The sequence below is a fragment of the Nonomuraea antri genome (assembly GCF_013283785.1).
Lineage (GTDB): Bacteria > Actinomycetota > Actinomycetes > Streptosporangiales > Streptosporangiaceae > Nonomuraea > Nonomuraea antri.
Map to the genome: position 1 here is coordinate 1 of NZ_JABCPZ010000064.1, position 46,447 is coordinate 46,447.

Below are 46,447 nucleotides of genomic sequence, written 5' to 3' on the forward strand. Positions count from 1 at the left end.
ATGATACGGGCGCCACCGAGATTTACACTTATGCGATCGTCGGCAGCGTCAGATGGGTATAAGAGACAGGTCCAAGGTCAAGCAGCGCGGGGCCGCCTCCTACGCGGGCCACCGTCCATCAGCCAGGCCCCGCGTCTGACCTGGCATTGTGGTAGCGCCCCCGCGTTCGGCATGTGCCATCGTGTGTCAGCCGATGCCCGCGTGCGCCGCTGCGTCCGGCCGGGCGATGCTCGACGCCTCACCGGCGTCTCCGATCTGCCCGACCTCGCCGGCCCGCCGTCGCGTGCGCTCATCGCCGCAGCGGTTCCGCGCGGCATGCGCCGGGCCGGCTCGCAGAAGGCGTGGCTGCGCACCCTCAAGGAGGACCCGGAGGTCCTGGAGCTCCGCGCGGGCGGCTACGCCAACCTGCTGCGGGTCGCCAACCTGATCGTCTGGGGCGCGGACTGGAACACCATGTGCTCCCGGCCGACCATCGCGCGGATCGTGGACGCCACCGGCCTGTCCCAGCCGACCGTGAAGCGGTGGGTCCGCTGGCTGCGGCACCGGGGCTGGCTCGGCACGGTCGAGCAGGGGAGCGCCGTCCGCTACCGCAAGGGCACCATGGCGGGCCTGGCCGACGACGGGCTCGGCAACCGGGCCGCCGTCTGGGTGCTGGCCGTGCCGCGCCGCACGCGCGCCGAACGCCTCCACCACCGTAACGATCAAGAACGTCGGCCGGTTGACCTGCCTGGACGCACAAGTGACCCCCCTTCTGTGTCTCTCCCTGAGAGACACAGAAGTGATCCCACGAACGCGCGCGAGACCTCTCGCCGCCTCCGTGATCATTCCAGCATCTCGCCGACGTGGAAGCTGCACCAGACGGCACGGACAAAACGCGACAAGATCGCGCTGTGTGAGCGGCTGCGCGCGGAGGTGCCGGTGCTGCGGCGCGTCACGGCCTGGCACCTCCGCTGGCTGCTGGGCGTCTTCATCGACGACGGATGGACGGCGGCCGACGTGGTGCATGCGCTGGACGTGCGGGCGGACGACTCGCGGTGGACGTACACGTGGTCGAGTTCGGCGGAGATCCGGCATGTGCCGGGCTGGCTGCGGCATCGGCTGTCGGCGTGACTGGACAGCTCGGAGCGGCCAGTGGCGTCGCGGTCGGAGCGGCGTACGGAGCAGGAGGCCCGGCGTACGGAGTGGGCGCGGATGCGTGGGGCGGCCGGGTGGCTGGACTTGCCCCACCAGGCCGGGGCCGCCGAGCCGACCGAGCGGGCGGTGCCCGCGGCGCCGCCGCTCGCGAACGTGGCGCTCACGCCGCCCGCCCCGCCGGCGGCCGGGCCGTCCGGGGAGTACCGGCGGGTACGTGCGGAGATGGAGCGCCGCCGCCGGGAACAGGAAGCGGAGACCGAGACGCTGATCGCCGCATGGGGGAGGAGGGTGTCGTGATGGCGGACGCGAAGGCGTGGGCGGACCTGGCCCGTGCATGGCTGGCGGCGAGCTCGCCGGAGACGGCGCGGGCGATGCGGGAGCAGGAGCTGGAGGCCGCTCGGCGTCGTCGCGACCGGCGGCCGGTGGAGCCCCGGCGAGGCGCGGGCGCCGATCGGGCGGCGGAGGAGGCGCTGGCCCGGGTGCGGTGGGCGACGGAGCCCGAGGCGGCCGGCCCGTCCGAGGAGGAGATCGAGGCGGCGCGTGCGGTGCTGGCTCGGGAGGTGGTGTTGGCGCGGGCAAGGGCTCGTGCGCATGCCGAGCGGGAGGGGCGGTGACCGTGTCGCGCGACAAGATCGATCTACGTTGTAAGGGCCGGGTGCCGCGCGGTGGCCGCGACTACCACAACGACCCAGCCGCCATCGCTGCGTGCAACGCTCTACTGGCAGCCAACACCGCCCACCAGGCGAGCATCGCCATCCCCGCCGACCAGATCAACACCCTCACCCCCGGCGACCTGCCCCACGCCGCCGAACGGCGCGGAGCCAGCGAAGACCACCAGCGCGACGCTGTCATCTGGGGCATCACCGCCGCACAGGTCGCCGCCGGATGCGGCACCTTCGACGACCTCCACTCCGAGATCGCCGCCGAGTTCCGCGCGAACACCCTCGACCCCGACACCTCGAGATCGACATGGCAGTCGTGGTCGCCACCGCAGGCTTCAACCCCACCTTTCCCCTGACCCCCGCACGCATCGGCGAACTGGCCGAGCACGCCGGGGACACTCCCGCTGAACAGATCGTGAAGGTCGCCGACGCCCTCACACTCGAAATGCCGCTCATCCACCACCCGCTCATCCCTACCGACGCCGTCCGCGCCGAAGCCCTGCGCCTGCTGACCGCCGCCACCTGACAGGAGCAGGTGAACCACACCACGTTCGCCATCGAGCAGACGCTGCTGTCCGGTGCCCTCTACGAGCAGGCCACCGCCGAGCCGAACACCGCCCTCCCCGTCAGCGTCCGCCTCGGCAAGCACATCAGCGCGGTCGCCGACAAGAAGGTCCGCACCTACCCCGGCCACGAGGTGACCACGGTGGACCCGGACGGAGTCCCCGTCTCCGAGATCGTCGTCGACGCGTTCGAGGAGGTCATCGACCGGGCCGGGGCCTGGCTCACCGCCAACCCCGGCCTCGAAGGGCTCAACCTGACCACCGCCACCGCTGCCGACGTCTTCGACAACCTGCCCCCGCCGTCGCGGCCGGGCTGATTCAGCACCTGACCGCGATCCCCGCCGACGAGATCGGCTCCATCGCCCCCTCGCAGGTTCTCGCCGACGCGCGGGCCGCCGGCGCCCGCCCTGAGCACGTGCTCGACGCGGCAGCGGTCGCCATCGCCTCCGTCATGGCGGCGGTCACCACCATCGACTTCTTCGACCTGCTGCCCCAGGTTGCCGCCGACGTGACCGAGTTGGCGCGCGGCTGGCTCGACGAGAACCTCAACATTCCCGCCGACCGAGACGGATTCGCCTACGACCAGGTGCAAGCTGCCGACGTCGGGGCAATGCTCGACCACGTCACGCAGCTTGCCCGCCAGTACGGCTGCTACGCCGACTGACGCTTTCGTTGGCGAAATCGCCAACGAAAGCGTCCCGCTCGGAAAAGCGTTAAGCCGGACCCACGCCACATGGGTCCGGCTCAGTGACCAGCTAAAACGTTCTTTCCCCACCACCACGTAGGGATTCCACGGCTACGCCCTGGACCTCCTACGATAACGCACCACGCGGCCAGCACCGCAACCCCCGAACTCGATCACGTGCGATGGGAGACTCCCGTGTACGACGACTACGGCACCGACATGGAAGCGATCGAATCCCAGCGCTGGGACGCCGACCTGGAGCATGCCGCGATGGAACGCGAGGGCGACCGCCTCGCCGCCCTGCGCGCCCGCGGCATCTGCACTCACAGCTCCGGCGTCATGTACCGGGACCGCCCGTCTACCCGGAGCAGGTCGGCCTCCGGCCGGGGCAGTCGCGCTGCACCGAGGGCACCGGCGGCTGCACGTTCGTCGCCAGCTCCTACGCCGAGTGGTACGCCGCGCAGGAGGCGCTGTGAGCGACAACCTCATGACGCTGCCGGACGTGTCCGGCTTCGCGTTCTCCCTCGACCCGTTCGCCTACCTCCGCACCGAGGACGACCAGCCGTTGCGGCTGGCCCACGTGTGGATCTGGCACGTGTGCGAGGACGGCTCCAAGCGGATCGGCCGGAAGGTGTCGGCCAGCGTGCGAGGCGATGACGTGAGCGATCTGGCCTTGGCGCGGGCCGCGTACGCCAAGTTCATCAGCAACGACGAGGAGATTCCCCAATGATGATGTACCTGGCCTGGCCCGCGTCCAATACGACTCCGTCATCGGTGGTCGGAACATGCAGGCCGACTACATCAGCGTCTGCCGCGGCGCCCGCGCCCCGCGGTGCCATCGCGGACGGCGCGGGAGACGACGGCGACGCCGCCGAGTGCGCGCAGGTCGCCGCCCAGGTCGGCGCCGCTATCGCCGGTTCGACCGGCGACCCGGTCGCGGGGCTGGACTCGGCAGACACCCACGTGTTCACCCGCAACCACAACGCGCCGTCGCTCCAGGAGGGGTTCACGACCGCGACGATTCTCACCGTCACCATCGGCGGCATCAATCTGGCGTGGGCCGGTGACTCTCCCGCCTGGGGCGTCAAGGCTGACGGCGAAGTGGTCGGGCTGACCGTGCCGTCCTGCCACCCATGCATGACGCCGTGCAACGTCGCGGAGAAGCACGAGGAGAACCTGTCCGGGCCGTGGCCGCACCGCCGCACCGCCGATTTCGGCTCGTTCACGCGGATCATCGTCGCCAGCGATGGCCTTACCGCCCACCTGCCGTAGCGGCGGCATGTGGGAGTTCGGGCCATGCCCGCATGGCCGAGGCGTCTACACCACCGGCACCTGCCACCAGCCGCTTCACCACGGCGGCGATCACGTCTTCGAGTACCCGCGTCCGCGCCCGGTGTACCGCAGTCGTGCGGAGGCGGCCGAGGTGGAGGGCCGCCTGTTCGGCACGCACCCGTCGTGGTTCGGCCTGTCCTGACCAGTTCATCGACCCCACCACCACGAAGGAGATCAACCATGGCCGACCACAGCGCCATCGAATGGCTCCGCAGCCCTGACGGGCGACGCGGCGCCACCTGGAACTTCGTGGTCGGCGGAGAGTTCAGCCCGAGCGCGGGCCCGATGCATCCCGACTGGCCGCGCTCCCTTCGCGACCAGTGCACCGCGGCGGGCGTGCCGTTCTTCCTGAAGCTTCTCTTCGCTATCCCCGTCTGGTTGGGAGGGTACTCGCGTAGGGCTCGGATATCAGCAACGGAAGCGAGCTTCTTCGCCGTCGACCCGCAGCAGGAAGTCCGTGATGGGAACGCCTCCATCGTTCGGCAGGAGCACAAGACCGATCGCATTAATCGCCTCATCGGCTTCGAGAGCAGCGTCGGTATCCCCACCAAGCCACGCGTCGCGCGATTCCGTGAAGAGAGGGCGAATCTCTTCCCATACCGGGCCTGGTCAAAGCGGCAGTCGGACCAGAACATGTCCTGACTCTTGAAGGTGAGCGCCCCTACCAGGCGGTCTGCCTGCCTCAGCTCCCAGCCCTGACCTGTCACGTCGTCCCCTCCGGTTGCCCCGGGAGGAATGTATCGCGGCCTTTCTGCACGAACAGAGTCGGTGGCATGGTCCACCAACGCCCGCAAGAACGCCGACGACTTCTACTTCGATGTGCCGCCGCACACGCACCCGCGCGGCGGCCGGTCGTGTTCGAGCTGCCCCGTCTACGCCCTGGCGTGGCGGGAGCGGATGCTGGCCGGACTCCCGGCGCCTCCCACGGAGGTGGCCACGGAGCTGCCCGCCCTCTACGCCGGCCGCCGGGTCCTGCCTCGCTTCACCGACACCCCGATCCCGCCGGTTCGACACCGGCCGGGCATCCCCATCTACGACAGGAGATCATCATGACCCAGCTCAACGACACCACCGCGGCGGAGTACACGCCGATCGAGCCCACCGACTTCCTTCACTACCTGGCGCGCAGCGTCGCCCGCGACCTGGACCACCTGGCCGACGCCACGCACGACGGCGTCCCGAGCTTCATCACGGCGGCGGTCGAGATCGCCGCCCACGGCATGGACGCCCTCATCGGCGCACTCATGCAGGCCGAGGGCCTGACGGTGGAGGAGGCGCAGGCCCGCGCCGACGGGCTGATCAGCGAGGAGGAGGTCCGAGACGACCTGATCAACAGGCTGATGTACGTGGACGGGCTCACCGAGGCCGAAGCGCTGGTCCGCGCCGCCCAGGAGGGAGCGGACCGATGACGTCCAGGGCCGACCGGATCGCCGAGTGCAGCGCCATCATGCAATCGGAGGGGATCAGCTCACCGCGGGCGCTTGCCGAGCGGCTGGGCGGCGTGAGCGAGCGGAGCGTTCAGCGGTACCTGCGGGATCTGGAAGGGCGGTGCCGCAGGACCGACCACTACGAGGAGTGGATGCCGCTGATCCTGGAGCATCTGCGCCGGTACCCGCGATCACGGTTCACCAGGTGCGAGCCGGCGCGGGTGGTGATGGGCGACCGCTTCGTGACCCTGGGCTCGACGCTTCGGCGCATGGAGCGGGAGGAGTTGGTGACGTGCACGGTCGAGCCTCGCAGCGACGGCTTCTTCTCGCCGGAGCAGACGGTTTCTGGTGGCAGCTTCATCCGGACATCGCCCTGACGATCGAACAGGCCCAGGAGGTGGGGGTAGCGATGCCGGCCTGGGAGCGAACCAAGGAACGACGGGCACGCATCGCCGAACTCGCCTCGTCCCGCCATCCCACCCGCACGATCGCCGTCACGGTCGGCATGAACGAGCGGAGCGTCTACCGGCATCTTGTCGCGATCGAGGCGCGCCCACGATCGCACACCACGTACGAGGAGCGGATGCCGCTCGTGCTCACCCACCTGCGCACCTACCCGGACAAGCTGTTCACGGAGGGCGAGCTGCGCCGCGTGCCCGACCTCCCGGCGACGGCCAAACTCCGACGCGTCCTGGCCCGGATGGAGCAGGAAGGATGGGTCGAGTCGGTGCCGGGGTTCGTGACGACCGGGACTTCGGCACGCCGCTACCGGTGATCCGATAGCGGCTGCGACCTTCGGTCCCGAAGTTCTCGCCGGTCTGCACCGCGTGCCGCGCCCGTCCGGCCACCGTGCGCTAGTGAGCTGGGTTTGAGATTCGGTCGCAGTAGCGGCAGATGCGATCGAGGATCTGGTCGGCGGTCTTGGTCCACCTGAACGGCTTGGCGTCCTCGTTCCAGGTCTTGATCCACTCTTCCAGCGCGGTCTTGAGCGCGTCCAGGGAGCAGAAGTTGCCGCGCCCCAGACAGCGCCGCTCCAACTCGGCGAACCAGCGTTCCACCCTGATTGATCCAGGAGGAGTAGGTCGGGGTGAAGTGCAGCGTGAAGCGCGGGTGGGCCAGCAGCCAGGCGTGCACCACCGGCGCCTTGTGCGTGGACAGGTTGTCGCAGATGAGATGGACCGCCAGGCCCGGCTCCACCTGGCGGTCGATCTCGTCCAGGAAGTCGCGGAAGTCGATGGCGCGGTGGCGGGCCGACAGCTTGCCGATCACCTTGCCGGTGGCGGTGTTGAGCGCCGCGAACAGATCCACGGTGCAGTGCCGGACGTAGTCGAAGCTGCGCCGCTCGGGCGCCCCGGGCAGCATGGGCAGTACCGGAGCGCTCCGCTGCAACGCCTGGATCTGCGGCTTCTCATCGACGGCGAACACCGCGGCGTGAGCGGGCGGGGCCAGATAGAGCCCGACCACATCACGGATCTTGTCGATCAGCAGCGGGTCGGTGGAGATCTTGAAGTCCTCGGTGCGCCAGGGCTGCAACCCGAATGCCCGCCGGATGTTGCCCACACTGCTCGGCGAGATGCCCACCCGGCGGGCCAGATCCCGCTTGGACCAGTGCGTGCAATCGGCTGGCACTTCCTCCAGCGTGCGCACCACCACCTCCTCCACCTGGGCGTCGGTGATGGTGCGCGGCACGCCCGGCCGCGGCTCATCGCTCAGTCCGTCCAGCCGGCGGGCCAGGAACCGGCTGCGCCAGCGGGCCACCGTCTTGCGATCCAGCCGCAGCCGGGCCGCCACCGCCACGTTGCCGCCACGGCCGTCGCCCTCGGCACAGGCCAGCACGATCCGCGCCCGCAACGCCAGCCCTTGCGCGGTCGAGCGCCGCCGCGCCCACCCCTCCAGCGTCCGCCGCTCCCGCTGCGATAACACCAGCGGTTGAAGTCTGCTGTCCGCCATTTCTCCAGCAGACCTCACCAGCCGGTCAACGTCACCACGACTCAACGAATCAGGGACGAAAGACACCTCATGTGGTGACCCTCATACTCATAACCGGCTCACTAGTGAGCCGGGTTCTGATCCGGTCGCAGTAGCCGCAGATGCGGTCGAGGATCTGGTCGGCGGTTGTGGTTCATCTGAAGGGCTTGGCGTCCTCGTTCCAGATGTTGATCCACTCCTCCAACGCAGGTTTGATCGCGTCCAGTAAGCTGATGTCGCCTCGCTCTGGACGGCGCCGATAACACCACCGGCTCGAGCCTGCCGCCTGCCATTTTTCCAGCAGAGCTCAGCCGCCAGAGACAGTCACTCCTCACAGTCAATCTGAAACCGAGCACACCTCATGTGGTGCTCCGAATACTCAAGGCCTGCTCACCAGGAGCGGCGGCCGCCCTTGTCGAGGTGATCGAACCATGCGTTCAGTGCAGCGGGAATCACCACGCGGCCGGGCTCATGCTGGCGGTGGCACGCCTCGACCAGCCGGGCCCGAGTGTTCGGCGTGATCCGTGCGGTGACGAGTGTTTCCTCTTCCTCGTCAACGGAGGCGCGGCGCGTGAATCGTGGTATGTCGAGGTCGGTCTGGTCGGGCATCGTCTTCGGGATGGGCGGATCAAATTGGTCGCAGTAGTAGTTGATCGCTGTCTCCCAGACTTGTTGGAGGCCCAGGCCGGTGCTGGCGCAGACGTTGTCCAGGCGTTCGTTCGTGTGGGCGTCCAGCCTGGTCCCGGTGTTGATGAGCTGGGTCCACTGGGCCTTTTTGGTCCGGGTTGGTGTGGAGCGTGTTCGCGGTTTTGCCAACGGTTCGGAGTTGTCAGGTGATTGGAAGGTGACCTGGCGTGGGTCGGTGGGTTCTCGGCGGCGGACCACTGGCGCTCCTGGGCGGTCGGGTAGGGCGTGATTACTACCGTAGTCGTGCTCGTGTCGCACGACAAAGCCCGTGACCCTCGCCGGGAGCACCGAATCGTCTGGCCAACCAGACGACGAACACATAAGGTGCCTCATGCCTGCGTGTGATCTGCATAATCCACGCAGCCAAGGCCCGGCGGCAGCCACGCGGCGTCCGCCGGGGCCTTCGCGTAAGTATGCACAAGTGCGCGCTCCGGGTACCGTGGATCACATGATCCGGTCCGACGCCCAGTACCCGCGTGTGGCCGCCGCCATCGCGGCCGACATCGACGCGGGCCGTCTCCGGCCGGGCGATCGGCTGCCGACCGAGGCCGAGCTTGTCGCCGCCCACGGCGTCAGCCGCACCACGGTGCGGCTGGCCATGGCCCTGCTGCGCGAGCAGGGCCGCGTCACCACTGTGCAGGCCAAGGGCACCTACGTCACCGAGCAGGGGAAGGCGAGCGCGCCGGTGCCGCCGTCGCGGCGGCTGGTCGAGGACCTGCGCGCGGACCTGGAGTCGGGCCGGCTGCGGCCCGGCGACCCGCTGCCGTCCGAGCAGGAACTGATGGACCGCTACGGCCTGGCCGCCATCACCATCACGATCGCGCTGCGGAAACTGCGGCAGGACGGGCTCATCCACCACATCCCAGGCCGGGGCCGGTTCGCCGGCCCGGCGCCGAACTAAAAGTTGTTGCAGGAAGTAGTTGAACGGGCATTATCCGTGTATGTGTGCGGTGTTACGGGCTGACCCGTTGTGGGTGGAGACGTTCACTGGGCTGCCGATGAACCGGTTTCAGCGGCTGCTGAAGGTGGTGAGGGAACGAGGCGGTGAAGGGCCCGGCAAGGGCCGTGGCAGAGGGCGTCCGTGGTGTCTTGCACTGGCGGAGCGGGTGCTGCTGGTGGCCGTCTACTACCGCACCAACCTGACAATGCGGCAGCTCGCGCCGCTGTTCGGGGTCTGCCCGGCCACCGTATGCCGGGTCATCCAGCGTCTGGGTCCGCTGCTCGCCCTGGCGCCGGCACCTCGCCCGGCCCAGGCCGCAGAACGGCTGTGGATCGTGGACGGCACCCTGGTCCCGGTGCGGGATCGCACGGTCGGCGCTTCCAGCAAGAACTACCGCTTCTCCGCCAACGTGCAGGTCATCATCGATGCCGACACCAAACTGGTGGTGGCCACGGGGCAACCGGCCCCGGGCAACAAGGCCGACGCCACGCCTGGCGGGACTCCGGCCTGGCGGCGTACTGCGAAGATGTCACGGTCCTGGCCGACGGCGCCTATGTCAACACAGGCCTGCTCGTCCCGCACCGAAGACGTCCGGGACGAGCTCTGCTACGGGGCCAGCAGGAAGACAACGCCGAACATCGGCGCATCCGCGCCCGCGTCGAGCACGCCTTCGCCCGGATGAAGAACTACAAGATCCTTCGTGATTGCCGACAGAAAGGACCCGGTCTCCACCACGCCGTTCAAGCCGTCGCCCACATGCACAACCTTGCCCTCGTGACATGAGCACCGCTGCCACAGAACCACACTGACCTGCTCACACGCGGACTTCTGCAACAACTTTTAGTAGTACTTTGTTAGGTCTTCTTGGGAGAGGGATTTTCAGGCTCAGGGATAGTGTCATGCTGGGGTGACCCCTGACGAGCTTTCGAGGGTGCGGCAGCGTTTCGAGACGTTCGCCGCGGAGATGTTCGCGCCCATGCCGCGCGCGGATCAGCGGGCCAAGGGCATGACGTACCTGCGGGGCCTGCTGCTGGACGGGCGGCGCAAATCGATGCAGCCGATGGCCTGCCGTCTGGGGGTGGATCATCAGGGGCTGCAGCAGTTCGTGACGTCGTCGACCTGGGACCCGCGGGCGGTGCGGGCCACGCTGGCCCGTCGTGCGGTGGAGGTGGTGCAGCCGGTGGCGTGGGTGATCGGACACCGGCTTCCCCAAGGACGGCAAGGGCTCGCCGTGTGTGGCGCGGCAGTACTCCGGCACGCTCGGCAAGGTGGCCAACTGCCAGGTCGGCATCAGCGTGCACGCCGTCACCGATGTCGCCTCCTGCCCGTTGGAGTGGGGCTTGTTCGTGCCGCCGTCATGGGACGGGCCCAGCGTCGAGGCTGACCTGCGCGCGCAGACGGCGGCGCGGCGCGTGCGGTGTGGCATCCCGGGTGAGGAGCGTCATCGCTTCTGCCCGTGCTCCGGCAGAGTTCGAGCGCGATCTGCTCTGGTGTCCGGTCGGCGCAGTGCGGGGACTGGGCCAGTTCGAGAACGTCCGTGGCGGTCACCTCGGTGCCGGTCTCGGCATCGTGCCCGTCCGTGGGGAAGGACTCCCAATCGCTGTTGATCCTGTCCGTCAGGGTCGGTTCCTTTCGCGAGGAGTGTTCGATCAGGCTCCAGAATATCGTTTCGTTGGCGGTTCCGCATACACTCTGATGGATTTGCTGAGCCCCCTACCGCGGCGGAGTTGCCCCGCTGCCGACGGGATGCTCACCTGTGGCGGGGAGGCCGAGCAGGCGTTCCAGGCGACGGTCGCCGAGCACATCTACAGCTGACCTCCGGATCGGCCATGGTGACGGCCCGGACTCCAACGACCCCACCAGCCGCCGCAGCGACCGGTCACGTGCACGGACGTGGTGTATGAATCGATCTTCACGTGATCCTGTTTCTGCAGGTTAAGCGGTAAGTGTCTGCGGGAGAGTGTTTTGGGTGGGTGTGTCGCCGCTGATCACCTGGACACGGGCCTTGGCCAGGACGTCCAGGCCCATGTAGCGGCGGGCCTCGACCCGCTCATCGGTCTGCTCGGCCAGCACGGCGCCGACCAGGCGGATGATCGAGAGCCGGTGGGGAAAGATGCCGACCACGTCGGTGCGGCGGCGGATCTCCTTGTTCAGCCGCTCCTGCGGATTGATGCCCCTACGGATGTCAAGTCTCGGACCTGGGCGCGCTGGAGTTGATGATGAGACGGTGGACTTCGCGCGCGATGTAGCGTTTCAGGCAGCGGATGACCTCGCGACGGGTCTTTCCATCGCCGGTGCGTTTGAGCTTGTTCCGCTTCGACGGACACCGTCATTGTGGTGGTCAGGCCGCTGCGGCGGCCTCGTAATCGGCAGGGCTACGGTAGCCCAGGCTGCTGTGCAGGCGGTGCAGGTTGTACCAGCCCTCGATGAACTCGAAGATCGCGCTGCGGGCAGCGGCGCGAGTAGGCCAGGACCGCTGATCGAGGAGTTCGCCCTTGACGGTGGAGAAGAACGACTCGGCCAGCGCGTTGTCCCAGCACTGGCCGGTGCGCCCGACCGACAACCGCACCCCGAGCCGCACGGCCACCCGAGCGTAGGCGGCACTGGTGTACTGGCAACCCCTGTCCGAGTGGAAGATCACCGGCCCGGCCGGCCGGCGGCGGGTGCAGGCCTGCTGCAAGGCCTCGCCGACCAGGCCGGTACGCAGATGATCAGCCGTGGCCCAGCCGACCACCCGGCGGGAGGCGATGTCGATGACGGTGGCCAGATACAGCCAGCCCTCCTCGGTCGGCACGTAGGTGATGTCACCGCACCAGCGCTTATCGAGACCGGCCGCGTCCGGTGTGAAGTCGCGCTCGATCAGGTCCGGGCACCGACCCGCGTTCGGATCGGGAATCGTGCTCTGGCGCCGGCGTCGCCGATACCGTCCGGCCAGGCCCAGCACGCGCATCAGCCGGGCCACCCGCCGGCGGCCGCACCGCTCGCCCTCCCGACGCAGCTGGGCATGCACCCGCGGCGCGCCGTAGCTGCCCCGCGAGCCAGCGTGCACCAGGGCGATCCGCTCGGACAGCTCGGCATCGCGCATCGCGCGCGGACCGGGCACCGCACTGCGACGCGCGTAGAAGGCGGCACGGGAGACCCCCAGCAGCTCACACGCCCGCTTGACGCTGTGGCCGCCCTGCTTCTCCGCCTCGATGAACGGGTGCACGCTCACCGGGTCTCCTTGGCGAAGAAAGCCGTCGCCCGCTTGAGGATGTCGACGTCCTGACGAAGCCGCTGATTCTCCCGCCGAAGCGCCGCCAGTTCCTCCCTCTCGCTGCTGGTCAGCCCGTCCCGCTGGCCGGCATCGACCTCGGCCTGGCGCACCCACTGCCGCACCGCGGTCTCGGTCAGGTCGAAGTCCTGGGCCACCTCACGGATCGATCGGTCGCCCCGCCGGCACAGCTCGACGATCTCGGCCTTGAACTCCGGCGTGAACGAGCGGCGAGGACGCGGCTTCTTCTTCCCCATGCTCTCCATCATGGACATCCTTCCGGGGACGAACCCCTGATCTCAGATGTCCGTCAAAGCGGACCAAGCCCAGTTTGCGAAGGTAGTCCTGAGCGCGTGGGTCCCAGCGAAGCGGCTGAGGGTGATCCGGTAGAGGGCCGCGTTGGCTTGGCGGTCACCGCCACGATTCAGCCGCCGCCGGCTGGACTTTCCGGATGACGATTCCAGCGGACTCACTCCGCAAAGAGCAGCGAAGGACGCTTCGCTGGCGAGCCTGCCTGGATTGTCACCTGCAGCGATGAGGAGAACAGCAGCACTGTCAGGGCCGACGCCGGGCTGCTGAAGGCGTGCAGGGGCTGCGGCCTCAACGGCTGTCGTGATGTGCTGGGACAGCTCGTTGATCTGTCCGGTCAGGTACCGGATCCGCTCGGCCAGGAGCTTGAGCGTGTAGAGCATGGCGTGCGTGAGATCAATGGCCGCCGCCGGATCCAATGCAGCGCACGCGGTGATCAGCCGTGGGACGGACAGGCCTGCGAGACGATCACGCAAGGCGGGATCAGCAGAGACCAGCAATGCTTTGAGCTGGTTGATCGACTGAGTGCGCGCCTTGATGGCGGAGTCCTTGGTGACTTTGAACATCCTCAACATCTCGACCGGACCGTCAGCGCTCTTGGGAAGAGCACTCGCCTCCCCGGCCAGGACGGCCCGGGCTGCGTTCTCGGCGTCTACCGCATCACTCTTGCCGCGGCGGCGCCGCACTGCCCTGTTCGGCCGGTTGACCTCGAGGACCGTGAGCCTCTCAGCTTGCAGGTGCCGGGTCAGTGCCGCCCCGTAGGAGCCCGTGCCTTCGACCCCCACGCGTCGCACCTCGCCGAACGAGCGGGCCCAGGCGATGAGTTGCTGGTAGCCCGCCGCTGTGGTCGGGAACGCGGCGTGCGCGACCACGCCTCCTGTCAAGGTCACCACCGCGGCGACGTGGACGTCCTTATGCGTATCGACGCCTAAACGATGTCCTCGATCTGGCGGCTGGAGTCGGGCTCGGGCATGCTGACGGTGGTCATCTGGCTCCTTGAATGACCGGTGAGGCGATGGCCGTCGTTGGGCCGGCGTGACGGTCAGAACTGTGACGGTGCCTTGTAGCGGCAAGGCCCCAATCGGGACACGTCTGCCGGTCCGACGCCAGCAAGCACCGCCCGGAGCAATGACCGGCAGATCAACCCAAAGGCAGCACGGCCAGTTAGACCACGGGCCAGGACCTCGTCCGGGCGGCACGAGAAGATCCTCACAGTTGGACCAGGTCTGCGGCCAGATCTCGCGAGGGAAGGCGGCGAAGGCGATCAGATCCTCGCGGGCGAGATCCAGATGCTCGCCGGCGGGCGGGTGCTTGGCCTCCAAGGTTTGCACCACCCAGGCGTGCTGGGCGCGCACCGAAGCGGCGTCGGACTGGTCGAAGATGGTGCGCACCAGTGTGGCCACGAACGGTGGGGCGGACGTGTTCACGCAGGTGAGAAGGTTGCGCAGGAACGCCAGCCGGCCCGCGCCGTCCTCGGCCGAGGTGACGTCCAGACCGAGGATCTCGCGGCGGCCGTCGGCGTTCACCCCGGTGGCCACCAGCACGTGCACGTTGACGATGCAGCCGCCCTCGCGCGCCTTCTGGGTGAGGGCGTCCAGCCAGACGAAGGTGTACGGGCCGGCATCGAGCGCGCGGGTGCGGAACGCTTCGACCTGGACGTCCAGTGTCTTGGTCATCTCCGATACCTGGCTTTTGGAGATGCGCTTGATACCGAGCTGCTCGATCAGCTTGTCCACCCGCCGGGTCGAGACACCGAGCAGGTAGCTGGTGGCTACGACGCTGATCAGCGCCTGCTCGGCCCGCCGCCGGCGCTCCAGCAGCCAGTCGGGGAAGTAGGGGCCGGAGCACAGCTTCGGGATGGCCAGTTCGATCGATCCCGCGCGGGTGTCCCACTCGCGGGTGCGGTAGCCGTTACGGGAGTTGGTCCGCTCCTCGCTACGCTCGCCGTAGCCGGCCCCGCACAGGCCGTCGGCCTCGGCCGACATCAACACTTCGGCCATGGTCCTCACCATGGATCGCAACAACTCGGGGTCACCGGTCTCGATCTGCTTCGCCAGCCACTGTTCGGGCGTCACACTGTTGTCCGCGGCCATCACGTGCCTCCTTCGATCTTGGTTTGCGCTTTCGAAGGATCACGCGATGGCCGTCACCATTTCATGACGCCACGCCTGTTGACCAGGTCAAACTCGTACACCACTCCTGTGGACGCAACCGCAGCGGCGGGCGCGGACCGCCGTCGCTCTCGGTTCCGAGTCGCCTTGCCCGACCTGCCGAAGAACGAACGTTTACCCGCGGTGGACAAGCTCGCCTGGTTGCGGACCCGCCATCACCAACCCGCACTTCGGTTTCGCCGGCCATGTTGTCGCCTGGACGCCGACATGGCCCATGGCCGCCACGGCTAGGTGTCACTACGCTGACCGACAATGGGGGCCACACACCCACGGGGAGCAGCCATGCTGCGCATTCACTTCACCTCTGCCGATCTCATCCGGGTACGATTTCTCTCGGATATCGGGCCGCTCATGGAGTCCTGGTTCAGCCTCACCGTGCTACGAGCCGGAACAGCCAAGGGACTGTTCGCCCCCTGGACACGTAATGTAAAGATCAACAAGTCGGTCCGCCTGCTTGCTGCGTTGACTGCACTCACCTACCCCCTCGACGTTTTCACCGTCGTGGGTGATGCACCGACCCCCGAGGAGGGATTGGAACGGCTCCAGTCTGCGCGCACCGAGCACCTGCGGGAAGAACTCGAAGGGTTCGACGCCGACGTCCCGTTGCCGTCCTGGACCAGGAACTTGGCGAGTGATCCCGACTTACGGCGGAACTTCGCCGCCGCGGTTCACGATGCTCATGCGGCGACCGTTGCCCCCTACCGTACGGCCATGCGTGCTCGCACTGGTGCGGAGTTCGCGGCCCGGGGAGAAGAGATGTTGCTGCACGGCGTGGAGCACCTGCTCGCGTCCCTTCATCCAACCATCGGGTGGGATTCGATGGTGCTCAGCGTCAGCCCCTACCCGCACCCAACGACGGACGTCCACTTGAACGGGCGGGGACTCGTGCTCGCGCCGTCGATCTTCTGCCTCGTGCCTGTCCCCAGTTTCAATGCATTTGATCGCGACGCGTCGCCGGTCCTGTTCTACCCCGCCCTCCGTGATCCCGGTCAGGCTCTCGCAATTTGGCGGCGACCAAGTCTTGAGCCTTCTGAGGGCGGCGCCGGCCGGTCCCTGGCTGCGCTGCTCGGAGACACCAGGGCCGCGGCCCTGGAATTCCTTGCCAGCGGATGCACCACGACGCAACTGGCCGTCCGGCTGGGCGTTTCCGCAGCGACCGCGAGCCATCATGCGAGCATCCTGAGGCACACCGGTCTGATCACCACACGCAGGCAAGGCGGCTCCGTCTGGCACACCGCGACGCCGCTCGGCTTCGCCCTTCTCAGCGGTCACGACCTGGCCAGCTTGGCCTCGTCGAAATGGGTCGGCGGATCGCCGGACGAGCAGACAACGGGACGGTAGAACGCCGCCTTCACCGGCCGTGACCAGGGCCTTTCGACCGAGGTCGAAAGCGTTGCCGGTCCCCGTCCTCCCCATGATGCTGTGTTCGTCATCACTCATCATCACCCGAACGGACGGAGGAGCGCATGGTCAAGAGGATCATTCGTATCCCTCTGGCAGACAGGAAAGGTCACACGCACATGCGCCGATACTCGTCGATCGTCGTGAGCCTGCTCGTCGCCGCCACCTCACTCCTCGCCAGTGCGCCAGCGCAGGCGTCAGCATGGGTAGGGGCTTGCCCTGTCAACTACTCGTGCTACTACGACGGGTACGACGGAACGGGCAGCAGATGGATAGCTCCAACTGGTGGTTGCCATGTGCCTCCGGCCTTCACCGCAAACACCATCAGCTCGGTGTGGAACCGTGGCCATGTCAACGCCTATGTTCACCTGTACGCCAAGGTGGGTGACACCTGGGAGACCATCGCCTCATTCCAGCCCGGTACCCGGGGCAATCTCCCCGGTTCCACGAACAACAACACCGACCGCGTCTGCATCACCCCGTGACCTCGGCCCGTAGCCAGCCGTTCTGAATTCGAACGTGAACGGGTGGAGCCGCGCTGGCGAGAGGTCGCCGAGCACATCCTCGCCTGACCCCGGAAATTAAGAGAGGCCCGCCGCGGTGAGCTCGCGACGGGCCTCTCTCCCCCAGGGGGTTCGGGTCTACTCGACCTCGTCCTCGATCCTGCTCCGAGGTCGTCGGCCGGGTCGGGGGTGTCCGTCTCGTCGCCGGTGTTGGGGGCGAGGGTCTCGTCCTCCGCGTTCACCTCGGTGGCATGGTCGTTACGTGCGGACGTGATGTTCTGCCTTTCGCGAGGAGAGTCGCTTGTCTCCCTCATCAGGAGGGCCAGTTGGCGGTTCCGCCAACACTTGCGCCCTCGCGATCTTCTCTGTCGCACTTCGTGCGGGCGGCACCCCCATGCCCGCGCCACCCCCATGAGCTGGGCCTGAGCGGGACGCGGGACTGGACGCGTTTCTGCCGGTGCGTGTGCCGCCCCCACCCTTCCCCATTCGGTGTGGCGTGTTTGCGCGTCTACGGCCATCTCAGCGCGTCGATCATTCCGGACAGAGCAGGCGAAAGCGGGGTGATCGTGACCCCGCACGCCCCCGTGACCGCTCGGCAGGCCGGCGAACGCCTCGGCCGGGAACCCGCCACGATCCGCAAATGGGCGCAGCGCTACAAGGTCCGCACCTTCGGTCGCGCCGGGCGGGAGGTTGTCTACGACTACGCCGACCTGGCGGTCATCGAGTGGTGCATCTGGGACGGGCACGAGATCCCGGCCACCCCCGAGGAGCGCGACGAGCTCCGCACCGCCCGCCGAACCGCATCAGTATGAGAGGAACCCTATGAACTTCGGCCGCGCTCTCGCACACCTCCGCGAAGGCCAGAGAATCACCCGCGACGGCTGGAACGGCCGCGGCATGTGGCTCGCCCTCCAGGTCCCGGACGAGCACTTCAAGATGAGCCGTCCCTAGATCTACATGTCCACCGTGGACGGTGACCTGGTCCCGTGGGTCGCGTCCCGGTTCGACCTGCTCGCCAACGACTGGCACCTGGCGTAGAAAGGCCCCTCTCGTGCAGATCAAGCCTCGCGTCCGCATCGTCGGCGCCGAACGCCACCAGCTCGCCCAGCAGCTGGCCGACCGCTACCGCATCGGCGAGTCCGTGCGCGGGCTGGCTCTGGCGATCGGCCGCTCGTATGGGTTTGTGCACACATTGCTGGAGGAGGCCGGGTGGAGGTGCGGCACCGCGGCGGCGACCAGCGCCCCCGTCAGACCGTGGCGGCCGGGGCCGAGCAGTGACGGCCGCCGAGCACGCCGCCGCCAAGGCGGCGGAGACGCTGGAGCAGGCCGCCGAGCACGTCGGCGACCCTGTGTACGTGGGGAACTGCGTGGCTCTTGCGGACGCGTGGACGCGGCTGCATCTGGCCCTCACGACCGGCGCGATCATGCGCTTCCCGCCGGACTGATCAGTCCTCCCGAGGGCGGACAGCCAGACATGCCAAGATCATGTATGGTCGGCGCATTCCCCTTTCATTGCCTGGTGGGAAGAACCCCGCCGCCCCTGTGGGCTGCTACCCGCACAAACGGGGGCGGCTGTCGGGTGACATGGCATCTGGCCGCGTGCCAACCGAAGTGGACAAAGAGTTGGCCAGCGTCAGCAGAAGTGGCCGGAGAGTCGTGGTGGTCCGGATTGAGTGTCCACCCGCAGCGGCACCCCAGGGAGTCGCACTCCTGGGTGCCGCGACGTTTCGTGCTCGGGGATTATGAGGGGCGGACCTCATCCACTAGGCGGGAGCTCCACGGGCACCAGTGGCCTCCGGGTAGGAAGGCTCCGCCGGCCTCGTCCAGGTGGTCCTCCAGGTACTGCATGCTGGAGTCGCAGACTTCGATCGCCACCTCGAAGAAGCCGATCGTGTCGGGGTTGAGGTGGTAGCTCCATCCGGGGTTATAGGGGACGGGCCGCTTGATGATCCGGCCGTGGACGTGGATGCGATCCCTTTCCTCACCGCTCAGAATTCTGCGGGCGTGTGCGATCTTGGCCTCGTCGGTTAGCTTGATGATGAATCGGGATCGGCCGTCGGTGTCGGTCATGCGGAAGTAGGCTGCTCCGGCCGCGTGGGCGGGGACTCCCGGGGTGAGGGTGAGCATCATGACTGCGGCGAGTGCGGCGGTGATCTTGGTGAGGATGCGTGTCATGGGCATCTCCGGTGATGTGGGTTGCGATCTGCAACTGTCACTCGCTGAGTGTAGTTGTTTCATCACGCAAGGTTAATATACTGGTGATGGTTCGCCGCTGAACTGTGGCTACCCAAAGCGGCACCCGAAATGGCCACGATGGTGGCCACGACCGGAAAATGGCCACTTGGATGGCATAACCGCCTCGCAATCCGTGACGGGTGAACTGGTCGGCACGAGGTCAGGCCATGATCAATGGCCAGATCGGATGTCACCCGACAGCGGCGGGCCAAACAGCACGGAGCCCGCCGACAACGCAGCGGGCTCCAGAGCTGATCCAGCGGACGTGCGTGGGAGCGGTCACGGGCACCTCGCCAGCTCGACGCTGTGAGCCTGGCCCCACATGAGCTGCGCCACCCCGTCAAGATCGCCGCCCTCGACGTCCGGGGCCGGCCAGTCCTCCACCTGCCGGAACAGACGAGCCATCTCACGAGCGGCACCGCGGGCGCTGCCTACAGGAATGTGCGCCAGGGGCACGCTCGCCGGGTCGGCGAAGGTGATGTCGGAGGAGTGCAGCTCCACCACCCGTGCGGCGATCTGATACCTCGCCTGCTGGTCGCAGTCGTTTACAGTGCGTGGGCTGGTCACCCCAGATGGCGCGGGTAAGCGCCTGCTCGGGGTCGAGACCGTGGTCGCCCAGGATGATATCGGCGGCTCGTTCCAGCGCGTAGGTGACGCACACGAAGCTAGGCATCGAGCAACCTCCTCGCTGTCAACTCAAGGTCCCGGGCGGCCTGCTCGGGCGGGATCGGGATGACGACGACCCGGTCGTCCGGGCACGCCTCGTGCGATTCGTCCGGAAGCGCCTCAGTTCCGATCAGGATCGGCGGCGTGCGGCCGTCGCCTGCCTCTTCGGCGAACAGGATGCGCGGCCACAGCCCCTCGGCCACTCGCGGCGGCTCGGACGGCAGCACGTCGAGCATGGCGACCAGCCGGAATCGGCCCCCGGATGCGAACCGCATGGCCAGCTCGGCCGCGTCCATCACGATTGAGCCGGGTTCGTCGTAGGCGCTGCGGTTGGGGAAGATGTCACTCATCGTGTACCGCCTCCGGGTCGTTCGCGGCGCAGGCGACCATCTGTTCCCAGCTGTGCTGGGCGTACAGCGCGCCGCAGTGGCACAAGGCCAGAATCGGCTCATTCACCGCCGGCGACCTCCTCGACCGCCGCCCGCACTGCGGCGGCGTGGTCGTGCGGGATGGAGAGCGAGGAGACGTCTGGGTAGACCGGGACCGACACCGTCAGGGTCAGCCGGTCCGGATAGGAGGCGGCGACCAGGCGCACGACGCCGGCCGGGTGGCCGAGGGTGAAACAGCGAACGCCTTCGCCGAAGTCCGGGCCGAGCATGCCCAGCAGGACCGCGAGGACGTCAGCGTTCAGCCCGAGCTCCAGGTCGCAGACGCTGACGATGACGCCGCCGGGCGCGTCGGGGAGCGCGCCGAGCACGTCGCAGGAGCCACCGTCCGGTGTGGTGTAGACGGGGGAACGGGCATTACTCACTGCGGCCCGCCTCCTCGATGGCCGCGCGCACGGCGTCGGACTGGTCGTGGGGGAGGGGCACGGTGGAGTTGGCCTCGCAGTCCGGGAACGCCGCCGCCAGGGTGAGCCCGTCTGGGTCGGAGGAGGCGGTCATGTCGAGGTGGCCGCCGCTGTCGTGGCCGAGGATGCGGAGCTGGACGCAGCCGTGCGTGGCGTTCGGGCCGAGCATGCCGAGGAGCAGGTCGAGGTCGCCCGTTTCCAGTCCGAACAGCAGGCCGGACACGTTGACTATCACGCTGCCGGGTGGAGCGTCGGGGAGGGTGCCTAGCACGTCGAAGTACGTGCCGTCCGGGGCCGACGTAGATCGCGGCGTCGATGAATGCGCCGGTGCTGAGGGTCATGATGGCGTTTCCTTTCGCGAGGAATGCGGACGCCACCGTAAAGCCGGGACCTACATCACGTTGAGAGCCTGCCCGAATTCACCCCTACGGCACGAAGATATTGATCGCCACGCCGATCGGGATGGACATCAGTATGCCCAACCCTAAGAAGAGCCATTGAGTGCGACGTTCGGATCGGATGGTGGCTTTCGTCTCGCCTACGCTGATGCGACGCATTCTCTCGGCCGTCTCGGGATCTATGTCTCGGAGGAGCTTCTGTTCTTCGGCTTCCTCCTTGATCTGCTTGAGCGCGGCCTGTTGAGTGGCGAATTCCTGCTGCAGGTCGGTCATTAGCTTGGTGGTCTCGATCAGAGACTCGCTGGCGCGCTTGATCCGGTCCTCAAGAGCTTGCCCGGCATCTTCCGCCGCCTGGGCGAGACGCTTCTTGGAGTCCCTTGCACCCAGCTGGAATAAGATGAGCGCGACGGGCAGGCTGATCAGACCGGCGATCCAGCTGGCCACTTCCAGCCACGGCCATTCGTTCATGAGCTAATGATCGTGCATTGGTGTGAGGGCCATGGGATGAGTGACACAATCGCGACATAGCCTCCTAGTCATTCATCCACGGTGAGGGAGTCGATGGCAGTCTGCCGGTCGGCCTCCGTGGGTAGGGTGTAGCGGCGGGCGGTCTCCAGTGAGTGGCCCAGAATTTCGGCGATCATCACCACATCGTGGCCCTTCCGGGCGAGCGTGGTGCCGAGGGTGTGCCGTAGGACATGGCTGGTGGAGTCCTCGTCGCGGCCGACTTCGATCCCGGCCCGTTCGGCGATGCGGTTCAGCACGTCGGTGGCTGACCGGGCGGACAGCCGGCCACCGCTGGCGTTGAGGAACAGCGCCTTGGATTTGTCGGCGCCGGGCAACTTGGCCCGTGCCTGGATCCAGGTCTCCAGCTCGGCGCGGAGCCGGGTGTGCAGGTTGACCTCGCGGTACTTGCCGCTCTTGCCCATGCAGACGATGAGCACGCCTTGCGGGCGCTGATGCGTAGGTCGTCGGTGTCGAGTGCGACGAGTTCGTGGATGCGGGTTCCCGCGTAGAAGGCGGTATACCCCATCGCGCGGTCGCGGGGACTGGCTAGTTCGGCTTCGCGCAGGAATCGGACCTGGGCGCGCTGATCGAGGGCGCGGGGGGCGAGGTTGGGCAGGCCGATGCGTTTGGCGGCGGCGGGGCCGAGGACCGATGCGGCGGTTGAAGTCGTCGATGGCGGTCAGGTGCGCGTTGACGGTGGTCGGCTTGCGCTTGAGGACTGTCAGCATGTGGGCGCGGTAGTCGCGAGCGGTCCAGTCGCGGGCGGCCGGGTCGTTGAGCGGATCGCCGTCGTGTGCAGTGGCGTCGAACCAGGCGAGGTATTGGCGGACGCGGGAGAGGTAGGCGCGGCGGGTGTCGTCGTCGAGCCGGAGGAGGGGGTCGGTGACGGCGGTCTCGTAGGTGGCGTAGACGTCGGCGTACCGGTCGGGGATGGGGCGTGGATGTCGCTCCTGGGCGTCGCCGGTTGGGGATCTCGGCCACCTCGTGATCTTGGTCCGTAATATCAGAAGTCATTTCGGCGTCCTGTTGACCTCGGGGACTCGGAATATCAGAACCGCCACCAGGTGCGCGGTTCAGATATTCACAAGTATCTGAACTTTGGCGTTTTCGTTGGCGGTTTCGCCATCGAGAGCCATGCTCGCGAGTAAATCAGTCTCCTCGCGAAAAAAGATGATCATGCCTCTCGCCTATGACGTGCAAACCCCTCACCTTCCCGCCCGAGATCTTCACCGCCGACGACGTCGCCCTGCTGCGTGTCTCGGGTGGACGGTTCGGGGGCCAGTGGAGGTTGTCGGTGCTCGTTGACCAACCGGGCGGCCCCAAGGTCGGCGAAATAGTCACCGAGCCTCACGACGACCCCCCGCAAGGCGGTGGACACCGCGTACGTGTGGATCAACGACGCCTGTATCAAGGCGGGTGTCCGCCTGGCGCACTTCGAGAACAGGAACGACCAGTACGGGCCGGACGGGGCGCCGTACTTCGCCTCCGCCGCGTTCGCCATCGATCGGCGAGGCGGTGACGCCTGATGGGCGACGACCTCACCAACGCGGCGGAATGGGTCGCCGCCATCGGCACCGCACGGCGACGCGCCGGGTTAGACGCTGGGCCACTGCTCGATGGCTTCATCATCCTGCGCGTCAATCTCCATGAGACCGAAGACATCCTCCGGACCATCTTCGGCCACACACCCACCACCCTCTCCCTCTCGGAGAACGACGAGGGTGTCGTTGTCGAGCACGCCGACTGGGAGTTCATAGATGAGCTCCGGGTGGCGCTGCGCGCTGAGGGGTGCCAGGTCCGATGAGCAACGCTGATCAGCCTGTCGCGGTCACCCAGTGGCCAGTTCCCGGCATCGTGACCCAGCGGTTCCCCGAGATCGACGTTACCGCTTGGGCATGGGACTCACCCCTGCGTCTCCGCGCCCAAGACGCCTGCGGCGTGGTCCTGGTCGTCCTCGACAAGGACCGCACGCAACTCGCAGGCCAGCGGATTGCCATCGAGGCCGCGATCGACCGTGATCTCGTCGCCACCACGTACGCTGCCCTGCACGCCCACGTGGTATCGCGCACCGCGTGCGCGGACGGCACTCCTCTACGGGCCGAGCACGACCGGCGACTGTGCCGCTGGTGCGGCCTCAAGCGGGACGAGCACTTCGCGCCGTGGACGGTCCAGCGCGGTGAGAGCCGATGACCGCACAAAGGCACGTCTTCCTCAACGAGAACCTGCCGCTCACACCGGACCAGCTCGAAAACCTGGAGCGCGCCGCCCATGACCTGGGGATGGCCCCAGTCGAGGTGCTGGCGATGCTGGCAGGCCGGGTAGAAGTGGACTCCGGCGGCCGGCTCGCTCTGGGCGGCGAGGACGACGAGGACGAGGGGGCCGAGGCCCCATGAGCGGGATGGAACTGACCGAGCGGTCACGTGGTGAACAGCTCGCGTTCGTCCGGGCGGGCACGCACATCCTGGTCTCCAAGTTGATGCTCGCGACCGGGCTCACTGAGGGTGAGATCGCGCGAGCGGTGATGGAAAGCCGCGAACCTCGATGGCGTGGCGGAAGCGACGGGCGGCGAGGCCCGATGACCGCCCTCAACCAAGCATCGTGCGATGCGCTCAAAGTGTTCGCGCACCAGCTCGACAACGTGACGCTTCAGGCCGGCCACATCATCGCCGGGAGCATCGTGGCGAAGCACCAGGACATTGACATCGAGACGCTGGCCCACGTCATGGCCGACGCTTTCACCGTTGTGCAGGAGACCGGCGATGATGGCGGGCGCACGCTGTTCGCCGTGGTGTACGACCTGTTGTTGCGGGGTGGTAGCCGGTGAGCGGCGGCGACAGCGGGGTGAGCGCCTTCAGCCACTCCGCCAAGACCGTAAGTGGGCGCGGATTGCGGATGTCGTTGCTCAATGACTAGGAAACTCCCTATCTGGAGTCTCGCTGATACGCGGGCTCACCTCTCCAGCTTTCGCGAGCGTACCGATGCGCTCTAATTGTTCGCGTGCAGCGTTATCGAGTCGACCTCCGCGTAAAGCCTGCAAGAGAATTTGATCCGCTTCATCTAGTCGACGTACGCCGGAAAGCAGGAGCAGTAAGGCTGCAACCCCAACTGCGACGCAAACCAAAGGTGTTGCAATTCCTCCGATACTTAGCGCCACCGCCGCAAGGGGGGCCGACACCCCGCTACGGAAGTCCGCTTCGGCTCGCATTCGATCGTAGGAATTGTACAGATCGGGCTCTGCTCCTAAAAGACGCGTAGGGGTGAGCGAAACTTCTCGCTCTAACACCTCTTGTGCCTCGCGAATCAGCGGATCTGGTTTTGTGCGCTTTCTACCTGCGCCTGCGGGCGAGATGGTGCTGAGCCACACGTCTAGCCTATGAGTAATTGAACGCGAAATGAGTAATCTCAAGAAGCGAAGAATCCGTCGAGACATCGCCTGTCGATAAGATGGGGTCCTCATGTTTACATCGCGAGTCCTAGGTACCGCAGTGCTCCACCAAATGCCGCGCATACTAGCCCGGTGCCTTGACGCCCCATGCAGTCTATCAATTGCTATAATTTCATAGTCTACCAATATTAATCGAAGTACACTCGAGGATTGAGGACGCAATATGATCGGAGGCCATGTGAGCGCACGCATAACCCATCCCGACACCGCCACAGAAAGTACACCAATCATGTAAGCTGTGAAGGAAGCAGCGACCCCAATAGCAGTGAGTCCAGCAGCCGCTCCAAGACGGTAAACATCAGCGAGAATGTCTGTCGCATGGCTTGCATCGGGGAGGTCGCGCGCCCAAAGCAGCCACAGTACGACCAGCCACAGGTAGCCCGCGGCAAGCGGCGCGCGTATCTCGCGGATACCCGGCAGCAAATTCGCCAGCACGGCCCGATAGTGCTCGCTCGCGCCCATTCATGCAAGGCACCGTTCAGGAGCAGTCCGGGCGACGCCACACCATCAGGCGTGACGCGGGGCGTCTGCGGCGTCTACCCCGTCCGCCTGGCCCACCGGGAACGCGTCGTCGTATGGGTCGGCGGCTTTCTGCCTACGATCCGTCACTCTAGCGAGGACCGCTATGCGCCGAATCGAGTACATGCCCCTCCCCGAGATCGCCCGCGCGGTCCGGAACCCGAAGGACCACGACCTCCCCACCATCCGCAAGTCGATCCAGAAGTGGGGCTGCACCCTCGCCAGCGAGCTCGACGACCGCACTGACCGCCTGGTCACCGGGCACGGGCGGCTGCTCGTGCTGGAGGAGATGGTCGCGGAGGGCAAGTCACCGCCGGAGGGCGTGCACGTCGACGACGACGGCGTGTGGATGGTGCCGATCCTGCGCGGCTGGTCCTCCCGCAGCGACCTGGACGCGGAAGGCTACCTCGTGGCCAACAACTCGACGTCGGAGCGCGGCGGGTGGGACCGCGGCGCCCTCGCCGACATGCTGACCGACATCTACCAGGCCGACGAGGAGCTGCTGGCCGCGACCGGCTACGACCCCACGGACATCGAGGCCCTGGTGCCCGCCGACCTGGGCGAGGCGCCGCCTCCGCCGGTGCCGTCGTCTGGCCCCGTCGAGCGCGTTGAGCCGCCGGACGTATGGGGCGTCATCATCACCTGCGCCACCGAAGAGGAGCAGGTCGAACTTCTGGAGCGGCTGGCCGCCGAAGGCCGCTCCGTCCGAGCCTTCATGTAGAACCGTGACATGCTAAGGCGCAGGTGGCGGCCTACCATCACCCAGATCTCTGGCAACAGAGTCGTCTATGACAGACGATCGAACCATGTCTGAAGCTGTCATAGGTCTCGCAGGCGCCCTGATTGGCGCCTCCGTTGCGCTCTTGAGCCAACTGATAGCGGCCAGAATGCTCTCAAGAGCGGAGTGGCGTCGCACGCTTCACACCCAGTGTGCGTTGATCTGGGCACTCGAACGCGACGCCGCGTTAGCCGCCTTCGACGTATATCGTGGGAGAGACAGGGGCCGCTGGGAGCAATGGGATTTCAAGGCCAAGCGCGAGGCTGAGGCGCAGATTCTATTCGTCACGCATGACAAGAAGCTCATCGCCGCACTGCGTGAGCTTGCCGAGTCCGGTGCCCGAATGGCGGCTGAGATTCACCGCTTCAGAGAGAACCCGGCATTCGGCCCATCGCGGTTGGGCTCCGCTATCAAAGCGCACTCAGATGTATCTGTCGCCTTCGCCGAGGTAACACGAACCGTTCTCGGGTTGAGGGGAGGGCCGGCAGATGGAGGTGGGGCTGTTTCAGATCTTGACTGGGCGCTGCTGCCGGGGCTGAGTCTAAAGCAACGAGAAGACCCGGCGGATGGGATCACGGGGGACGGGACATAAGGCGGGTGAGAACCGGGCCGTCGTGGCCCAGATCGCCCTAAGGCAGCGGCCACCGTCTGCACGGGCGGTCAGGTTCGTGGACAGGGGAGGCCCTAGTGGTGTGATCAAGCTCCCGAGTGATGTGCGGCGATTCCCTTCTACCCACGCCACGACCAGCAGTGCAAATCGCATGGAAGGGAGTCGCCCGTGCGCGCGGACATCACCCTCGCCACCCCGATACGCCGCACCGCCCGCGTGCTCCAGCTCCAAGGCATGTTCGACGTGCCGCTGGAGGAGAAGCTGACCAACACGTGGTCGGCCGTGCTCCCCGTGGAGGAAAGGAAGTGGAACGTCGGCCTGCTCGTCGGCCCGTCAGGTTCCGGCAAGTCCACGATCGCGCGCGAGCTGTGGCCCGGCCGGCTCGTCCGGGACCATCCGTGGGGCGACCGAGCACTCGTGGACGACTTCCGCCCGGGATGGGCATCAAGGACATCGTCGGCCTGCTGACCGCAGTAGGACTCTCGAGCCCGCCCGCGTGGCTCCGGCCGTACAAGACGCTGTCGAACGGGGAGGCGTTCCGCGCGTCGATGGCCGGCGCGCTGGCCGAACACGCCGGGCTCCTGGTCGTGGACGAGTTCACATCCGTCGTGGATCGGCAGGTGGCGAAGGTCGCGAGCCACGCGGTCGCGAAGTCGGTCCGCCGGGCCGGGCGACAGCTCGTCGCGGTCACCTGCCACTACGACGTGGTGGACTGGCTCCAGCCGGACTGGGTGTACGACGTGGCCACCGCGGCGTTCACCTGGAGGTCGGTTCAACCCCGGCCCACGTTCCAGCTCGACATCCACGCGGCCGACCGGTCCCTGTGGCAGCTATTTCGCCACCATCACCATCTGAGCGGCGACATCAGCAACGCCGCCCAATGCTTCACCGGGTGCATCGACGGCAAACCGGTCGCGTTCGCGGCCTACAGGCACTTCCAGCATCCGAGGGTGCGTGACATCAAACTCGGTCACCGCCTGGCGGTGCTGCCGGACTTCCAAGGACTGTCGATCGGCGGACTCCTGAGGACTGGATCGGCCAGCACCTGCACGAGCGGGGCTTCCGGGACCGGAATGTGACGTCGCACCCGGCGTTGATCGCTTTCATGGAGCGCAGCCCGCGGTGGCAGCGGCAGGGCCGCGCCACCAAGCTCCACACCAGCAGCAAGCGGCGGAACCAGCATGCGAACACGCTGGACCCGCGCCGGCTCGGCCTCGTCAGCTTCGAGTACATCCCACCCGCCGTTCGGCGGGTACGGTGAGCTTGCTCCTCAGGCTGGCCAGGGCCTCGTCCGTGTCGCCGATGCCGATCATGCCGCACGAGAGGTGCGGCGAGGAGTGGCACGCCCGGAAGGGAGGGGACCGCCGCGCAAATGCGGCGGTCCTACCCGGTGAGCGGCGGGCTCTTTCGTCGTGGCCGCGCTTGTGGCATCGCTACGTGCGGCAGTCGCGATCTAGCAGACCGGATCGATCACACAGCCGAAGTAGCCGTCCACCCGGTTGGTGTTCGCCGTCCTGCTCTTGCCGCCGAAGTCCGTGTAGTAGACCTTGGCGTAGATCTCGTCTCGGGCCCCGACGTCCTCGTTGAGATAGTCGCCGCTGACGGTGCCGGTGGAACCCCAGATCTTGATGATGAAGTCATCCGGATTGGGCCACTCGTCATCTCCCTTCAGGTCGAATGCGGAAATAGTTGCCGCGTCGGTGCAGCCGACGGTCGCCGTGTAGAAGTCCGAGCCGATCTGCCGCTCGATGGTCAGAATGCATCCTGCCGTCGTTGTCGCGGTCGCCGGGCCAGCGACCCCGAGTGAGGTTATGGCGGCTACGGAGGCGAGCCAGGCGAGTTTCTTCCTCAGAGTCATTCGGTTCTCCTTGTAGAGATCGATGTGAACAGCTCACCCTCATGACGTTCCAACCCGTGCCATCCCGTTCCATCCGGCTCAACCCTGACCAGCGCTCCCCGCAAACGCACGCCTGTTGCAGTGCCCCCTGAACTCGACCGGCTACGACTCCTGGGGATCACTCGTCGAGGGACGACCCGTGGTGGATGCACGGCAGCGTCTCCCGGACCGCGTGAGACCCTGCTTGCCCGGCGCCGGAAGCGTCAACGAACGGAGAAATGATCATGGCTGTGGACATCCGCCAGTACGAGCCCATCGACCTCCAGACGCCAGAGGGGATGCTGCGCGCCCACCTGGGCGACTACATCGTGCACGACGGCGCGGGTGGCTTCTGGAAGGAGTCCCGCAGCGTCTTCCAGCGCAGCTTCACCGCCGTCACCGCCCCGGCTGCGCCCCCCGCCGGCGGCGAGAGCGACGAGGGCGGCTCGGGCGAGGGGGAGTAGGTGCGTATCCAGGTGCTGCGGCTGCCGCTGTACGAGATCGGCGGCGTCGCGGAGGAGCCGTTCGCACTCATCGTGGACCAGGCCCCCGACGAAGGAGACGGCTGGTGGATGCCGTCGCTGGCGGTGTTCTCCGAGCAGGGCGGCGCTCGCGGCGTGTTCGTGACGGGGCACACGGTGGAGATCGTGGAGCCGCAGCTGCCCGACCTGGTGGACCACGTCCCGATCGGCGACCCTGCCGAGCGGGCGGAGCACTGACCAGGCTTCCGTTGGCGGAGCCGACAACAGAGGCGGGGGTGAGTACGGGCGATGGCTGACGGCACGCGCAAGCTCGAACTCGCCCAGCGCCGCAATCAGGCGCTCCAGATGCGGGTCGCCGGAGTCTCCCCGACGCTGATGCGCCGAACGGCTGGGCTACAACAGCCCGCAGGCCGCGTCCGGGGACATCACCGCGGCGTTGAAGCGGGCCGCCAAGGCGGAAGGTCTGGCGGCGGAGCATCTGCTGCATCTGACACTGAGCCGCTTGGATCGGATGATGGCCGCCCTCTGTCCGAAGGTGCTGAAGGGTGAGGTGCAGGCGGCGGAAACCTGCCTGAAGATCATCAGGACGCATGCGCCGCTCACCGGCGTGTCCGAGCTGAACCGTCACGGTGCCCCGGACAACGACATGGCGTCCCTGCTCGGCACGATGCTGGCTCAGCTCCAGCACCGCTACCAGGTGCCGGACCCGGACATGGACGCCATCACGGCGGCCAACGTCCACACCGACGTCGTCGTCACCGGCGAGATCATCTACGACGACGCCGGAGGGGAAGCATGACCGGCGGCGCGCTGGGCCTGGCCGTCCGGCTGTCGCCCAAGCAGGAACGCAGCATCGCCGAGTCGAACGCGCGGCTGAACATCTGGCAGGGCGCCATCCGGTCGGGGAAGACGATCGCTTCGTTGCTGCGCTGGTTGGCGTTCGTCGCGAACGCGCCGCGCGGCGGCTCCCTCATCATCGTGGGCAAGACGGCGGACACGATCTCGCGAAACGTGTTCGACCCGCTGATGGATCCCGCCATCACTGGGCCACTCGCGGCACGCATCTCCTACACCCGCGGCGCCCCAACAGCGACCATCCTCGGGCGCAAGGTTGAGATCATCTCGTGCGCGGACGCCCGCGCCGAAACCCGGCTACGCGGCATGACCTGCGCGGGCGTGTACGTGGACGAGAGCACGCTTCTCGAGCGCCCGTTCTGGGACGTGGCACTTCCGCCTCGACGACAACCACGCCCCGGACCCCGCGTACGTCAAGGCATTGAAGAAGGAGTACACCGGCCTCTTGTATAAACGCTTCGTCTCGGGGCTGTGGGTCATGGCCGAGGGCGCCATCTTCGACATGTTCGACGAAGACCGGCACGTCGTCCACGAGCTGCCGCTGATGGAGAAGTGGCTCGCGACGGGGATCGACTACGGGACCGCGAACCCGTTCGATGCTGTCCTCGTCGGCGTCAGCACCCCGGACGAGACCGGGCAGCGGCGCATCTACGTCACCAACGAATGGCGGTGGAACTCCCGCGTCCAGCGCCGCCAGCTCACCGACGCCGAATACTCGCTGCGGCTGGCCGAGTGGCTGGACGGCATCCCCGACACATATGGCCCCGGCACGCACGGGGCCGGCCGGACTGGCTGATCGTGGACCCCAGCGCGGCCAGCTTCGTCACCCAGTTGCACCGCGACGGGTTCCGGTCCCAGCAGGGTGACAACTCGGTGCTGGAGGGCATCCGGACCGTGTCCAACCTGATCGCCGCTGACCACCTGCGCGTCCACGCCTCCTGCTGTGACCTCCTGGACGAGATCGTCGGCTACGCCTGGGACGACCGCAAGGCGGAGAAGGGCGAAGACGCCCCGCTCAAGGAACACGACCACAGCGTGGACGCGATGAGGTACGCGCTCCACACCACGCAGGCGGTGTGGATGCGGCTGCTTGAACCTGTGCCCGCCTACTAGACTGGTGGGTTTAGAACTCGACGTCCCCGAACAGCTTGTCCGGAGTGGCCCAGGTCGCCTGATTGCCAGTGTGCAGCTCGTCGAACGTGATCCCCTGGATGTCGAAGTGCCCCGTATAGCGGCCCTTGCTGTTGGGGGACCACGGTGCTCTGAACGTGATCTGGGTCTGAGTCACCCGCGCGTCCTCGATGTTCACGGTGTTGTTGCCGTGTCTGATGGTGCCGTCGATGAAGCCTCCCTTGTCCTGGTTGAACACGTTGACATCCAGTACGGTGCCGCCCTGTTGGATGATCCGCCAGGGTCCCCGGACGTCTTTCAGCAGCGTCATGGTGAGCCTCCTGTGTGGAAGAGGGCCGCAGCCTCCGTCTCCAGCCAGGATGCGCCGCACGTGGCATCAATGCCTGAGTACGCCCTACCCATATCCCGTGAGTCGTGGGCATCCCTGAGGCATCAGGGCCAACCCACGTCGTGTGGACGAATGCATGGCCTGATGAACTGCGCTCCGCACAGGCCCCCTAGAACGCGCGCCCCCGGAGATCCCGATTGTGGCGGTCGGACCATCCGGGGCGCGTGCCGGCTCCGTGCGCGTCGTCCCCGTACGCGCGCGTCGAGCCCCCGGTGCGGTCCCGGCCGCGCGCTGTTGAGGGGCAGCCGCGCAGGCCAGGCCGCACCGCAGGACCTCACCCCCCTGTGAATGGAGCATGACCGTGGTCGACTTCGTGTCCAACGTCTCCCTGGGCCGCACGGCCGAGTTTCACCACCGGGTCAAGGTCGGCGACCCGGCTGGGTCCGCGCTCCTCGTCGTCGCGCTGGCCACCGCGGGCCTGGAGTCCGACGCGGCGCTGCGGGACAAGGACAGCCTCGCGGACCTCGTGGCCGGTGCCACGAACGAGGTGCCGATCGAAAACGGATACGCGCGCAAGGCCCTGGTGGCCGGCGACCTGAACGTGGTGGCCCCGGACGACGTCAACGACCGGCTGGACCTCGACATCCCCGACCAGACGTGGACAAGTGTGCTGTCCGCGTCCGGAGGCTGGTCGAAGCTGGTCATCTGCTACCGCCCCGGTGAGACAGGCGCAGGCCCAGCTTCTGGATCAGGTGGCCAGGAGGGGTATCACCGGCTTCACCGACAGTAAGGGCCGCGTCTTGTCAGCCAGCGCGTACGCCGAGATGGCCACTCGGACGGCGATGGCGCAGGCCGCGACGGATGGCCACCTCGCCACCCTGGCCGAGAACGACATCGACCTCGTCATCGTCTCCCGGCCGCCGTACACGTGCGAGCGGTGCGCCCGCTGGGAAGGCAAGATCCTCTCCCAGACGGGGCCGATCGGCTGGCGGCAGGAAGAGACCGCCGTGTCCGACGACATGGTGAGCGTGTTCGTCGAAGGCACAGTGACACAGGCCCGCGCCGCCGGCCTGCTGCATCCCGCCTGCGGGCACACGCTCGGCGGCTACCTGCCGGGCGCCACCCGGCCGCTGCCGCCGATCCGGCATCGCGCCGGACCTGACGGCTACAAGGCGGCGCAGAAGTTGCGCCGCCTCGAATCGGAGCTGAGGAGCGCGAAGCGGCAGGCCGGGGTCGCGCTCGACGCTGAGCAGCGCAGGAAGGCGGCCGCCCGCGCTGACCGGCTCACCGGGCAGATCCGCGAGCACGCCAAGCAGTCCGGCATCCCGGCCCGCTCCGACCGGCAGGCGCAGGAGACGCTTCCGCGTGACCTGGACAAGCGCACGGATGAGGCCTTGGCCGCGCTGCTCGGCCGGTGGGCGAGCGACGAGGCCGCCGTGGCGAGGATCATCAGCGTGCTGGAGCGGCGCGACACCGAACGCGACCAGGCGCGCGAGAAGCGGGTGCGGGAGGCGGTCGCCAAGCTGCCGCCCGAGTTCGTCAACGCCTCCGACGACCAGGTGAGATGGAGCTGGTGCGGCGCTTCTCCAAAGAGGGTGACCCGGTCGCGCTGGAGCGGCTGCTGGCCGACCTGGACGCGCGCGAGCAGGACCCGACGTGGTCGTGGCAGGCCGACGACACCGCCGAAGACCGCGCTGTCACCGACCTTATCGACGACGGCGTGGACCCGATGGACGCCTACGCGCAGGTGTACGGCCTCGACCCCGAGGTGGCACGGGGTGAGGAGTCTCGGCAGACGGCCGAGCAGATGCGGCGCCCCGGGGAGACGCTGGACCAGGTGGCCAAGCGGCTGTACGACGAATGGCTGGAGACCCAGTTCCTGGCGGCTGAGCGGTACACGCGGGGCATCCTCACCAACCAAGCGGGCCGGGCGGCCGGGATCGACGGCCGCACCCTGCTGTCCGGCCGCAGGCGCGAGCCGACAAGTACGCCTCGGACGAGCTCAAGGCGTGGTGGGAGAACCACCCGCGCATGACGCTGATCGAATTCCGGGCGGACCTGCTCGGCCGCGCCTCCGACCGGAAGGCCGCTCAGCGAGCGAGGGAGCAGCGGAGGTGAGCCTGTCCGGCCTCGACCGGCGCGCGGCCATCACGACCGCGCGGTGGGCCGCGCTGCACGCGCGGCCGATCACCGAATGCCCGTACGACTCTGCGGGCGCGACCGCTCGTGAACGGGCGCTCGGCGTGCTGTGGCTGCGCATCTACCGCAGCTACTGTTGTCAAGAAAACTCTCGGCATCCCCGCATGGGCTTCATCCGGTCCGTCCTCCCGCAGCCGGTGCTCGACTTCCTCGGCATCCACTCCCCGTCCCGACTCTTCGCCAAGATCGGCCGCCAGGTCCCGGCCGGGCTCGCTCTCGGCATCACCGCCGCAGGCGGCCTCGTGCGTACCGCCGTCCAGCGCATGGCCGGAATCGTCGCCGGCGCGGCCATTCCCGACGTCCCCACGCCGGGCTTCGCACTCCCGTCCGGCGGCCTAGGGTCGCGGGTCGTGGTGCACCAGACGAACTACTACCCGCAGGCCGAACCCACCTCGGCCACCGTCAACCACGGGCTCCAGCTCGCGGGCGCATTGGGGGTGATCTGACCGTGCCACAGTACTACCTGGACGGCGTGCCGCTCGACCACCCCGGCCGACTGCTGGCGGCTCAATCGCGGAACTCAGCGCCGGCCGCTGCCGGGCGCGCGAGCGGTCCGCGTCGCCGTCCCCCGGCCGCGCCGGGAACTGCCCATCGTTGGCCTCGACCACGAACTCACCAGCTTCTCGCTGGTGCTCACCGTCACTGGAGCCACCCCGGCATGCGTCGACGGCGGCTTCGCCCAGCTCGAAGCCAACCTCGAAGCCCTCAGTGCCCTGCTCGCGTCCGGCACCGGCTCATGCGCCTCCGCTACCAGGCAGGCAGTATCGTCCGCGTCGCCGACGTCACCATCGTCGCCGCCAGCGAGCCCGACCTCCACGTCGATGCAGCCCGCGCCCGCCTCACCGCCGTCGTTGAAGTGCCCGGCGTCTACTGGCGCGACGAGACCACCACCACCTGGGCCGGTAACGCCGACACCGAAAACCAGCCGATCACCACTCTGGTCGGCTCCACCGCGCCCATCGTGGACTCGCTCATCCGGATCACCGGCCCCATCTCGTCGGCGACCGTGACCGACGTCGCCACCGGCGGCGTGCTCGGCCTGCTCACATCCGGCTCGACCACCATCGCGGCGGGGGAACGGTTACTGCTCGACGCTGCGGCGATGCGCGCCGCCCTGGTCACCACGGACACGTGGGACCTGGCCACGGGCACGGACAAGACCGGCGTCATCTCCGTGTTCGGGCCAGGCTCGGCGTCGCGGTGGCTGCACCTCACCCCAGCCGTCGCGGTAGGCGATCCGTTCTCCCGTGCGGTGCTCATCTCCTGCTCTGACTCCGGCGTCACTGTCGCCTCCAAGCTGGAGGTGCGAGCTCCCCGCGCGTTTCTGTAAAGAGGGCCTCTGGCGCAATGGGAGTGGCACGGTCTCCATGAACTGGGGTCTGTGACGGGGTACGTGTGGCGCAGTTCGTGATGAATGCAGAACTCTGGCGCTATCGCAGTGGCGTAATCTCCGTGAGAGAGGGTCTTTGGTGAATGGAATGTGGCGAAGTTCATCATGAATGCAGAATCTTTGGCGCTATCGCGGCGGCGTAATCCCCATGACAGAGGGTCTTTGACGAACGGAATGTGGCATGGTTCCCCATGAACGCAGGAGCTGTGGCGATGTCCGCTACAACAGGTCACCGTCGTTGCTACACTGCAAGCGAACCCTAGACAGCCAGTGACTCTTATCGCGGATGGCTGGGGAGATCACAAGGAAGACCCCGCCCTCGGCCAACAACCACGAGCGGGGCTCCCTACCCAACGGGCGGGCCTTCTAGCGATGTCAGCGCTAGTGAGGCCCGTTCCTATTCAGGAAGTCGAGCAGGACCATAAGGAGCTGGATCAGAACCAGCAGCCGATCGTTGTCCGGCCCGTATGAGCCCAGCACTCTACTTTCACCCCCTTCCACACCCAGGAGGGTGCAGCCGGTCGGCCACACCGCGAGGCACCCACCAGGACCAAGGTCGGCTGGGCGTCCCGCAGCGTGGCCGCGCGGAAGGAGCGAGCACAGTGCGCCGAGCTGCGAGCCGTAAGTCTAGCGCGACTAAAGCCTCCGCATGCAATTTCTACCCGGCTGTGCGGGCCCCGAGTATTGACGGAGCTTTGTTGAACCTCAATTCAGCAGAGTGCCTGTGTCTTGTCGTTGAACGTCACTTCAACTAGGTGCGCAGGCCAGGGAGTTGCAGGGCAAGTTCAGGGCAACCAACTCGCCTCAGAATAACGATCCAACCTTGAATCCTTGGGGGCGAGGGAGAGAACGACATGCCGTTCGACCTCCGCCTCGTCGCTACGCCCCCAACGGTACGCGGCTCGGAATCCTCCCGCACCCTCTGAACATCCAGGTCGCCTGACCCTTGAACGACATCGCCTCGCTCAAGTTCACCTACAGCCGCCACGTGGTCGGCGCACAGCACATCGCCCAGCCGTGCGAGATCGGCGTCCAATGGACAGCGGACGGGATCGTCTGGACCGAGAACGGCGACGGCCGCTTCATCCTGGCCCACCGCGAGGGCGATGCTGCGTCGTGCCGCCTCGTAGAACAGGTGCTTTGCCCGGTCCATCCGAGCGAGAATCGTCCGCCATTCATCCCATGCGTTGGGCTTGGAGCGGGCGTACACTTGGAGATCGATTACAGCATCCAACCACGCCAGGGCTGCATCCGCCGTTGTGTGGTCGCCGAAAACGAGAACCTTTTGCAAGGCTCTATTGCGTCCGAGTTCCGTCTCGGAGATGAGCGCCCAGCCAGTGTCCCAGTCAATGGGGAGGCTTCGTGAGCGAGGACGATCTGAAGCAGTGATACGGCATGTCAGGTCGAACGTCTCTTGGATGAGGCCGGCGAACTCCACGTAGGCATCCAGTCGGTGCTCGTCCCAGCGGATGGCTTGTTCCCTCTTCCATCGACGCTGATCAGCGAAGCTCGTGGTGGCAATGGTGCCGATCACTCCGATCACGACACCGACCAGAGGCAGGAGCTGTCCCATGTCCGGAGGGTGGCAGAACTCAGGGATGCGGGATATGGCCGATTCAGCATGGCCTCGTCCCATGACGACTTGGCCGCGAACCTGCCACCATCCGGAAGTGGATGCGGCGCTACGGCGCTCGCCGGCCGGCAGCCCCGGGCGGGAAGTTGTCCACGACGACGCGGCACTGGTGGTCATCGAGTGGTGCATCTGGGATGAACGGGAAGTCCCCGTCACGCTGGAGGTCCACGACGAACCCCGCGCTGCCTGCCGGGCCGATGCTGCGGGGTGACTACGTCGGGCTGGTTCTTCGGGGACGATCCGGGCGGATGCGCAGAGCGGCAGCGGGGTGCCTCGCGCTCATGTACGCGAACAGCGGGTCCTCCAGCCCGTTGCCTCTGTGAGCCGGGGGCTCGGTCGCGTACGGCGGCGGCGTCCAGGAGAGCGCCATGCACAGGGCGCCCGCCCCGCTGGCCGGTGGTCAGCGGGGCGGGCGCTCGTCGTCAGCGGTAGTACTCGCGGAAGAACGTGAAGTTGCGATATTCGCGGACTCGTCCGCTCCTGTAGATGTAGTCGTAGTTGCCGACGCCTGGGCGTGGTTGGACCTCGAAGGCCTCTTCGTCGGGGTGCTGGGGAACGTAGCAGCAGGCATTGGCAGGGGTCGCCGTGCTGACGGCTGCGGTGACAGTGAGGCCGGCGGTCGCGATGGCCAGGGATGCCAGTAGCCGCACCCAGCGGCGGGTGGGGCGGGGGACATCAGCTTGCATGTCTGCTCCTGTCATGGTCGGGATGCCGGAGATCTCCGGCCCGTTCTATTCGGAAACGGAGCATCCGCCGGATGTGCCGACGGCCATGGAATCGTCGCCGGACTCTTGACCGGGTTGTCGTAACGTGCCATGCAAGCGGGCTGCGACGTAGACCAGGCCCGCCTGATCATCCGGCCCTGGTCTACTCGACTTGTACCGGGTTGGTGGAGGACGTGAGGTTCAAGCCTCCCCGCCAAACCATGCGTCCACCTGGGTGGCGTGACGAGCAGGTGCCGCAGTCCAAGTGGGTCCGGTTGCGCGTTGACGTCTCACCCCGTGTGCGTGAGAGCCAGAGCAGGGCGTCCTGATCGACCTCATGGCCGACCAGCTCACCGTCGTCTGCAGATTCACCGCTCCTTGACCGTTGGCCATCTTCTGTACCAGCGACTCCGGCTCCGCAGCTCCGGCGGGCCAGGTCGGGCCAGCGATGGCGACAAGCTTGCCGACTGGCCACCACCAAGGTGCGTCGCCGGTTGCCGCTGTGCGTCTTTGGGCTCGGTACGAACATGGGGGATCCAGCGGGTCGGTTACGGCACCGCGGCGGTCCAGGGGCTGGACGCCGGTGCCGAGGCCGCGCGCTGCGCCGGACCTGTTGGCTGCTCGTCAGCAGCGACGACCTGTGGGCCGTGATCCGCGCGGCGGGGCCCTGCGCCTTGAGCCCACGGACAACCTGCGGCGCGTGCTCGCCTCGCCCGGCAGACCGACGGCCAGGCCGCCCCTTGACCGGTTTCTGGACGTCTCGCCGACGTCCCCACGCCGTCCGGCGCGGCTCCGCGGCGGATCGGTGTTCCGGCCCAGGCGGCACGGCTTCAGGTCATCGCTGTCGATCGGAAGCCGACGTAATCGAGCTGCGGCAGGGCTCGCGGCCAGGCAGCATGATGACATGACGGATCTTCGATGGGACGAGGTCAGGGACTTCTTCGATCCCGACTTCATGGGAGCGTTGCCGGACCTCTTCGTCCCGGACGCCACCGTCGAGGACTGGCAGACCGTCCTGGACCTGGTCAGAACGCGAGGATGGCAGTGGCAGTACTCGCAAGGGGACACGATCCTGCCGTTGCCCACCGCCGCCGAAGTGCTCGCGCGTTCACCCGATGCTGACACGGTGTCGCTGCGGGTCTGGCCCGCTCCGGGCGTGCTCGCGATCTTCCTGCTCATGTCCGACACCGAGATCGACTTCGATGTCGACCTTCGTGAACTGCAAGGGCAAGAAGGCGTTGACATACTTTGCGACTTCCTGCGGGCGATCGGGAGCGAACTCGGCAAGCCAGTGCTGATGACCCCGGAAGGCGGAAGCCTGGACCCGGTTCTCGGCTTCGATCCCGTCGTCGGCAAGGTCGTCCTGCTCGGGGATCCGGCACCCGATTGGTCGCGCCCGACTGGCCTGGCTTGACGGACGGATTCCAGATCAGCTGCGACTACCTGGCGGAGGAGGAGCTGTGCCGCGAGATGTCCTTCTGGCCTTGGGCCACCCCCTTGCGGTTCACGGCCCGTTTCGGGTGAGTGTGACGGTGACTTGGCCCATACCGTACGGCGGTTGTCACGGTCTCGGCGTCGGAGGCGGTGGTGCGTCCGCTTCGGGTGACGCCGGGCAGGGGTGCGGCCGGCCTCGATGCGGAGCGGCTGCGGCACCGCGACCGGCGCTGCGGTGGTGTGGCGTGCAACCGCATCGCCTGGTGGGCACCGCGCCATGGCGGATCGCGCCCCTGCGAGGACGCACGTCGGGACTCAGGCGGCGGCGCTCGTGACGTCGGCGAGCTTGCCGGCGAGTACGCGAGCACGGTGGTGGGCCCCGGCCATGGACGCCTCGTGCATCGGAAGCAGCGCGGCCAGCGCCGTCTCGTGGGGAGCCATGGTCAGCTCGGGGATCACGGTGGTGACGTCCAGGCCGAACATGTCCTCGTGGCCGAGCAGCGCCTCGAGGACGGGGACGACGTAGTCCAGGCCGTACCTGGGAGCACCGGGGCCGTAGCTGCCGCCCCGAGCCGAGATCACCACGGCGGGACGCCCGGCGACCTGCGACGGGCTTCCGCGCTTGACCGTGCGGCCGAAGACGATGATCTGGTCGAGCCATGCCTTGAACACCGACGGCATCGTCAGGTTGTACATCGGCACCGTGAAGAGATAGGCGCCGGCGCCGAGGAACTCTTCGATCAGGGTGTCCTGTATCGCCGCTGCGGCAGCCTGCTCGTCGGTGTGCTGGGCGGGGTCGGTGGCGCGTGCGGTGATGCCGGCCGCGCTGATGTGCGGCACGGGTGCGGCGGCGAGATCGCGGTGAACGACCTCGCCGTGCCAGCCGTCGAGGAAGGACTGGGCGACCTGGCGGGAGATCGAGGCCTCGCCGAGCGAGGAGGAGTCGATGTGAAGCAGGTAAGACATGGGTGGGTTCCTTTCGGAGTGGTTTGAGAGAGCGCGCTTCCGGTGATCCGAGAGCGAGCCGTGGTCGTGGATCGGTGGTGTGTTGCCGTTGGTGGGCGTTACATACTGGTAGTGCGGTTACACCCGGATGAGAGGTATTTGAGATGGCGTCAGCGCGACAGATCGCCGGTCCGTGCCAGGCATGGCCGGAGGACAGCGCCTTCATCCGTGAGGTGCTCGACCGCATCGGCGACAAGTGGACGGTGCTGGCCGTCAGCACCCTGAACGCCGGCCCGCTGCGCTACTCCGACCTGCACGCGAGCATCCCAGGGATCTCTCAGCGGATGCTGACCCAGACGCTCAAGCATCTCGAGCGCGACGGCCTGATCACCCGGACCGCGTACGCCGAGGTCCCGCCGCGAGTGGAGTACGAGCTGACGGACCTGGGCCGGTCACTGCTGGGCGCGGTGACGGCGATGGCCGGTTGGGCCGCCGCCCACCACGGGGAGATCGCCGGCAACCGGGCCGCCAGCGAGCTGACAGGAGTTGGCCGAGGCAAGGTCGCGGGCAACGCGTCGGCGGGCTGAGGTGCCGGCGGGCTGAGGCGTCGGTGGCGCTCATCGCTCCGTAGTGACGGGCACATCGGGCATACCGCTCGCTGCCTCGTCGGTGGTGCCTGTGTGGCACACCCCGGTATCGGGCTCACACCACCCATCGCTGGGGGCCGTCACGATCTGAAGGCCGTCCCTCGCCTCGCTCATGACGCAAGCTCACTCGGTACCGTCCCGGCCACCTGCTCCAGCAATTGGCCATAGACGTGGACCTTCAGGGCGCCCGGGGCGGCCACCCGGCGGTCGAGGACGACGAATGGGACGCCGGTGGCGCCCAGTTCCAGGCCCTCGGCCCGGTCGGCGCGTACGCGGTCGGCGTACTCGTCACCTGCGAGGATCTCGCGGACTCGCCGTTCGTCCAATCCGACCGACAGTGCGACGCCTGCCAGCGCGTCGGAGTCGTAGGGGTTGAGTGTGCCTGCGAAGTAGCCGTCCTGGACGTCGGAGAAGAACTCGAACCCGCGGCCCTGGTCGCCTGCGTACTGCACCACGCGGTGCAGGTCGAAGGTGTTGGCGCCGAACCGGTCCAGAGAGAACTCGAGCCCCTCGCCGCGTGCGATCGTCTGCATCTGGCGCTCGGCCTGGAGGGCGTGGGCGGCAGTACCGCCGTAGGCCCGGATGAAGGCCTTCTCGATCGTCTCCGGCTGCTGCGGCGCGTTCGGGTTCAGCTGGAAGGAGCGCATCCTGATGCCGAACCTGTCCGCGTCCGGACGTTGCGCGATCGCGGCCCGGAGCCGGTGCTGGCCGACGTAGCACCACGGGCAGCCCAGGTCGGACCACACCTCGATGACGACCTGCGGCCCGTCGGGTTGTGTTGCGCGTTCAGTCATCTTCCTCACCTCACTAGTAGTGCGTAACACCATCATGAGTGAGTAAGACAAGGCCTACAAAAGGCACTTTCAAGTGCGTGGCATTGCCCGGCAGGCACTACCGCGAAGAGGCTGTGCCTGGGCCCGAAGGTGCAGGCCGCCTGAGACTCACTCCTCCTCTGGTGAGGGGGCCATGTTCGCGAACGTCGCTCAAGTCCTGGTAGGCCCACTGTTGCTGGACATGCAAGAGGCCGCCCTCCGAATTTCGGGGGCGGCCGTTTGCATGCCTACTATCGTTCCGAGTTCCCGGCCGTGGCCGTCAGCATGGATCGAGGTAGTAGATCGGGCGCCAATCGACGCCATGTATCGCACCGTCGGCTGGAATTTCTCGTTTGGTGACCCGGGAGATGTCCTTCAGCCGGGCGACTGCCTCGTCGGTCTGGCGATTGCGGACGGCGCCCGCGTCAATGAAGTTTCTGAGGGAACGTTCTCCGCAGTAATAGAGATGGTAGACAGTGTGCAGACCATCTCCCTGGCCGGCGGCGACGCACAGGTATCCGGCCCTACAGAAGGTCAGCCAGTAGTTCCGCGCCGTCCCGGACAGGTTTCGGTACACCCTTTCTCGGGTGCTGTCGAACGGAGTTAATGTCGGGGTCCAGGCCATCGCGCCGACCGCCGGCTCGTCCGTACCTTTCCTGCCTGCCGTGGCCTGTGCCGAGGTGCTGACCGCGAACATCGAGAACAGGATGACGACGACGGCAGCCGCCCTCGCCGGCGATCTGAGGTGCTTCATCGTGCTCCTTCCAATGGTTCCGGGAAATTCATAACTCCTGATCAGCTGCGTTCTCTGGCAGTGCTTCTGTCACGAGGGGCTCGCTTTTCATCTGCGCCAGGCGGTGCATGTGCCGTCGTTGGCGCAGTAGCGGTAGCGAAGGCTCCAGAAGGCGGTGCTGCCCGCCCTCACGATGCTGACCTTCCCGTAGGGAACCGCGGTTCCGCCTAAGGGGCCGCATCGGCTCGGGGTGCAGAACTCCGCGACGATCCAGTACCGTGTCCCCGTTCCGGAGGTGCAATAGCCGGTGACGACGTGGCCATCACTGGATCCGATGGCGATGTCGCAGTTGACGGGGGCTGCCGCAGCAGCGTGCGCAGTGGGGATCGTGCTCCCGACGAGCGCTGCGGCCATGGACAAGCCTGCTATTGTCCTCGAAATCATGATCTACCTTTCTGGGTACTCGAGAATGGCCCTATCTGCTGTTTCCTGGCATGCCTTATTCTCGCCAGAAAATAAGGAAAAGCCCGCGAAATTTTCTTTCAGGATCAGCCTTGAACTTAACGTCGGGGCCTGTGCCGACCCAGGACATAGGCCGGACATCTGCCGGACATTCGACGATCCCGCCACATCGGCCGACGGCCGAGTGGGCGCACCCAAGTTCAGTGATGGCTCATTACGGGATGCCGCGCAGTGTCTCTCCCGATCGCGTCGCGGCCGTGCTCGCCCGGCTTCTGACACGTCCAGAACGGAAGCGTGATCATGCTTTGGACATCCGCATCTGCTGCATTTGGTGATCGGCTGTATCGGGCGGAGGATGCCGCCCTGTGGCCGAAGGTGCTCCCGGGCGAGGTGCAGGCGGCGGCAGCACGTGCCTGAAGATCATCAAAAGCGGCTGCCTACCATGGAGCTGGTCAGGGAGCCATTGCTGACACAATGGAATCGACTGCGCTCGAAGGTCGAGTCCATGAGCCGGGCGGAGGGGCATGCGCATCGGAGAACTGGCCGCTGAAACCGGGATGAGCCGCGACACCATCCGGTTCTACGAGAAGGTCGGCCTGGTCGAAGGGCGGCGGCTGGACAACGGCTACCGCGACTTCCCGGCCGAGACGGTGGCCTGGCTGCACTACGTCAAAACCGCGCAGGCGCTCGGCTTCTCGCTGAACGAGATCGCCAGGCACGGCGAGGAACTGCGCGACGCGCCGGACCAGGCGGTGGCGCTGTCGGCGCTGCTGGCGGACAAGATCCAGATCATCGACGCGCGCATGGCCGAACTGGCCGCCCTGCGGGCCGAGCTCGCCGCGCGGGTCGACACCGGCTGCCCGCTGCGTCCGCAACCGGCGTCCTAGCGCCCCTCTTCGGGAGAGCCAGGAGAGCCGGGGGCGAACCGTACGGTGATGGACAGGCCACCTTCCGGGCGCGCCCGGGCGGTGAGGTCGGCGTCGTGGGCCTGCGCGACCGCCTGGACGATGGCGAGCCCGACACCATGGCCGCCGTCGCCGTAGCCGCCGCCGTGGCGATCGGCCGTCAGTTTCTGGAACGGCTGGAACAGGCGCTGGACCTGGTCACCGGGGATCACCGGACCGCTGTTGGCGACCGTGATGGCCGCCTGCGCGTCGGTGGTGACCGTGACGTGCCCGTCCGGGTGGTTGTGGCGGATGGCGTTGTCGATGAGGTTCGCGACGAGGCTCTCGACCAGTCGCGGGTCCCCGGACGTCGGCGCGGGCGCGAGGTGTTCGGCGAGGTCGAGGCCCTTGCGCACGGCCTGGTCGCGGCGAGACGCGAGCACCTCTCCGGCGATGTCGGCGAGGTCGAGCGCGTCCCAGCGGGTGACGCCGCGCTCGCTGGTGGCGAGCGTGAGCAGCGCCTCGACCAGCCGCTCCTGGTACGCGCCGACGGCCAGGGCCTCCTGGCAGGCCGCGCGCAGCGTGCCGGTGTCGGCGTCGGGGTCGGCGAGTGCCACTTCGAGCAGGGTACGCACGCCGGCCAGCGGAGTGCGCAGTTCGTGTGAGGCGTTGGCGACGAAGTGACGCTGGGCGTCGAAGGCGGTCTGGAGGCGGGCGAACAGGTCGTCCAGGGTGTGGCCGAGTTCGCTCAGCTCGTCCGTGGGCTCGCCCAGGTCGAGGCGCCGGTGCAGGGTGCCGGCCGAGATGATCTCGGCGGTCGAGGTGATCGCACGCAGCGGCCGCAGGAACCGTCCGGCGACCAGCCAGCCGAGCGCCAGCGCGACGGGGATCAGCAGCACCAGGGCCACACCGGAGCCCACGAGAAGCCGGGGCAGGGCGATCCCGGGCCCGTCGCCGGTGGTGGCCGGCGAAGGGGAGGCGCCGATGGGCGTGCTCGCGTCGACGCTGGCCAGCGCGACGGCGACGAAGACGAGCACCAGCACGCCGGCGGTGTAGATGCCGGCCGCGTAGGCGAGCGCGAGCCGCGTCTGCAGGGATCTCCGGGCCGGTCGCCGGAGGGGCGCGGTGCGCTGACGCGGTCGCGGGGAGGCCATGGTGAGTTGAGACGGTCGATGGGAGGTCATGCGGATCCGATGCGGTAGCCGCCCTCGCGGACGGTCTCGATCACCGGCGGGTCGCCGAGCTTGGCCCGCAGCCGGTGCACGGTGTGCTTGACGGCGCTGCTGAACGGGTCGGCGGCCTCGTCCCAGACGCGTTCGAGCAGGTCTTCCGCGGAGAGGACCAGGCCGGGCACCGCGAGCAGGCATTCGAGCAGGGCGAACTCCTTGGGGCTCAGCTCGAGCCGCCGCCCGGCGCGGAACGCGACGCGGCGGGCCGGATCGAGGACGAGGTCACCGTAGGCCAGTGTGGGCGGCAGCGGCGGGGCGGTGCGGCGGGCCAGCGCGCGGACGCGGGCCACCAGTTCGGCGAACGCGAACGGCTTGGGCAGGTAGTCGTCGGCGCCGAGAGCGAGGCCGTCGACGCGGTCCTCGATCGTGCCGGAGGCGGTGAGCATCAGCACCCGGGTCTCGCAGCGGTCGTGGGCCAGACGCCGGCAGATCTCGTCCCCGTGCACGCCGGGCAGGTCGCGGTCGAGTATCACCACGTCGTAGCGGGTGACGGCGAGGCGGTCGAGCGCGGCGGTCCCGTCCAGGACGACGTCGACGGCCATGCCCTCGCGGCGCAGCCCGGCGCCGATGGAGCGGGCCAGGACCTCGAAGTCCTCGACGACGAGGACCCTCACCGCCACCCGCCGGCGGTGATCGTACGGGGGCGGGGTGGGGCGGTCATGCGTCCACGATGCCAGACGCCGGGTTCCAACCAGGTCGCAGCGGCCGCGACCGGACCGCGACCGGACGTCGCGTACAACCGTCGGCATGAGTCGAACCAAGCCGCACCGGCCCGACCAGGACGGCTTCCCCCAGGACCTGCACGCGGAGTGGACCAGGTTCCGCACCGCGCCCGGCCCGCTGCTCGCCATGGCGGCCGCGGTGCTGATCACCGTGTCGCTTGGGCTGCTGATCGCCGCGGGCACCCGCAGCACCTGCATCACCTGGAAGGGTGAGGGCCCCTGTCCCGCGCCCCTGACGGGACCAGACGGGACGGCGGTGAGCGACAAGTACTACTTCGTGCACCAGCCGCTCAAGGGGAACGGCGGCATCACCGCCCGCGTGTCGGACCTGACCGGGCAGATGCGGCAGCCGGACGTCGTCCCCGGGGTGCGCAACGTCGAGCGAGGGGTGGTGCCGTGGGCGAAGGCCGGACTCCTCGTCCGGCCGAGCCTCAAGCCCGGGACGCCGTACGCGGCCGTCATGCTCACCGGCGGCCACGGGGTGCGGATGCAGCACAACTACATCCACGACGTGGCCGGCCGCCCCGGCGGCGGCCCGCGATGGCTGCGGCTGACCCGCTCGGGCGACCGCATCACCGGCTACGAGTCGGGCGACGGCCGGACGTGGACCGAGATCGGCACGGTGGAGCTGGCCGGGCTGCCGGAAACGGTCGAGATGGGGCTGTTCGCCACCTCGCCAGGCGCGCTGTGGACGATGGCGCAAGCCTTCGCCCAGGCCACGGCCACGTTCGACGAGATCACGCGGGAGGGTGTGGGCGGGCCTTGGCGGTATGACGACGTCGGGGTCGGCTTGAAGCCCGACGGAAGGACGCCGCACCATCCGGGCGGGGCGGTGGTGGCCGGTGACAAGATCATCGTTACCGGCAGCGGTGACATCGGGCCCGCCACGATGGACGGCGGGCTGCGGGCCGACCTCCTGCTGATCGGCGGGGCGGTGG

At 67.5% G+C, this 46,447-nt stretch carries 63 protein-coding genes and 9 pseudogenes; 49 read left to right on the forward strand and 23 right to left on the reverse strand.

From position 1 onward, the window contains the following. Positions 1-183 precede the first annotated feature (183 nt). The 15 genes from HII36_RS21765 to HII36_RS21835 all read left to right on the forward strand — a co-directional run bounded on the left by HII36_RS21765 (position 184) and on the right by HII36_RS21835 (position 6,578). Positions 184-1,110 (forward strand): hypothetical protein, encoded by a 927-nt coding sequence (locus tag HII36_RS21765; RefSeq protein WP_173525082.1) that lies wholly within the window; start codon positions 184-186, stop codon positions 1,108-1,110. A 21-nt stretch (positions 1,111-1,131) separates the two neighbouring features. After that, entirely contained in the window at positions 1,132-1,431 is a 300-nt protein-coding gene (locus HII36_RS21770; protein ID WP_173525083.1) for a hypothetical protein, read from the forward strand. Further along, complete coding sequence (locus HII36_RS21775; RefSeq protein ID WP_173525084.1) at positions 1,410-1,748, forward strand: hypothetical protein; 339 nt, start codon at positions 1,410-1,412, stop codon at positions 1,746-1,748. Before HII36_RS21770 ends, HII36_RS21775 begins: the two co-directional genes overlap by 22 nt. Next, positions 1,745-2,152 carry a hypothetical protein gene (locus tag HII36_RS21780; RefSeq protein WP_173525085.1) on the forward strand — a complete coding sequence of 136 codons (408 nt, stop codon included), beginning with the start codon at positions 1,745-1,747 and terminating at the stop codon, positions 2,150-2,152. Before HII36_RS21775 ends, HII36_RS21780 begins: the two co-directional genes overlap by 4 nt. Beyond that, positions 2,104-2,322, forward strand: a complete 219-nt coding sequence (locus tag HII36_RS21785) for a hypothetical protein (RefSeq protein ID WP_217369800.1) — start codon at positions 2,104-2,106, stop codon at positions 2,320-2,322. Before HII36_RS21780 ends, HII36_RS21785 begins: the two co-directional genes overlap by 49 nt. Positions 2,323-2,331: 9 nt before the next feature. Then, complete coding sequence (locus tag HII36_RS21790) at positions 2,332-2,676, forward strand: hypothetical protein (RefSeq protein ID WP_173525087.1); 345 nt, start codon at positions 2,332-2,334, stop codon at positions 2,674-2,676. Between the two features lie 98 nt (positions 2,677-2,774). Continuing rightward, positions 2,775-3,023, forward strand: a complete 249-nt coding sequence (locus tag HII36_RS21795) for a hypothetical protein (protein WP_173525088.1) — start codon at positions 2,775-2,777, stop codon at positions 3,021-3,023. Positions 3,024-3,516: 493 nt separating this feature from the next. Continuing rightward, a complete protein-coding gene (locus tag HII36_RS21800) occupies positions 3,517-3,774 on the forward strand; it encodes a hypothetical protein (protein ID WP_173525089.1) in 258 nt (85 codons plus the stop codon). Beyond that, a complete protein-coding gene (locus HII36_RS21805; protein WP_173525090.1) occupies positions 3,771-4,316 on the forward strand; it encodes a hypothetical protein in 546 nt (181 codons plus the stop codon). The genes HII36_RS21800 and HII36_RS21805 overlap by 4 nt, the downstream gene beginning before the upstream one ends. Next, complete coding sequence (locus tag HII36_RS21810; protein WP_173525091.1) at positions 4,291-4,518, forward strand: hypothetical protein; 228 nt, start codon at positions 4,291-4,293, stop codon at positions 4,516-4,518. Before HII36_RS21805 ends, HII36_RS21810 begins: the two co-directional genes overlap by 26 nt. A 38-nt stretch (positions 4,519-4,556) precedes the next feature. After that, complete coding sequence (locus HII36_RS55760; protein WP_217369801.1) at positions 4,557-5,018, forward strand: DUF5131 family protein; 462 nt, start codon at positions 4,557-4,559, stop codon at positions 5,016-5,018. 93 nt (positions 5,019-5,111) lie between these two features. After that, positions 5,112-5,429 (forward strand): deazapurine DNA modification protein DpdA family protein, encoded by a 318-nt coding sequence (locus tag HII36_RS21820; protein ID WP_456238019.1) that lies wholly within the window; start codon positions 5,112-5,114, stop codon positions 5,427-5,429. Then, positions 5,426-5,785, forward strand: coding sequence for a hypothetical protein (locus HII36_RS21825; RefSeq protein WP_173525093.1), 360 nt, complete (start codon positions 5,426-5,428; stop codon positions 5,783-5,785). The genes HII36_RS21820 and HII36_RS21825 overlap by 4 nt, the downstream gene beginning before the upstream one ends. Further along, positions 5,782-6,180, forward strand: coding sequence for a hypothetical protein (locus HII36_RS21830; protein ID WP_173525094.1), 399 nt, complete (start codon positions 5,782-5,784; stop codon positions 6,178-6,180). Before HII36_RS21825 ends, HII36_RS21830 begins: the two co-directional genes overlap by 4 nt. 32 nt (positions 6,181-6,212) lie before the next feature. Next, entirely contained in the window at positions 6,213-6,578 is a 366-nt protein-coding gene (locus HII36_RS21835) for a hypothetical protein (RefSeq protein ID WP_173525095.1), read from the forward strand. A gap of 79 nt (positions 6,579-6,657) precedes the next feature. On the opposite strand, the pseudogene HII36_RS21840 reads toward HII36_RS21835, so the two are convergent. Both HII36_RS21840 and HII36_RS21845 read right to left on the reverse strand, forming a co-directional pair. Then, positions 6,658-7,753, reverse strand: a pseudogene (locus HII36_RS21840) (IS630 family transposase). Positions 7,754-8,161: 408 nt separating this feature from the next. Continuing rightward, entirely contained in the window at positions 8,162-8,656 is a 495-nt protein-coding gene (locus tag HII36_RS21845; protein ID WP_173525096.1) for a hypothetical protein, read from the reverse strand. A gap of 250 nt (positions 8,657-8,906) precedes the next feature. On the opposite strand from HII36_RS21845, the gene HII36_RS21850 reads away from it, so the two are divergent. From HII36_RS21850 to HII36_RS59480, 3 genes and pseudogenes are all read left to right on the forward strand, one after another. After that, positions 8,907-9,359 (forward strand): GntR family transcriptional regulator, encoded by a 453-nt coding sequence (locus tag HII36_RS21850; protein ID WP_173525097.1) that lies wholly within the window; start codon positions 8,907-8,909, stop codon positions 9,357-9,359. A 40-nt stretch (positions 9,360-9,399) separates the two neighbouring features. Beyond that, positions 9,400-10,181, forward strand: a pseudogene (locus HII36_RS21855) (transposase family protein). 124 nt (positions 10,182-10,305) lie between these two features. Beyond that, a pseudogene (locus HII36_RS59480) lies at positions 10,306-10,846 on the forward strand (IS701 family transposase); the annotation flags it as partial. A gap of 487 nt (positions 10,847-11,333) precedes the next feature. Here HII36_RS59480 and HII36_RS21865 read toward each other — a convergent pair. From HII36_RS21865 to HII36_RS56750, 5 genes and pseudogenes are all read right to left on the reverse strand, one after another. Then, positions 11,334-11,567: pseudogene (locus HII36_RS21865) on the reverse strand (transposase); the annotation flags it as partial. Positions 11,568-11,739: 172 nt separating this feature from the next. Further along, complete coding sequence (locus HII36_RS21870; protein WP_173525098.1) at positions 11,740-12,612, reverse strand: IS3 family transposase; 873 nt, start codon at positions 12,610-12,612, stop codon at positions 11,740-11,742. Continuing rightward, the gene (locus HII36_RS21875; RefSeq protein ID WP_173525099.1) at positions 12,609-12,908 is read right to left on the reverse strand and encodes a transposase; all 300 of its coding nucleotides are present in this window, start codon (positions 12,906-12,908) and stop codon (positions 12,609-12,611) included. Before HII36_RS21875 ends, HII36_RS21870 begins: the two co-directional genes overlap by 4 nt. A gap of 42 nt (positions 12,909-12,950) precedes the next feature. Next, entirely contained in the window at positions 12,951-14,159 is a 1,209-nt protein-coding gene (locus HII36_RS56745) for an IS110 family RNA-guided transposase (protein WP_328807820.1), read from the reverse strand. 15 nt (positions 14,160-14,174) lie between these two features. Then, positions 14,175-15,053, reverse strand: a pseudogene (locus tag HII36_RS56750) (IS256 family transposase); the annotation flags it as partial. A 360-nt stretch (positions 15,054-15,413) separates the two neighbouring features. Between HII36_RS56750 and HII36_RS21885 the strand changes: the two are divergent. From HII36_RS21885 to HII36_RS21905, 6 genes and pseudogenes are all read left to right on the forward strand, one after another. After that, entirely contained in the window at positions 15,414-16,472 is a 1,059-nt protein-coding gene (locus tag HII36_RS21885) for an ArsR/SmtB family transcription factor (RefSeq protein WP_173525101.1), read from the forward strand. Positions 16,473-16,597: 125 nt separating this feature from the next. Continuing rightward, on the forward strand, positions 16,598-17,017 hold the full coding sequence (locus HII36_RS21890; protein ID WP_173525102.1) for a peptidase inhibitor family I36 protein: 420 nt from the start codon (positions 16,598-16,600) through the stop codon (positions 17,015-17,017). Positions 17,018-17,601: 584 nt separating this feature from the next. Beyond that, positions 17,602-17,847, forward strand: a complete 246-nt coding sequence (locus tag HII36_RS21895; RefSeq protein WP_173525103.1) for a MerR family transcriptional regulator — start codon at positions 17,602-17,604, stop codon at positions 17,845-17,847. Positions 17,848-17,857: 10 nt separating this feature from the next. Continuing rightward, positions 17,858-18,073, forward strand: a pseudogene (locus HII36_RS59230) (DUF2829 domain-containing protein). Between the two features lie 13 nt (positions 18,074-18,086). Further along, positions 18,087-18,233 (forward strand): annotated as a pseudogene (locus tag HII36_RS58730) (helix-turn-helix domain-containing protein); the annotation flags it as partial. Between the two features lie 76 nt (positions 18,234-18,309). Next, positions 18,310-18,480, forward strand: coding sequence for a hypothetical protein (locus tag HII36_RS21905; protein WP_173525104.1), 171 nt, complete (start codon positions 18,310-18,312; stop codon positions 18,478-18,480). Between the two features lie 295 nt (positions 18,481-18,775). Here HII36_RS21905 and HII36_RS21910 read toward each other — a convergent pair whose 3' ends face one another. The 7 genes from HII36_RS21910 to HII36_RS57985 form a co-directional block, all read right to left on the reverse strand. Further along, a complete protein-coding gene (locus HII36_RS21910) occupies positions 18,776-19,210 on the reverse strand; it encodes a BP74-related protein (protein WP_173525105.1) in 435 nt (144 codons plus the stop codon). A 339-nt stretch (positions 19,211-19,549) separates the two neighbouring features. Further along, complete coding sequence (locus tag HII36_RS57980) at positions 19,550-19,675, reverse strand: hypothetical protein (protein WP_268959580.1); 126 nt, start codon at positions 19,673-19,675, stop codon at positions 19,550-19,552. 260 nt (positions 19,676-19,935) lie between these two features. Then, positions 19,936-20,286, reverse strand: a complete 351-nt coding sequence (locus HII36_RS21915; protein WP_173525106.1) for a hypothetical protein — start codon at positions 20,284-20,286, stop codon at positions 19,936-19,938. Between the two features lie 98 nt (positions 20,287-20,384). After that, the gene (locus HII36_RS21920; RefSeq protein ID WP_173525107.1) at positions 20,385-20,747 is read right to left on the reverse strand and encodes a hypothetical protein; all 363 of its coding nucleotides are present in this window, start codon (positions 20,745-20,747) and stop codon (positions 20,385-20,387) included. Beyond that, positions 20,740-21,057 carry a hypothetical protein gene (locus HII36_RS21925; RefSeq protein WP_173525108.1) on the reverse strand — a complete coding sequence of 106 codons (318 nt, stop codon included), beginning with the start codon at positions 21,055-21,057 and terminating at the stop codon, positions 20,740-20,742. The genes HII36_RS21920 and HII36_RS21925 overlap by 8 nt, the downstream gene beginning before the upstream one ends. Positions 21,058-21,211: 154 nt before the next feature. Then, positions 21,212-21,652: a hypothetical protein gene (locus tag HII36_RS21930; RefSeq protein ID WP_173525109.1), complete on the reverse strand. Its 441-nt coding sequence runs from the start codon at positions 21,650-21,652 to the stop codon at positions 21,212-21,214. A gap of 68 nt (positions 21,653-21,720) precedes the next feature. Continuing rightward, positions 21,721-22,419 (reverse strand): tyrosine-type recombinase/integrase, encoded by a 699-nt coding sequence (locus HII36_RS57985; protein ID WP_268959581.1) that lies wholly within the window; start codon positions 22,417-22,419, stop codon positions 21,721-21,723. A 642-nt stretch (positions 22,420-23,061) separates the two neighbouring features. On the opposite strand from HII36_RS57985, the gene HII36_RS21940 reads away from it, so the two are divergent. From HII36_RS21940 to HII36_RS21985, 10 genes are all read left to right on the forward strand, one after another. Continuing rightward, positions 23,062-23,217, forward strand: a complete 156-nt coding sequence (locus tag HII36_RS21940) for a hypothetical protein (RefSeq protein ID WP_173525111.1) — start codon at positions 23,062-23,064, stop codon at positions 23,215-23,217. Next, complete coding sequence (locus tag HII36_RS21945) at positions 23,217-23,495, forward strand: hypothetical protein (RefSeq protein WP_173525112.1); 279 nt, start codon at positions 23,217-23,219, stop codon at positions 23,493-23,495. Before HII36_RS21940 ends, HII36_RS21945 begins: the two co-directional genes overlap by 1 nt. Further along, the gene (locus HII36_RS21950; protein WP_173525113.1) at positions 23,492-23,881 is read left to right on the forward strand and encodes a hypothetical protein; all 390 of its coding nucleotides are present in this window, start codon (positions 23,492-23,494) and stop codon (positions 23,879-23,881) included. The genes HII36_RS21945 and HII36_RS21950 overlap by 4 nt, the downstream gene beginning before the upstream one ends. Further along, complete coding sequence (locus HII36_RS21955) at positions 23,878-24,084, forward strand: hypothetical protein (protein WP_173525114.1); 207 nt, start codon at positions 23,878-23,880, stop codon at positions 24,082-24,084. The genes HII36_RS21950 and HII36_RS21955 overlap by 4 nt, the downstream gene beginning before the upstream one ends. A gap of 5 nt (positions 24,085-24,089) precedes the next feature. Beyond that, positions 24,090-24,515 (forward strand): hypothetical protein, encoded by a 426-nt coding sequence (locus HII36_RS21960; protein WP_173525115.1) that lies wholly within the window; start codon positions 24,090-24,092, stop codon positions 24,513-24,515. A gap of 1,246 nt (positions 24,516-25,761) precedes the next feature. After that, complete coding sequence (locus HII36_RS21965) at positions 25,762-26,376, forward strand: ParB N-terminal domain-containing protein (protein ID WP_173525116.1); 615 nt, start codon at positions 25,762-25,764, stop codon at positions 26,374-26,376. Between the two features lie 85 nt (positions 26,377-26,461). Continuing rightward, positions 26,462-27,025 (forward strand): hypothetical protein, encoded by a 564-nt coding sequence (locus HII36_RS21970; protein WP_173525117.1) that lies wholly within the window; start codon positions 26,462-26,464, stop codon positions 27,023-27,025. Positions 27,026-27,211: 186 nt separating this feature from the next. Continuing rightward, positions 27,212-27,511 (forward strand): ATP-binding protein, encoded by a 300-nt coding sequence (locus tag HII36_RS21975; RefSeq protein WP_173525118.1) that lies wholly within the window; start codon positions 27,212-27,214, stop codon positions 27,509-27,511. Further along, a complete protein-coding gene (locus tag HII36_RS21980; RefSeq protein WP_173525119.1) occupies positions 27,481-28,122 on the forward strand; it encodes a hypothetical protein in 642 nt (213 codons plus the stop codon). The genes HII36_RS21975 and HII36_RS21980 overlap by 31 nt, the downstream gene beginning before the upstream one ends. A gap of 26 nt (positions 28,123-28,148) precedes the next feature. Beyond that, positions 28,149-28,304, forward strand: a complete 156-nt coding sequence (locus tag HII36_RS21985; protein ID WP_173525120.1) for a hypothetical protein — start codon at positions 28,149-28,151, stop codon at positions 28,302-28,304. Positions 28,305-28,496: 192 nt separating this feature from the next. Here HII36_RS21985 and HII36_RS21990 read toward each other — a convergent pair whose 3' ends face one another. Next, complete coding sequence (locus HII36_RS21990) at positions 28,497-28,901, reverse strand: hypothetical protein (protein ID WP_173525121.1); 405 nt, start codon at positions 28,899-28,901, stop codon at positions 28,497-28,499. Between the two features lie 263 nt (positions 28,902-29,164). Here HII36_RS21990 and HII36_RS21995 point away from each other — a divergent pair, with 263 nt between their 5' ends. The 6 genes from HII36_RS21995 to HII36_RS55785 all read left to right on the forward strand — a co-directional run bounded on the left by HII36_RS21995 (position 29,165) and on the right by HII36_RS55785 (position 31,369). Continuing rightward, positions 29,165-29,383 (forward strand): hypothetical protein, encoded by a 219-nt coding sequence (locus HII36_RS21995; protein WP_173525122.1) that lies wholly within the window; start codon positions 29,165-29,167, stop codon positions 29,381-29,383. Further along, positions 29,384-29,638, forward strand: a complete 255-nt coding sequence (locus tag HII36_RS22000; protein WP_173525123.1) for a hypothetical protein — start codon at positions 29,384-29,386, stop codon at positions 29,636-29,638. Between the two features lie 199 nt (positions 29,639-29,837). Then, positions 29,838-30,200, forward strand: coding sequence for a hypothetical protein (locus HII36_RS22005; RefSeq protein ID WP_173525124.1), 363 nt, complete (start codon positions 29,838-29,840; stop codon positions 30,198-30,200). Beyond that, positions 30,197-30,709 carry a hypothetical protein gene (locus HII36_RS55775; protein ID WP_217369804.1) on the forward strand — a complete coding sequence of 171 codons (513 nt, stop codon included), beginning with the start codon at positions 30,197-30,199 and terminating at the stop codon, positions 30,707-30,709. The genes HII36_RS22005 and HII36_RS55775 overlap by 4 nt, the downstream gene beginning before the upstream one ends. Beyond that, positions 30,702-31,052 (forward strand): hypothetical protein, encoded by a 351-nt coding sequence (locus HII36_RS55780; protein WP_217369805.1) that lies wholly within the window; start codon positions 30,702-30,704, stop codon positions 31,050-31,052. Before HII36_RS55775 ends, HII36_RS55780 begins: the two co-directional genes overlap by 8 nt. 2 nt (positions 31,053-31,054) lie before the next feature. Continuing rightward, positions 31,055-31,369: a phage terminase large subunit family protein gene (locus HII36_RS55785; protein WP_217369806.1), complete on the forward strand. Its 315-nt coding sequence runs from the start codon at positions 31,055-31,057 to the stop codon at positions 31,367-31,369. A gap of 10 nt (positions 31,370-31,379) precedes the next feature. Here the strand turns inward: HII36_RS55785 and HII36_RS22015 are convergent, their stop codons facing one another. After that, complete coding sequence (locus tag HII36_RS22015) at positions 31,380-31,697, reverse strand: hypothetical protein (protein WP_173525125.1); 318 nt, start codon at positions 31,695-31,697, stop codon at positions 31,380-31,382. Between the two features lie 373 nt (positions 31,698-32,070). Between HII36_RS22015 and HII36_RS22020 the strand changes: the two genes are divergently transcribed. The 5 genes and pseudogenes from HII36_RS22020 to HII36_RS22030 all read left to right on the forward strand — a co-directional run bounded on the left by HII36_RS22020 (position 32,071) and on the right by HII36_RS22030 (position 35,244). Beyond that, positions 32,071-32,505, forward strand: coding sequence for a hypothetical protein (locus tag HII36_RS22020; protein WP_173525126.1), 435 nt, complete (start codon positions 32,071-32,073; stop codon positions 32,503-32,505). After that, positions 32,468-32,962, forward strand: a pseudogene (locus HII36_RS59235) (phage minor capsid protein); the annotation flags it as partial. The gene HII36_RS22020 and the pseudogene HII36_RS59235, both read left to right, overlap by 38 nt. 317 nt (positions 32,963-33,279) lie before the next feature. Then, on the forward strand, positions 33,280-33,750 hold the full coding sequence (locus tag HII36_RS56765) for a hypothetical protein (protein ID WP_236003740.1): 471 nt from the start codon (positions 33,280-33,282) through the stop codon (positions 33,748-33,750). Between the two features lie 79 nt (positions 33,751-33,829). Further along, the gene (locus HII36_RS56770; protein WP_236003741.1) at positions 33,830-34,360 is read left to right on the forward strand and encodes a hypothetical protein; all 531 of its coding nucleotides are present in this window, start codon (positions 33,830-33,832) and stop codon (positions 34,358-34,360) included. Positions 34,361-34,650: 290 nt separating this feature from the next. Next, on the forward strand, positions 34,651-35,244 hold the full coding sequence (locus tag HII36_RS22030) for a hypothetical protein (RefSeq protein ID WP_173525128.1): 594 nt from the start codon (positions 34,651-34,653) through the stop codon (positions 35,242-35,244). Positions 35,245-36,055: 811 nt separating this feature from the next. Here HII36_RS22030 and HII36_RS22035 read toward each other — a convergent pair. Both HII36_RS22035 and HII36_RS22040 read right to left on the reverse strand, forming a co-directional pair. Then, positions 36,056-36,877: a hypothetical protein gene (locus HII36_RS22035; RefSeq protein ID WP_173525129.1), complete on the reverse strand. Its 822-nt coding sequence runs from the start codon at positions 36,875-36,877 to the stop codon at positions 36,056-36,058. Between the two features lie 482 nt (positions 36,878-37,359). Beyond that, complete coding sequence (locus HII36_RS22040) at positions 37,360-37,623, reverse strand: hypothetical protein (RefSeq protein WP_173525130.1); 264 nt, start codon at positions 37,621-37,623, stop codon at positions 37,360-37,362. A 922-nt stretch (positions 37,624-38,545) separates the two neighbouring features. On the opposite strand from HII36_RS22040, the gene HII36_RS22045 reads away from it, so the two are divergent. Next, positions 38,546-39,055, forward strand: coding sequence for a hypothetical protein (locus HII36_RS22045; protein ID WP_173525131.1), 510 nt, complete (start codon positions 38,546-38,548; stop codon positions 39,053-39,055). 335 nt (positions 39,056-39,390) lie between these two features. Here HII36_RS22045 and HII36_RS22050 read toward each other — a convergent pair whose 3' ends face one another. Beyond that, positions 39,391-40,041 (reverse strand): FMN-dependent NADH-azoreductase, encoded by a 651-nt coding sequence (locus tag HII36_RS22050; protein ID WP_173525132.1) that lies wholly within the window; start codon positions 40,039-40,041, stop codon positions 39,391-39,393. Between the two features lie 143 nt (positions 40,042-40,184). Here HII36_RS22050 and HII36_RS22055 point away from each other — a divergent pair, with 143 nt between their 5' ends. Further along, positions 40,185-40,607 carry a winged helix-turn-helix transcriptional regulator gene (locus HII36_RS22055; RefSeq protein WP_173525133.1) on the forward strand — a complete coding sequence of 141 codons (423 nt, stop codon included), beginning with the start codon at positions 40,185-40,187 and terminating at the stop codon, positions 40,605-40,607. A 170-nt stretch (positions 40,608-40,777) separates the two neighbouring features. Here HII36_RS22055 and HII36_RS22060 read toward each other — a convergent pair whose 3' ends face one another. Both HII36_RS22060 and HII36_RS22065 read right to left on the reverse strand, forming a co-directional pair. Next, positions 40,778-41,461, reverse strand: a complete 684-nt coding sequence (locus HII36_RS22060) for a DsbA family oxidoreductase (RefSeq protein ID WP_173525134.1) — start codon at positions 41,459-41,461, stop codon at positions 40,778-40,780. 298 nt (positions 41,462-41,759) lie between these two features. Beyond that, a complete protein-coding gene (locus HII36_RS22065; RefSeq protein WP_173525135.1) occupies positions 41,760-42,233 on the reverse strand; it encodes a hypothetical protein in 474 nt (157 codons plus the stop codon). Positions 42,234-43,198: 965 nt separating this feature from the next. On the opposite strand from HII36_RS22065, the gene HII36_RS22070 reads away from it, so the two are divergent. Next, positions 43,199-43,561: a MerR family transcriptional regulator gene (locus HII36_RS22070; protein WP_173525136.1), complete on the forward strand. Its 363-nt coding sequence runs from the start codon at positions 43,199-43,201 to the stop codon at positions 43,559-43,561. On the opposite strand, the gene HII36_RS22075 is transcribed toward HII36_RS22070, so the two are convergent. Together HII36_RS22075 and HII36_RS22080 are read right to left on the reverse strand one after the other, a co-directional pair. After that, on the reverse strand, positions 43,558-44,712 hold the full coding sequence (locus HII36_RS22075; RefSeq protein WP_173525137.1) for a sensor histidine kinase: 1,155 nt from the start codon (positions 44,710-44,712) through the stop codon (positions 43,558-43,560). The genes HII36_RS22070 and HII36_RS22075 overlap by 4 nt on opposite strands. A 26-nt stretch (positions 44,713-44,738) precedes the next feature. After that, positions 44,739-45,401 (reverse strand): response regulator transcription factor, encoded by a 663-nt coding sequence (locus HII36_RS22080; protein ID WP_173525138.1) that lies wholly within the window; start codon positions 45,399-45,401, stop codon positions 44,739-44,741. 133 nt (positions 45,402-45,534) lie between these two features. Between HII36_RS22080 and HII36_RS22085 the strand changes: the two are divergent. Next, positions 45,535-46,447: pseudogene (locus tag HII36_RS22085) on the forward strand (hypothetical protein); the annotation flags it as partial.

Bases quoted from the DNA above. Each gene is read 5' to 3' on its own strand.
- HII36_RS21970 (WP_173525117.1), top strand. From the start codon at position 26,462: ATGTCTGAAGCTGTCATAGGTCTCGCAGGCGCCCTGATTGGCGCCTCC.
- HII36_RS55775 (WP_217369804.1), top strand. From the start codon at position 30,197: ATGACCGGCGGCGCGCTGGGCCTGGCCGTCCGGCTGTCGCCCAAGCAG.
- HII36_RS21830 (WP_173525094.1), top strand. From the start codon at position 5,782: ATGACGTCCAGGGCCGACCGGATCGCCGAGTGCAGCGCCATCATGCAA.
- HII36_RS21885 (WP_173525101.1), top strand. From the start codon at position 15,414: ATGCTGCGCATTCACTTCACCTCTGCCGATCTCATCCGGGTACGATTT.
- HII36_RS22040 (WP_173525130.1), bottom strand. From the start codon at position 37,623: ATGCAAGCTGATGTCCCCCGCCCCACCCGCCGCTGGGTGCGGCTACTG.
- HII36_RS21960 (WP_173525115.1), top strand. From the start codon at position 24,090: ATGGAACTGACCGAGCGGTCACGTGGTGAACAGCTCGCGTTCGTCCGG.
- HII36_RS22075 (WP_173525137.1), bottom strand. From the start codon at position 44,712: ATGGCCTCCCCGCGACCGCGTCAGCGCACCGCGCCCCTCCGGCGACCG.
- HII36_RS22070 (WP_173525136.1), top strand. From the start codon at position 43,199: ATGCGCATCGGAGAACTGGCCGCTGAAACCGGGATGAGCCGCGACACC.
- HII36_RS21850 (WP_173525097.1), top strand. From the start codon at position 8,907: ATGATCCGGTCCGACGCCCAGTACCCGCGTGTGGCCGCCGCCATCGCG.
- HII36_RS56765 (WP_236003740.1), top strand. From the start codon at position 33,280: ATGGAGCTGGTGCGGCGCTTCTCCAAAGAGGGTGACCCGGTCGCGCTG.
- HII36_RS21785 (WP_217369800.1), top strand. From the start codon at position 2,104: ATGGCAGTCGTGGTCGCCACCGCAGGCTTCAACCCCACCTTTCCCCTG.
- HII36_RS21910 (WP_173525105.1), bottom strand. From the start codon at position 19,210: ATGACACGCATCCTCACCAAGATCACCGCCGCACTCGCCGCAGTCATG.
- HII36_RS22020 (WP_173525126.1), top strand. From the start codon at position 32,071: ATGACCGTGGTCGACTTCGTGTCCAACGTCTCCCTGGGCCGCACGGCC.
- HII36_RS21890 (WP_173525102.1), top strand. From the start codon at position 16,598: ATGGTCAAGAGGATCATTCGTATCCCTCTGGCAGACAGGAAAGGTCAC.
- HII36_RS21775 (WP_173525084.1), top strand. From the start codon at position 1,410: ATGGGGGAGGAGGGTGTCGTGATGGCGGACGCGAAGGCGTGGGCGGAC.
- HII36_RS55760 (WP_217369801.1), top strand. From the start codon at position 4,557: ATGGCCGACCACAGCGCCATCGAATGGCTCCGCAGCCCTGACGGGCGA.
- HII36_RS21995 (WP_173525122.1), top strand. From the start codon at position 29,165: ATGGCTGTGGACATCCGCCAGTACGAGCCCATCGACCTCCAGACGCCA.
- HII36_RS21930 (WP_173525109.1), bottom strand. From the start codon at position 21,652: ATGAACGAATGGCCGTGGCTGGAAGTGGCCAGCTGGATCGCCGGTCTG.
- HII36_RS21990 (WP_173525121.1), bottom strand. From the start codon at position 28,901: ATGACTCTGAGGAAGAAACTCGCCTGGCTCGCCTCCGTAGCCGCCATA.
- HII36_RS21945 (WP_173525112.1), top strand. From the start codon at position 23,217: ATGGGCGACGACCTCACCAACGCGGCGGAATGGGTCGCCGCCATCGGC.
- HII36_RS21805 (WP_173525090.1), top strand. From the start codon at position 3,771: ATGATGATGTACCTGGCCTGGCCCGCGTCCAATACGACTCCGTCATCG.
- HII36_RS22030 (WP_173525128.1), top strand. From the start codon at position 34,651: ATGCGCCTCCGCTACCAGGCAGGCAGTATCGTCCGCGTCGCCGACGTC.
- HII36_RS22060 (WP_173525134.1), bottom strand. From the start codon at position 41,461: ATGACTGAACGCGCAACACAACCCGACGGGCCGCAGGTCGTCATCGAG.
- HII36_RS21965 (WP_173525116.1), top strand. From the start codon at position 25,762: ATGCGCCGAATCGAGTACATGCCCCTCCCCGAGATCGCCCGCGCGGTC.
- HII36_RS21980 (WP_173525119.1), top strand. From the start codon at position 27,481: ATGGGCATCAAGGACATCGTCGGCCTGCTGACCGCAGTAGGACTCTCG.
- HII36_RS22055 (WP_173525133.1), top strand. From the start codon at position 40,185: ATGGCGTCAGCGCGACAGATCGCCGGTCCGTGCCAGGCATGGCCGGAG.
- HII36_RS22045 (WP_173525131.1), top strand. From the start codon at position 38,546: ATGACGGATCTTCGATGGGACGAGGTCAGGGACTTCTTCGATCCCGAC.
- HII36_RS22065 (WP_173525135.1), bottom strand. From the start codon at position 42,233: ATGAAGCACCTCAGATCGCCGGCGAGGGCGGCTGCCGTCGTCGTCATC.
- HII36_RS57980 (WP_268959580.1), bottom strand. From the start codon at position 19,675: ATGGCTCGTCTGTTCCGGCAGGTGGAGGACTGGCCGGCCCCGGACGTC.
- HII36_RS21810 (WP_173525091.1), top strand. From the start codon at position 4,291: ATGGCCTTACCGCCCACCTGCCGTAGCGGCGGCATGTGGGAGTTCGGG.
- HII36_RS21875 (WP_173525099.1), bottom strand. From the start codon at position 12,908: ATGGGGAAGAAGAAGCCGCGTCCTCGCCGCTCGTTCACGCCGGAGTTC.
- HII36_RS21835 (WP_173525095.1), top strand. From the start codon at position 6,213: ATGCCGGCCTGGGAGCGAACCAAGGAACGACGGGCACGCATCGCCGAA.
- HII36_RS21825 (WP_173525093.1), top strand. From the start codon at position 5,426: ATGACCCAGCTCAACGACACCACCGCGGCGGAGTACACGCCGATCGAG.
- HII36_RS22035 (WP_173525129.1), bottom strand. From the start codon at position 36,877: ATGGGACAGCTCCTGCCTCTGGTCGGTGTCGTGATCGGAGTGATCGGC.
- HII36_RS22015 (WP_173525125.1), bottom strand. From the start codon at position 31,697: ATGACGCTGCTGAAAGACGTCCGGGGACCCTGGCGGATCATCCAACAG.
- HII36_RS21955 (WP_173525114.1), top strand. From the start codon at position 23,878: ATGACCGCACAAAGGCACGTCTTCCTCAACGAGAACCTGCCGCTCACA.
- HII36_RS22050 (WP_173525132.1), bottom strand. From the start codon at position 40,041: ATGTCTTACCTGCTTCACATCGACTCCTCCTCGCTCGGCGAGGCCTCG.
- HII36_RS57985 (WP_268959581.1), bottom strand. From the start codon at position 22,419: ATGCTGACAGTCCTCAAGCGCAAGCCGACCACCGTCAACGCGCACCTG.
- HII36_RS21950 (WP_173525113.1), top strand. From the start codon at position 23,492: ATGAGCAACGCTGATCAGCCTGTCGCGGTCACCCAGTGGCCAGTTCCC.
- HII36_RS21985 (WP_173525120.1), top strand. From the start codon at position 28,149: ATGGAGCGCAGCCCGCGGTGGCAGCGGCAGGGCCGCGCCACCAAGCTC.
- HII36_RS21820 (WP_456238019.1), top strand. From the start codon at position 5,112: ATGTATCGCGGCCTTTCTGCACGAACAGAGTCGGTGGCATGGTCCACC.
- HII36_RS21915 (WP_173525106.1), bottom strand. From the start codon at position 20,286: ATGAGTGACATCTTCCCCAACCGCAGCGCCTACGACGAACCCGGCTCA.